51 protein-coding genes, 1 tRNA gene and 1 pseudogene (1 of these 53 running past the window's edge) are annotated in these 53,787 nt (G+C 48.9%); 28 read left to right on the top strand and 25 right to left on the bottom strand.

The genetic code is table 11. The features are described from left to right. Positions 1-156: 156 nt before the first annotated feature. Entirely contained in the window at positions 157-393 is a 237-nt protein-coding gene (locus AC5I6P_RS15740; protein ID WP_495694720.1) for a hypothetical protein, read from the bottom strand. Positions 394-1,400: 1,007 nt separating this feature from the next. On the opposite strand from AC5I6P_RS15740, the gene AC5I6P_RS15735 reads away from it, so the two are divergent. Then, positions 1,401-3,209, top strand: coding sequence for a PA14 domain-containing protein (locus AC5I6P_RS15735; protein ID WP_495694719.1), 1,809 nt, complete (start codon positions 1,401-1,403; stop codon positions 3,207-3,209). A gap of 345 nt (positions 3,210-3,554) precedes the next feature. On the opposite strand, the gene bchI is transcribed toward AC5I6P_RS15735, so the two are convergent. Beyond that, positions 3,555-4,655: a magnesium chelatase ATPase subunit I gene (bchI, locus tag AC5I6P_RS15730; protein WP_495694718.1), complete on the bottom strand. Its 1,101-nt coding sequence runs from the start codon at positions 4,653-4,655 to the stop codon at positions 3,555-3,557. A gap of 310 nt (positions 4,656-4,965) precedes the next feature. Here bchI and dapB point away from each other — a divergent pair, with 310 nt between their 5' ends. After that, positions 4,966-5,787: a 4-hydroxy-tetrahydrodipicolinate reductase gene (gene dapB, locus AC5I6P_RS15725; RefSeq protein WP_495694717.1), complete on the top strand. Its 822-nt coding sequence runs from the start codon at positions 4,966-4,968 to the stop codon at positions 5,785-5,787. A 52-nt stretch (positions 5,788-5,839) separates the two neighbouring features. On the opposite strand, the gene AC5I6P_RS15720 is transcribed toward dapB, so the two are convergent. Further along, positions 5,840-6,004: a DUF928 domain-containing protein gene (locus AC5I6P_RS15720; RefSeq protein WP_495694723.1), complete on the bottom strand. Its 165-nt coding sequence runs from the start codon at positions 6,002-6,004 to the stop codon at positions 5,840-5,842. Positions 6,005-6,324: 320 nt separating this feature from the next. Here AC5I6P_RS15720 and AC5I6P_RS15715 point away from each other — a divergent pair, with 320 nt between their 5' ends. Together AC5I6P_RS15715 and AC5I6P_RS15710 are read left to right on the top strand one after the other, a co-directional pair. Further along, complete coding sequence (locus AC5I6P_RS15715) at positions 6,325-6,834, top strand: pyridoxamine 5'-phosphate oxidase family protein (protein WP_495694716.1); 510 nt, start codon at positions 6,325-6,327, stop codon at positions 6,832-6,834. Positions 6,835-6,908: 74 nt separating this feature from the next. Beyond that, entirely contained in the window at positions 6,909-7,532 is a 624-nt protein-coding gene (locus AC5I6P_RS15710; protein WP_495694715.1) for a cold shock domain-containing protein, read from the top strand. Between the two features lie 195 nt (positions 7,533-7,727). Here the strand turns inward: AC5I6P_RS15710 and AC5I6P_RS15705 are convergent, their stop codons facing one another. After that, the gene (locus tag AC5I6P_RS15705; protein WP_495694714.1) at positions 7,728-8,486 is read right to left on the bottom strand and encodes an SGNH/GDSL hydrolase family protein; all 759 of its coding nucleotides are present in this window, start codon (positions 8,484-8,486) and stop codon (positions 7,728-7,730) included. A 117-nt stretch (positions 8,487-8,603) separates the two neighbouring features. On the opposite strand from AC5I6P_RS15705, the gene AC5I6P_RS15700 reads away from it, so the two are divergent. The 13 genes from AC5I6P_RS15700 to AC5I6P_RS15640 all read left to right on the top strand — a co-directional run bounded on the left by AC5I6P_RS15700 (position 8,604) and on the right by AC5I6P_RS15640 (position 21,064). Further along, complete coding sequence (locus AC5I6P_RS15700; protein ID WP_495694713.1) at positions 8,604-9,731, top strand: beta-galactosidase; 1,128 nt, start codon at positions 8,604-8,606, stop codon at positions 9,729-9,731. Between the two features lie 202 nt (positions 9,732-9,933). After that, the gene (locus tag AC5I6P_RS15695; RefSeq protein WP_495694712.1) at positions 9,934-10,101 is read left to right on the top strand and encodes a hypothetical protein; all 168 of its coding nucleotides are present in this window, start codon (positions 9,934-9,936) and stop codon (positions 10,099-10,101) included. Next, positions 10,098-10,601, top strand: a complete 504-nt coding sequence (locus AC5I6P_RS15690) for a glycoside hydrolase family 15 protein (RefSeq protein ID WP_495694711.1) — start codon at positions 10,098-10,100, stop codon at positions 10,599-10,601. Before AC5I6P_RS15695 ends, AC5I6P_RS15690 begins: the two co-directional genes overlap by 4 nt. Continuing rightward, positions 10,585-10,716: a hypothetical protein gene (locus AC5I6P_RS15685; protein WP_495694710.1), complete on the top strand. Its 132-nt coding sequence runs from the start codon at positions 10,585-10,587 to the stop codon at positions 10,714-10,716. The genes AC5I6P_RS15690 and AC5I6P_RS15685 overlap by 17 nt, the downstream gene beginning before the upstream one ends. A 33-nt stretch (positions 10,717-10,749) precedes the next feature. Next, complete coding sequence (locus AC5I6P_RS15680) at positions 10,750-10,938, top strand: glycoside hydrolase family 15 protein (protein ID WP_495694722.1); 189 nt, start codon at positions 10,750-10,752, stop codon at positions 10,936-10,938. Between the two features lie 969 nt (positions 10,939-11,907). Then, the gene (locus tag AC5I6P_RS15675) at positions 11,908-12,891 is read left to right on the top strand and encodes an RNA polymerase sigma factor, RpoD/SigA family (protein ID WP_495694709.1); all 984 of its coding nucleotides are present in this window, start codon (positions 11,908-11,910) and stop codon (positions 12,889-12,891) included. Positions 12,892-13,625: 734 nt separating this feature from the next. Continuing rightward, entirely contained in the window at positions 13,626-14,153 is a 528-nt protein-coding gene (locus AC5I6P_RS15670) for a hypothetical protein (RefSeq protein ID WP_495694708.1), read from the top strand. Positions 14,154-14,336: 183 nt separating this feature from the next. Next, on the top strand, positions 14,337-14,633 hold the full coding sequence (locus tag AC5I6P_RS15665; RefSeq protein WP_495694707.1) for a hypothetical protein: 297 nt from the start codon (positions 14,337-14,339) through the stop codon (positions 14,631-14,633). A 241-nt stretch (positions 14,634-14,874) separates the two neighbouring features. Continuing rightward, complete coding sequence (locus AC5I6P_RS15660; protein ID WP_495694706.1) at positions 14,875-16,029, top strand: type II secretion system protein N; 1,155 nt, start codon at positions 14,875-14,877, stop codon at positions 16,027-16,029. 102 nt (positions 16,030-16,131) lie between these two features. Then, positions 16,132-16,707 (top strand): TIGR04376 family protein, encoded by a 576-nt coding sequence (locus tag AC5I6P_RS15655; protein ID WP_495694705.1) that lies wholly within the window; start codon positions 16,132-16,134, stop codon positions 16,705-16,707. A gap of 203 nt (positions 16,708-16,910) precedes the next feature. Further along, the gene (locus tag AC5I6P_RS15650; RefSeq protein ID WP_495694704.1) at positions 16,911-17,387 is read left to right on the top strand and encodes a hypothetical protein; all 477 of its coding nucleotides are present in this window, start codon (positions 16,911-16,913) and stop codon (positions 17,385-17,387) included. A 144-nt stretch (positions 17,388-17,531) separates the two neighbouring features. Next, positions 17,532-18,695, top strand: a complete 1,164-nt coding sequence (gene sat / locus AC5I6P_RS15645) for a sulfate adenylyltransferase (RefSeq protein WP_495694703.1) — start codon at positions 17,532-17,534, stop codon at positions 18,693-18,695. A gap of 104 nt (positions 18,696-18,799) precedes the next feature. After that, complete coding sequence (locus AC5I6P_RS15640) at positions 18,800-21,064, top strand: caspase family protein (RefSeq protein ID WP_495694702.1); 2,265 nt, start codon at positions 18,800-18,802, stop codon at positions 21,062-21,064. Positions 21,065-21,194: 130 nt separating this feature from the next. On the opposite strand, the gene AC5I6P_RS15635 is transcribed toward AC5I6P_RS15640, so the two are convergent. From AC5I6P_RS15635 to AC5I6P_RS15595, 9 genes are all read right to left on the bottom strand, one after another. Next, the gene (locus tag AC5I6P_RS15635; RefSeq protein WP_495694701.1) at positions 21,195-21,980 is read right to left on the bottom strand and encodes an SH3 domain-containing protein; all 786 of its coding nucleotides are present in this window, start codon (positions 21,978-21,980) and stop codon (positions 21,195-21,197) included. Between the two features lie 217 nt (positions 21,981-22,197). Continuing rightward, complete coding sequence (glsA, locus tag AC5I6P_RS15630) at positions 22,198-23,130, bottom strand: glutaminase A (RefSeq protein WP_495694700.1); 933 nt, start codon at positions 23,128-23,130, stop codon at positions 22,198-22,200. Positions 23,131-23,159: 29 nt separating this feature from the next. Continuing rightward, entirely contained in the window at positions 23,160-23,489 is a 330-nt protein-coding gene (locus AC5I6P_RS15625) for a carbon dioxide-concentrating mechanism protein CcmK (RefSeq protein ID WP_495694699.1), read from the bottom strand. Between the two features lie 139 nt (positions 23,490-23,628). Next, positions 23,629-26,781, bottom strand: a complete 3,153-nt coding sequence (locus tag AC5I6P_RS15620; RefSeq protein ID WP_495694698.1) for a PAS domain S-box protein — start codon at positions 26,779-26,781, stop codon at positions 23,629-23,631. A gap of 204 nt (positions 26,782-26,985) precedes the next feature. After that, positions 26,986-28,578 (bottom strand): glycoside hydrolase family protein, encoded by a 1,593-nt coding sequence (locus tag AC5I6P_RS15615; protein ID WP_495694697.1) that lies wholly within the window; start codon positions 28,576-28,578, stop codon positions 26,986-26,988. A 319-nt stretch (positions 28,579-28,897) separates the two neighbouring features. Next, a complete protein-coding gene (locus AC5I6P_RS15610) occupies positions 28,898-29,962 on the bottom strand; it encodes a hypothetical protein (RefSeq protein WP_495694696.1) in 1,065 nt (354 codons plus the stop codon). Then, the gene (locus tag AC5I6P_RS15605; protein WP_495694695.1) at positions 29,959-30,420 is read right to left on the bottom strand and encodes a hypothetical protein; all 462 of its coding nucleotides are present in this window, start codon (positions 30,418-30,420) and stop codon (positions 29,959-29,961) included. Before AC5I6P_RS15605 ends, AC5I6P_RS15610 begins: the two co-directional genes overlap by 4 nt. Further along, positions 30,386-30,790: a hypothetical protein gene (locus AC5I6P_RS15600; RefSeq protein WP_495694721.1), complete on the bottom strand. Its 405-nt coding sequence runs from the start codon at positions 30,788-30,790 to the stop codon at positions 30,386-30,388. Before AC5I6P_RS15600 ends, AC5I6P_RS15605 begins: the two co-directional genes overlap by 35 nt. Continuing rightward, complete coding sequence (locus tag AC5I6P_RS15595; RefSeq protein ID WP_495694694.1) at positions 30,790-31,677, bottom strand: hypothetical protein; 888 nt, start codon at positions 31,675-31,677, stop codon at positions 30,790-30,792. The genes AC5I6P_RS15600 and AC5I6P_RS15595 overlap by 1 nt, the downstream gene beginning before the upstream one ends. Before the next feature lie 287 nt (positions 31,678-31,964). Between AC5I6P_RS15595 and AC5I6P_RS15590 the strand changes: the two genes are divergently transcribed. Together AC5I6P_RS15590 and AC5I6P_RS15585 are read left to right on the top strand one after the other, a co-directional pair. Beyond that, entirely contained in the window at positions 31,965-32,405 is a 441-nt protein-coding gene (locus AC5I6P_RS15590) for a cupin domain-containing protein (RefSeq protein ID WP_495694693.1), read from the top strand. Positions 32,406-32,466: 61 nt separating this feature from the next. Continuing rightward, on the top strand, positions 32,467-33,120 hold the full coding sequence (locus tag AC5I6P_RS15585; RefSeq protein WP_495694692.1) for a response regulator transcription factor: 654 nt from the start codon (positions 32,467-32,469) through the stop codon (positions 33,118-33,120). Between the two features lie 57 nt (positions 33,121-33,177). Here AC5I6P_RS15585 and AC5I6P_RS15580 read toward each other — a convergent pair whose 3' ends face one another. The 6 genes and pseudogenes from AC5I6P_RS15580 to AC5I6P_RS15555 form a co-directional block, all read right to left on the bottom strand. Next, positions 33,178-33,933 (bottom strand): endonuclease/exonuclease/phosphatase family protein, encoded by a 756-nt coding sequence (locus AC5I6P_RS15580; protein ID WP_495694691.1) that lies wholly within the window; start codon positions 33,931-33,933, stop codon positions 33,178-33,180. A 67-nt stretch (positions 33,934-34,000) separates the two neighbouring features. Continuing rightward, positions 34,001-34,489, bottom strand: a complete 489-nt coding sequence (locus AC5I6P_RS15575; RefSeq protein ID WP_495694690.1) for a low molecular weight protein-tyrosine-phosphatase — start codon at positions 34,487-34,489, stop codon at positions 34,001-34,003. 115 nt (positions 34,490-34,604) lie between these two features. Further along, on the bottom strand, positions 34,605-34,955 hold the full coding sequence (locus AC5I6P_RS15570) for a YbaB/EbfC family nucleoid-associated protein (RefSeq protein WP_495694689.1): 351 nt from the start codon (positions 34,953-34,955) through the stop codon (positions 34,605-34,607). Between the two features lie 287 nt (positions 34,956-35,242). Further along, positions 35,243-36,283 (bottom strand): UDP-N-acetylmuramate dehydrogenase, encoded by a 1,041-nt coding sequence (murB, locus tag AC5I6P_RS15565; protein WP_495694688.1) that lies wholly within the window; start codon positions 36,281-36,283, stop codon positions 35,243-35,245. An 88-nt stretch (positions 36,284-36,371) separates the two neighbouring features. Continuing rightward, positions 36,372-37,874 carry a UDP-N-acetylmuramate--L-alanine ligase gene (gene murC, locus AC5I6P_RS15560; RefSeq protein WP_495694687.1) on the bottom strand — a complete coding sequence of 501 codons (1,503 nt, stop codon included), beginning with the start codon at positions 37,872-37,874 and terminating at the stop codon, positions 36,372-36,374. Between the two features lie 677 nt (positions 37,875-38,551). Further along, a pseudogene (locus tag AC5I6P_RS15555) lies at positions 38,552-39,360 on the bottom strand (IS5 family transposase). 433 nt (positions 39,361-39,793) lie between these two features. Here AC5I6P_RS15555 and AC5I6P_RS15550 point away from each other — a divergent pair. Both AC5I6P_RS15550 and AC5I6P_RS15545 read left to right on the top strand, forming a co-directional pair. Further along, on the top strand, positions 39,794-40,807 hold the full coding sequence (locus tag AC5I6P_RS15550) for a type I glyceraldehyde-3-phosphate dehydrogenase (protein ID WP_495694686.1): 1,014 nt from the start codon (positions 39,794-39,796) through the stop codon (positions 40,805-40,807). Between the two features lie 536 nt (positions 40,808-41,343). Next, positions 41,344-42,441, top strand: a complete 1,098-nt coding sequence (locus tag AC5I6P_RS15545; RefSeq protein ID WP_495694685.1) for a fatty acid desaturase family protein — start codon at positions 41,344-41,346, stop codon at positions 42,439-42,441. A gap of 65 nt (positions 42,442-42,506) precedes the next feature. On the opposite strand, the gene thiL is transcribed toward AC5I6P_RS15545, so the two are convergent. Both thiL and AC5I6P_RS15535 read right to left on the bottom strand, forming a co-directional pair. After that, positions 42,507-43,481: a thiamine-phosphate kinase gene (gene thiL, locus AC5I6P_RS15540; RefSeq protein ID WP_495694684.1), complete on the bottom strand. Its 975-nt coding sequence runs from the start codon at positions 43,479-43,481 to the stop codon at positions 42,507-42,509. Between the two features lie 94 nt (positions 43,482-43,575). Further along, positions 43,576-44,691 carry a peptidylprolyl isomerase gene (locus tag AC5I6P_RS15535; protein ID WP_495694683.1) on the bottom strand — a complete coding sequence of 372 codons (1,116 nt, stop codon included), beginning with the start codon at positions 44,689-44,691 and terminating at the stop codon, positions 43,576-43,578. 315 nt (positions 44,692-45,006) lie between these two features. Between AC5I6P_RS15535 and efp the strand changes: the two genes are divergently transcribed. Both efp and accB read left to right on the top strand, forming a co-directional pair. Further along, positions 45,007-45,570, top strand: a complete 564-nt coding sequence (gene efp / locus AC5I6P_RS15530) for an elongation factor P (RefSeq protein ID WP_495694682.1) — start codon at positions 45,007-45,009, stop codon at positions 45,568-45,570. Between the two features lie 65 nt (positions 45,571-45,635). Continuing rightward, entirely contained in the window at positions 45,636-46,139 is a 504-nt protein-coding gene (gene accB / locus AC5I6P_RS15525) for an acetyl-CoA carboxylase biotin carboxyl carrier protein (protein WP_495694681.1), read from the top strand. Between the two features lie 39 nt (positions 46,140-46,178). On the opposite strand, the gene AC5I6P_RS15520 is transcribed toward accB, so the two are convergent. Together AC5I6P_RS15520 and AC5I6P_RS15515 are read right to left on the bottom strand one after the other, a co-directional pair. After that, positions 46,179-47,591 (bottom strand): hemolysin family protein, encoded by a 1,413-nt coding sequence (locus tag AC5I6P_RS15520; protein ID WP_495694680.1) that lies wholly within the window; start codon positions 47,589-47,591, stop codon positions 46,179-46,181. 54 nt (positions 47,592-47,645) lie between these two features. After that, entirely contained in the window at positions 47,646-48,311 is a 666-nt protein-coding gene (locus AC5I6P_RS15515; protein ID WP_495694679.1) for a hypothetical protein, read from the bottom strand. Between the two features lie 204 nt (positions 48,312-48,515). Here AC5I6P_RS15515 and AC5I6P_RS15510 point away from each other — a divergent pair. Further along, positions 48,516-48,588: transfer RNA gene (locus tag AC5I6P_RS15510), tRNA-Ile, on the top strand. Positions 48,589-48,736: 148 nt separating this feature from the next. On the opposite strand, the gene AC5I6P_RS15505 is transcribed toward AC5I6P_RS15510, so the two are convergent. Continuing rightward, positions 48,737-49,210, bottom strand: coding sequence for a hypothetical protein (locus AC5I6P_RS15505; RefSeq protein ID WP_495694678.1), 474 nt, complete (start codon positions 49,208-49,210; stop codon positions 48,737-48,739). 64 nt (positions 49,211-49,274) lie between these two features. Here AC5I6P_RS15505 and pyrE point away from each other — a divergent pair, with 64 nt between their 5' ends. Continuing rightward, positions 49,275-49,883 carry an orotate phosphoribosyltransferase gene (gene pyrE, locus AC5I6P_RS15500; RefSeq protein ID WP_495694677.1) on the top strand — a complete coding sequence of 203 codons (609 nt, stop codon included), beginning with the start codon at positions 49,275-49,277 and terminating at the stop codon, positions 49,881-49,883. Between the two features lie 163 nt (positions 49,884-50,046). Further along, positions 50,047-50,709, top strand: coding sequence for a HEAT repeat domain-containing protein (locus AC5I6P_RS15495; protein WP_495694676.1), 663 nt, complete (start codon positions 50,047-50,049; stop codon positions 50,707-50,709). A gap of 89 nt (positions 50,710-50,798) precedes the next feature. Here the strand turns inward: AC5I6P_RS15495 and AC5I6P_RS15490 are convergent, their stop codons facing one another. Beyond that, on the bottom strand, positions 50,799-52,481 hold the full coding sequence (locus tag AC5I6P_RS15490) for a DUF3352 domain-containing protein (RefSeq protein ID WP_495694675.1): 1,683 nt from the start codon (positions 52,479-52,481) through the stop codon (positions 50,799-50,801). 262 nt (positions 52,482-52,743) lie between these two features. On the opposite strand from AC5I6P_RS15490, the gene AC5I6P_RS15485 reads away from it, so the two are divergent. Further along, on the top strand, positions 52,744-53,103 hold the full coding sequence (locus AC5I6P_RS15485) for a rhodanese-like domain-containing protein (protein WP_495694674.1): 360 nt from the start codon (positions 52,744-52,746) through the stop codon (positions 53,101-53,103). Positions 53,104-53,251: 148 nt separating this feature from the next. Beyond that, a protein-coding gene (gene hrcA / locus AC5I6P_RS15480) for a heat-inducible transcriptional repressor HrcA (protein ID WP_495694673.1) crosses the window boundary here: on the top strand, positions 53,252-53,787 show its 5' portion. It continues 547 nt past the right edge of the window; the window shows 536 of its 1,083 coding nt (coding positions 1-536); its start codon is at positions 53,252-53,254; its stop codon lies off the right edge, out of view.

Raw genomic sequence — 53,787 nt, 5'->3', positions numbered from 1 at the left:
GACTGGCATTCCGGGCACTGCAGAGAATCACCTTATTCATCTCTCCATTATGCAATGCCGGAAATATCATTGGTATCGCGACCATCAGCATAAGATGTAAACGGAACCCATTCCGCCAGCATGAAATAAGTAATGCAGCAAACTGCAAAGAACTAACTAGCGTGAGATGCTCTGACAGAAAGCGACCAAGCTCAGCAATCCCGATGACAAGCACAAGATCCAAGAAAAGCCCGATTCAATCTCTTCGGGTTGATTCCCCGCAGCTTGCTGCGTCCGGAGAGCACAGCGTCCGAAGGGTGCTGTTGAGCGGAATCGAGCCACGAAGTGTGCGAGTGGAGCGAAGTGATACACCGTCCGCTTGCGGCGGTGATGTTCATCTCGCGTGATTGTCACCTTCCTTCTTTCGCCCTCACCCTTACCCTCTTCTACGGCAGAAAGGACAAGAACTTAGGCTCCCTGCTCCCAATGGAAACAACGATCATCTTGAAAGCTAAGGAGATCGTACTTGTCTTCAGCAGCGTCTAATTTACGGAATGCGACGGTCGGCAAGATTGAATTCCGCAGAATTCTAACGTGTGCCCCATCTGCTTGTGAATGTAGCGGATGAGCGAGTTGTCGTATCTAATACACGGCAAATCAAAACCCTGCCTGATTTCTACACTTTTTTGTGTAGTTTAGCGAACATTGAAATATAGCCAATTGGCTGTGATTTAGAAACAGCAAAATAGACAAAAATCAATTGCACTTCTGCGGCTCTGTAGAGCCTTGATACTTTTGCAACACATGAAGACTATGAAGTGACTAAAGAATAAAAGGTCAACAAAAGCACGAATTAAGAAATAGAAACTGCTGCAAATAAAGAGCAAGATTTCGTCCGCGATCGCAAACATTTTTTATCTTCTTTTTCTTCAGTCCACTCTTAAATTAGGAGAAAAACGGTTGGAAAACACAGCAAATGTTGGATTGCGGCGGTTTCTAGGATTAAATTTAAATCTTGAATTTTAAGTAGTCAAAGTGTGTGAATTCAAGTAATATAATACCGAGTTCATACGGGCAACCGAACAGTAATAATTTTATGGTTGCTATTTTTTATACAGTCTCTTAGTTAGAAGTTCCAGCCAAATAGACCCAAACTCTAGCAAAAAGTTCCTTATATTTGGTCAAAAGGTGGAACGCCAGTTCTTTCGATGAACAGTATGTACGGTCTGCAAGACAGTGCCAAATTTACCACTTTTCAGTTCTCTTTAGTCGTGTGTTAAATCGCAATACTGTTCCTTTTCAAAGCAGTGTAATTACTGCTCCATCAGTTTTCTAGATAGATCATTTTGCTTGCTGTGCATCTTCCCTGAGCTTTTCGCAAAGCTTAGCCAGATTCGACTGTCAAATTCTAGGAAAACCTTGTGTTAGACTCCAAACTCAATACTTTATCGAACGCTGCTTCGGAGATTGGCGGCAGCGATCGTAGCTTTAGCGCGCTCGAATCGCCCCCCTATTTCGATGAGCGACTGCCAATTCCATCGCAAGCCAGCGCAGAGGCTACGCTACAGAGTTCTCTTATCGCCGCTCCTGACTCACGATCGAGCGGTCTAACAGCGCAGTACTTTGATAACCTGGACTTCACCAGCCCTGTTCTCAAGCGTGTTGATGCCACTGTTGATTTTGCTTGGAACTACGGTTCGCCCGATGCTAAAGTCGAAGGAGAGGCCTTTTCAGTGCGCTGGACAGGGCAGATTCAGCCAAAGTACTCAGAAACGTACACGTTTGAAACACTGTCGGATGACGGCATCAGATTGTGGATTAACGGACAACTCGTGATTGATCACTGGAACGATCACGCACCAACAACTGACACAGGAAGCATCAGCCTCCTTGCGGATCAATCCTATGACATTAAGCTGGAATATTATGAGCGGGGCGGCGAAGCGATCGCTAAACTTTTTTGGTCAAGCCTCAGTCAAACCAAAGAGATTGTTCCTCAAAGTCAGCTTTCTTCCGCCTTTCTAGAGGAGACCGTTCTAGGGCGTGCCGACATTGCCCTGCCCGGAGAACAAGCCCGGAGCGCCAGCGCCTTCATCGACTCGCTAGGAATCAATACGCATCTGCGGTACACAGACGATACCAGCTATGGTCGGTTTAGCGATGTGATCGAACCAAGATTGATCGAACTTGGAATTCGTCATATTCGGGATGGTGGCAATAATGCTGGGCTATTCGAGAAACTCAATCGCCTGGCAATGTCTGGAATTCGCTCAACGCTGGTGATGGATCCTAAAGACGATATTTCTCCCACTGAGGCAGTCAACATTGTCAAACGAGTCGCAGCTTCAGTAGATGCGGTTGAAGGCCCAAATGAATGGGATGTGAACAACGTTTCTACTTATCAAGGACAAGGGAGTTACGCTGGAGCCCGCCAATATCAGACCGAGCTATACCGAGCAATGAAAAACGACCCGGCAACCGCTGGCTATTGGGTGATTGCTCCCTCTTTAGCACAACCCGAAAATGCGGATCAGATGGGGTCTTTGCGAGATGTGTCGGATCTAGGCAATATGCATAGCTATGCAGGCGGCAGAGCACCCGCTAGTGATTACGATTGGCGATGGATGCCTCTAATGCAAAAGGTAACAGCCGATCGCCCCATTGTTGTAACTGAGACAGGCTGGCACACCGCCGATCACTACACGGCGCTTCAGCAACCGAACGTGACTGAGCAGGTTGCAGCAAAATACGTGCCCAGACAGTACTTGGAGAACTTTAACTGGAATATCCAACGGACGTTCATGTATGAACTGATCGATCAGAAGACTGAATCTTCTCAAGAGAATCGGTTTGGTTTAATTCGACACGATGGTTCTCCAAAACCTGCGTTTTATGCAGTTAAAAATTTAATAAGTTTGCTGAACGACGCACCCAACAATGTTCCATTAGGAACGTTGAACTATAGCTTGACCGGGAACACCACAAATCTGCATCACACGCTGCTGCAAAAGGCGAATGGAGAGTTTTTCTTGGTGCTGTGGACGAATGGAATTAGCACGGATGCCACGGTCAATCAGCAAGTGACTTTGAACGTGTCAACTCCAATCCGTCAAGCGACGACGTTTTTGTCAAACCAATCAACCAATGCTACTGGACAATATATTTCACCAACCCGAATAACATTGGAGGTACCCGATGAACCATTGATTGTGAAATTGACGTCAGCATAACTTGATGAATGCCTCTGGGACATAATTAGGGCGTTTTATCTAATAGCGCTATAGGGAATTTGACAATGCTAGTTGAGGAAAAAGTTAAACGGTAAAAACTTGCTAGCAATCTGCCAAATTTAGAGGACAGGTTGAGGGATGAAAGAATGGCTTACCTTTCATCCCTCTGCGAAGCGTTGCACAGGCGTCCCTCCTTTGACAAAGCACTAGACGAGGTTACGGACGTTAACAAGTAGTTTTGCTGAGTTATTGTGATTTGCGCGATCGCTAATCATGCAGCAAAAAGGCTGCCTAGCACATTTGTAGACAGCCTCCTGAGATAATTACCAGAAAAATTTGAGAAAACTATTCTGTTACTTCTATGCCAAACACCTGACCAAATACCTTTTCAACTTTGTAACCCGAATCGATCGATTCCATCGGGTCTTTGCGTAAGCGATGGCGGAGACACAGCGGCACAATTCGACGAATATCATCTACGGTTACATCGGTTCGACCTTCAAGCGCTGCTAGAGCTTTGGCAGCGCGGTTGGTCACAATATCACCTCGCAAACCATCTACGTCTAGTTCAGAACAAACTTGGGAAATTTTGACACGCAAGTCGTGATCGAGGTTGATTGACTTTAAGCGTGCCTGAGCATCCACAATCGTCTGCTGCAGGGCGTCTTGCCGCGGCTGATAGTGATCTAGAAACGGAATCGGGTCTTGATCAAACTCGGTTCGTTGTTCAACAATTTGCACTCGTAGCTCAGGCTGTTTCACCGTGCGAATTTCGGCGTGCATTCCAAAGCGATCGAGCAATTGAGGACGCAGTTCGCCTTCTTCTGGGTTACCAGAGCCAACCAGCACAAACCGCGCCGGGTGACGAATTGAGATTCCTTCTCGCTCGACCGTATTCCAGCCGGACGCTGCCGAGTCGAGCAACACATCCACTAAATGGTCATCGAGCAAGTTGACTTCATCAACGTAAAGAATGCCTCGATTTGCCTTTGCCAGCAGCCCGGGTTCAAACGCTTTCACCCCTTCAGAGAGGGCTTTTTCGATATCGATCGTGCCGCATACGCGATCTTCAGTTGCGCCTAGTGGCAGGTCTACCATTGTCACTTTCTTCCGGGCAACTGGCACATCTGCCCCTTGCTCAATCTTCTGACGTACCTCGTCACCCATCATTTCAGGATCGTTGGGGTGGCTATTAAAAGGATCATCTGCCACGACTTCAATTTCGGGCAGCAAATCTGCCAGCGCTCGAATCGTGGTCGATTTACCAGTGCCGCGATCACCCATAATCATGACGCCGCCGATTTTGGGGTCAATGATATTGAGAAGCAGTGCCAGCTTCATTTCTTCTTGTCCAACGATCGCGGTGAAGGGAAAGACTGCTCGACGGCGAGGGATGGACGCTGTAGCACGTCCGTTGGGCGATCTAGCTTCTGTCGTATAGGTCACGGGATATCCTGAAGGGTTTAAAACAGGTTTAATGAGTGTCTTTCATTGTGACATATTGTGTGAGGCGAAAACTTGTGTGAGGCGAAAACCGTTAGAGTCAGGAGAGTGCTAGAGCGATCGCATCTATCACGCACACAGCCTCCGGGTCGAATTGTCCAGCACATCAGCAACAAATGTAAGTGTCGATGAGCGCAGAAATCGACGAATCAACGTCAGAATAGCCAACTTACTGAAGCTCACTAAACTTTAAAGTCTCTACACTGAGGGCAAGAAAATCGATAGACTGAGTTGTCTAAGCTGAGGGTGGAATATGGCAGGTCGAATTCCAGTGGTGGTGAACGGCGCGACGGGAAAGATGGGGCGTGAGATTGTGAAGGCAATTTCTCAGGCGCAGGACATGACATTGATCGGCGCGATCGCACGCAATCCCCAATACATCGGAGAAGATATTGGAGAAATCGTTGGGTGCGGGGCGCTAGAAGTGCCCGTTACGAATGAGTATGAGCCGATGATGGCAATGCTATCTCAAGAAAAAGAATTGGGCGTCGTGGTGGATGTGACCCATCCTGATGTGGTGTACGGCAACATTCGTTCTGCGATCGCGTATGGAGTTCGTCCAGTCGTGGGCACAACGGGATTGAGTCCCGCTCAGATTGGAGAGTTAGCCGAATTTGCCGACAAAGCCAGCACCGGATGTTTGCTAGCTCCTAATTTTTCCATTGGCGTGATTTTGCTTCAGCAGGCAGCCGTTCAAGCCTCTCAGTATTTTGATCATGTCGAGATCATTGAGCTTCATCACAATCAAAAAGCGGATGCTCCCAGCGGAACCGCTGCTCAAACCGCGCAACTCCTAGCAGAAATGGGGAAAACCTATAATCCTCAAATCGTCGAAGAAACTGAGAAAATGGCGGGTGCAAGAGGAGCGCAAGCAGGCGAAGGAATTCGGATTCACAGCATTCGTTTACCGGGTCTAGTGGCGCATCAAGAAGTGATTTTTGGCGCTCAGGGACAGATCTACACGCTGCGACATGACACTAGCGATCGCTCCTGTTATATGCCTGGAGTATTGCTGTCAATTCGCAAAGTGCTCCAGCTTAAGACGTTGGTCTATGGGTTAGAAAAAATTCTTTGATATTAGATCTGAACCTCCCTTCTTCCATTTGTAAAGAAGGGAGAAGGCCGCTTTAGGGCTTGAGATCAAGGATGGGCATCTGTGCGATCGCGCCCAATCCTACCGAGTCTAATAACGATGTCCATTGTTGATTGCGCGCCGTGTTCTGAGGCTGTGCCTTGCGCAAATCATCCAATGTGAGGAGAACATTCCACCAAACTCCTGATTCTGCGTAGATACCTGTAAGCAGTAGAGTCAGCGCAACTAAAGAAAAAGCTCGGCGTTTGCTAATCCTAGGAAAATAGAAGTGTTTGGATAAAGAGAACCAGCACGATGCAAGGCAACGAAGTCTCTAAAAAAACCTCACCTCTTAAAATTCCCACAGCGCTATCAGAGCACCGTTGAGCAAGGACACTCTCTCTTCTGACACATGCGATGGCGGCTCCAACGCGCTAACACTAAAAGACAAGCGACTTAATATCGCGTAATCCTTTGAGTCTGGCGAAACGAATCGCTCACACTCTATTCAATGTAGATCTACATAGAAATAATTTAGCAATGACTGTTTCTACCGATAATCACACCGAGCAACTGAAGAAACTGCGCGACCTCGTCAAAGACATCGAATACTGTATGTTGACGACCGTTAATCCTGACGGCAGTTTGCACAGTCGCCCGATGGCAAGCAATCGCGAGATCGAAGAGAATGGCGATCTTTGGTTCTTCACCTACGCAAGCTCTTATAAAGTCGATGAAGTACATCAAAATCACCACGTTAACGTTAGTTTCGCTGCACCCGATAAGCAGACCTATGTTGCTATGTCAGGGCAAGCCGAATTGATCCAAGATAAGCAGAAGATCGAGGAGCTTTGGGTTCCTGATCTCAAGGCTTGGTTCCCCAACGGTGTGAATGAGCCTGACATCGCGCTGTTAAAAGTTAGCGTCGAGAAAGCAGAATATTGGGACTCGCCTGCAGGCGTTGTATCAAAAACACTCGGTTTCATCAAAGCAGCGACAACAGGTGAGCCTGCGAGCAGTGGAGACAACCAAAAGATTAACTTGAAGTAAAAAATAATCTGAAGTGAAACACGTTGTCTCTACATGTTAGACCACGAAGATTAATAGCTTAGGAAACGGACAAGATGAAAACACCTTTAGAAATTACATATCGCAATTTAGACCATTCCGCTGCGATCGATACTCTGATTCACGAGAAACTGAACAAACTAGAGCGCTTGTGTAGTTACATCAGTAGCGGTCAAATCGCCGTCGAGAAAATCAACGAGCGACCGACTCACGGTTCCCCCTACCGAGTAAGAATCGACCTAAGAGTGCCTCCTAACCATGAATTAGTTGGAGAAGAGCATCCAAACGATCTGGGCGTTCCTCTAGAGGCAGTGGTTAGAACTGCTTTTACTAAAGTTGAGCGTCAGCTCAAAGAACTCACCGATCGACAACGAGAATCTGAACATTCTAAAACGCATGAAGCTGGCGGCGATTCAACTGCGATCGTGACAAAGCTGTTTCGGGAAGATGGCTACGGATTCATCAAAACCTTAGAGAATGGATTAGATGTTTACTTTCACCAAAACAGTGTGAGCCACAACGATTTCGATCGCATCGAAGTGGGAACAGCAGTGCGATTTGTTGCAACCGAAGGAGAACAAGGATTGCAAGCTACCACAGTTCAAATCGTTGACAAACCTGGAGTGCGGGAAGGCAAAGCCGATCAAGACTTGATCGAGCCACCGTTAGGATGGCGATAGTCAGGTGTCATTAGAAGCCAAGCGGGCTGTGCTTGGATATTGCATCAATAAAAAGCTGGACTCAGTTGATCTGGGTTCAGCTAGCAACTTTTTTATTACGCTTCCTTCTCAGTTAAACAACTTCCACCTCAGAAGCTTAAAGCAGCAGATTTTTGTTCTTAACAGTTTTGCCAGTCATTAGGGATCTGCCAGCCATCAGGGACTCAATTGTTTCAATGCTTGCTGGATTGCTCTCGCTGCTAAAGAAGCCATGATGTGATATCCCTTCGCATTCGGATGTAGCCCATCGTCTGATAACTCTGCTCTCAGCATTCCTCGGTCATCCAGCATGTGGCTGTAGTAGTCAAGATGGATGCAGTTATTTGCTGTGCAATACCCTTTAACCCAATGGTTCAAGGCTTCAATCTTAGCTGGAGGTCGTCCAGCTAGGATTTTTCTCGTGCCATAATCGTGGATTGGAAGCAGTGACGCAAATACCACTCGAATCTGGTGGGCTTTCGCTAACTCTGCGATCGACGCATAGTTGTCTTCAATCTGGTCTAAGCTCATAGGACCTGTATTGCCTGCAATGTCATTTGTTCCTGCGAGAATGACAACGACTCGTGGCTTGAGGGCAACTACATCTGGGCGAAATCGGATCAACATCTGAGGCGTCGTTTGGCCAGAAATGCCCCGGTTAATATAAGGCTGACTCGGAAAATAGGTAGGTAGATCCCAAAAGTTGGTGATGGAATCGCCAAAGAACACGACTCGGTTCTCGCCTACTGCGGGCGGAGGAAGGGTAGCATTTGCTTGGCGATAAACCTCTAGCTGTGCCCAATCCTCCAAGCGTTGTTGAATTTGTTGGCGCAACTCATTAGGCGATTCAGGATCAGGAGGATGTGCAACAGCAGGCAGCTTAAGCGCTATCAGATTGAGTGCTGTTGCCAGAGCAATCAATAAGGAACGTTGCATGGACTAAAAAGTCATTCTTAAGATTGAACTGTTTAAAGCTTACTCATACCTAAAATTCCGGTGTATAAGATGTCGCAAATGTAACAATTTTTGAGATAAAGGTTTGACGCGCCGACGATGAAGCGAATCGAAAAAACCAACTTTACTACTGAGCCACGCCTGACCCGTAGACAGTTCACGCTTTTTCTCGGATCAAGCGTTTCCGCTTTGATGGCATTGAGTGCTGACCGGACTAAAGCGGCTTCTCTGGCTCAACTCTCCCCTCAGACCGCAAGCCGCAAACGACCTGTATACTTGGGAACGACATTCAGCCAACTCCAGTGCCGCTACTTAGGATTAGACTACCAAAAATCCTTCAGCCACATTTGCTCACTGGGGTTTGACTATATTCGGCTGTGTAGCTACTGGAATGAAATCGAACCGCTTAAGAACCAGTTTGATTTCACAATCTTGGATTGGTTGCTCGATGAAAGTCATCGGCAGGGAATTGCTGTAGTACTGACGGTTGGAATGAAATCACCTCGTTGGCCCGAATTTCATTTTCCAAAGTGGCTCAGCGATCGCTGTGATACGTCTGGCAATCCAAAGCCGCTAGACCGCAATGAGCAGATTGCAGATCACACACTCCAGTTCATCGAAACGCTTGTGAAGCACACACGTCATGCCCCTAGTCTAAAGTACTGGCAGGTTGAGAACGAACCCTTTACTCGCTTAGATATTACGGCAGGGCGCTACCTCAGCTACGGCTTTGTGCGCCGGGAAGTTGAACTCGTGCGATCGTTAGCCCTTCCTCAACAAAAAGTATTGATGACCAACTCCTTGACCCTGCCTACTGCTGATGACGCTGAAGACGATCGTGCCTTTCGAGAAAGCCTTGCTCTAGCCGATGCTGTCGGGATGAATGTTTATACGAAAGTGCCAATAGGCCACTCCCCCGCCTACCTAGAACCTGAAGAAGCCTATCGGACAAAGCTAAAGGAATGGCAGAAGATGCTGGTACACATGGGGAAAGAAGATTGGATTGCCGAGGCACAGGCAGAACCTTGGGAGCCTCATGAATTAGTTGCGACTCGTAAAACTGATTATCTAAGTTCCACCCCGAAGCGAGTGGAATATATCGTCGCTGCTCTTACAGATATCGGTTACAGCAGGGTCTTGCTATGGGGCTGTGAGTATTGGTACTGGAACAAGATTAATGGACGGAATCTATGGTGGTGGACGGTGCAAAAGTTGCTTGAAGCTTAGGTTTAAGACAATGCAAGATTCAAAGAAGCGCGTATGAGAGCTTATTCCCAACATCCTAATCTAGCCGTTTGCACTGAGCTAGACTTTGGAGATGGAGTACTCGAACTTTAACTGGAACGGGTCTTAAACAGACAAACTGTTGGATGTTTCCTAAAAAGTGAAGATCAGTCTCCCCAAAGTGCAAGTAAACTCTAATCTCAAGATGACAAACCGCTTTCCGAAAATTCGCGACTTGGCTGTGATTGGCGATCGCTGCACTTCTGCCTTGATCACAACGTTGGGTTCGGTCGTGTGGTACTGTCCAGAACGATTTGACTCTCCATCTTTGTTTGCATCCTTACTTGATCTAATAAATCGTGGGGAATCTTGACTGTTTCTGACGAAGTAGAACTCGATTTCACTGGGTACTGCAACAGCCAACCTGTCCGCATCGGCAATCGTGCAAAATCTCAATTGCAGCTTGATGCTCTTGGTAATGTTTTATTAGTTGCTAAGCTGATTTATAGCCACTTTCAGACCGATGAGCATTGGTCAGTTGTAGAAAAGGTTGCGGATTATTTAGCAGACCATTGGAGCGAGGCAGATCACGGCATTTGGGAAGAAGAGTCAAAGGAACATTACACGGTTGGTAAAGTGCTTGCGGCTTGTGGTTTGATGCACATTGCTGATTTTGCCAAGACCGACGCTCAAGCTCGTCGCTGGCGGGCGGCAGAGCAAGCGATTCGCCGTTTTGTGGCGCGCCATTGTTTGACCTCTGAGGGGGCTTATGCTGCTTTTGCGGACAGTGAAGCAGTCGATGTCTCCGCCGCTCTATTTCCCGTTTGGGCATACACGGCTCCTGACTACACCCGAGATGGTCGCGACGATTGACGCGCTAGAACGTAACTACGCAAGCGGGAATCTATACCGACAGCATCTAGAAAATGCTGACTCTCAGCAAGAAGGGGCATTTTTAGCAGGTACGCTTTGGGTCGCTCAATATTAGGTTGCTCGCCGCGACTTTCAACGTGCTCGCACGATCGTTGATGCCGCGTTAGCTTGTGCAAATGATTTAGGATTTTTTGCTGAAGAGGTAGATCCCCAGACAAAACAAATGTTAGGCAACTTTCCTCAAACGTTTGTTCATGCGGCGTTTATCGCAGCGGTCATTGGTCTGGAGACTGGATTGGAGCAGGACAAGGCAGGAAAGGTTAAGATTTCTGATTGAGTTCATCAACCCGTTTAAGGGGAAGCCCACGGCTCCTTTCAGAGCGTTGGCGACATACGCAAGTAACCGCCGCCGATTAGTAATTCACCTGTTACATCTGTCACCGAGTGCGCTGTTACCGCCCTTTTTAAATCAACAGAATTTCTTTTACTTTCTAGAGTCTATTTTCAGCTATAAAAAAAAGGACTCTAATCTTTAGGTCAAACTCAATTTTGGTCGATAGTAATTCACAAAGTTTCACTGTAGGGCTATTCAATTGCCATCTCAATGACACAAGAATTTCATACATTAGTTCTAGAGCGTAATCTTTAATTATTTATCGCATCATTTTTAAGTCAAACTCTCAGGAATCAGGATTTAAGCGATCGCAGGAAACCTATCTGCCAATGGGTTCCAGCATTCAGAACGCCCCCAAAAAGGTTCATTCAGATTGCCCTACAAGATCGCTTTAGAAAGGTTCGGTTATCCCCCTTAATGCTCTCTATTCAAACTCCATCTGAACATTCATGATGATAAAGAACGCAGTTTGTGGAGTGGTTCAGTCATGCTGTATCCTTTGCCAAGTATGTTTTTCTGCTCCGTCAGCGGCTGGAAAAAATTACCTCTAGAAGTAGGTTCAAACCCTTTACTTTCCGAAAAATTTGCTATATCATTAGAGCATAACCTGAAGTCGAACTGATTTCGAGATAGCACCGCTCCACCACGCTACAGTTCAGTGTCAATTTATCTACAGCTCATTACGAGACTCATTCGCGATCGCCACTCCCTAGCTTCTAAACCAGATTCAGTGAACCATTACTTCTTTCGTTTCGTCACGATTCCTTAGGATTCGTAGCATTCATCTCCTTATACCGAGAGATGAAGCTCTACAGTCCATTCCTTACTCTAATAGAGTAAGCGGACTGCTTCTCTTCCTATTTTTGCCCCGCAACAGTTTTTAGTTTGTTTTCACGGAGTTCACAGCACATCATGGCTACTGCCAACACCAAATCCAAAGCTTCCAAGTCCACCTTCTCAGCCGATATGGTGCGGACTTACTTGCACGAAATTGGGCGTGTGCCGATGCTGACCCATGAGCAGGAGATTCTCTACGGTAAGCAGGTGCAGCAGATGATGGCGTTGCAAGACAAGAAAGACTCGTTGACCAAGAAGCTTGATCACGAGCCAAGTCAGCAAGAATTTGCTGAACATGTTCACCTGAGCGAGTCAGAGTTGAATGGTATTTTTCAGCGCGGTCGTCGCGCCAAGCAGAAGATGATTGAGGCGAACTTGCGGCTTGTCGTCTCGATTGCGAAGAAGTATCAGAAGCGTAATTTAGAGTTCTTGGACTTGATTCAAGAAGGCTCGCTTGGCTTAGAGCGCGGCGTTGAGAAGTTTGATCCAACCCGTGGGTATAAGTTTTCGACCTACGCTTACTGGTGGATTCGTCAGGCCATTACCCGTGCGATCGCGCAGCAAGCCCGCACGATCCGATTGCCAATTCACATCACCGAAAAGCTTAACAAGATCAAGAAAGTCCAGCGCGAGTTATCTCAGCAGCTAGGACGTAGCCCGTCTGCTACTGAGATTGCTCAAGAGCTTGAGCTTGAGCCAGAGCAGATCCGCGAGTTCTTGATTATGTCTCGCCAACCCGTATCCCTGGATATGCGTGTCGGAGACAACCAGGACACTGAGCTACAAGAGTTGCTTGAAGACGATGGACCATCACCTGATGTCTATTTAACTCAAGACTTTCTCCGTCAAGACCTCAACAGCATGATGGACGATCTGACTCCTCAGCAACGTGAGGTTTTAGCGCTGCGTTATGGCCTAAATGATGGTCACGAGCTATCGCTTGCTAAAGTTGGCGATCGCTTAAACCTGAGCCGCGAACGAGTTCGCCAGCTTGAGCGACAGGCGTTAGACCACTTGCGTCGTCGCAAAGCCAATGTCCGCGAATATATTGCCAGCTAGACTCGTTAAGATTCTGTCTCTTATCCTCACCCTTCTACTTCAAAGGGGTGAGGATTTTTTTAACTAGTTGTTACCTATCTAACTAAGGTCTAATTAAGGGTGGCCTAGAAGTTACAGTGCTGTCCTAAACAAACTGTATTGTTCTTCAAAAGTGTTTTTCAACCTGCTGTAAGTAGCCCTCAATTGCTTCTTGCGCTTTTATTCCTGAATAAATAGAAATAGATGTTAAGTTATGCTCACCTTTCTTGGGGAGGAACTTTCTCGCTCTGTGGGTTGTGATAATCTGAATTGAAGAAGCAAGATTCTGATTGCCCGCTAACTATCAACATAGATAGCTTCAGCATTTTCTAAAGCGTTTTGAAAGCACTTCTAAAGGGGTCAAAACACAGACTGTCACGATGCTCGGTTGTGTAAGCTCTACACAAATGATTTGATAGCGATATGGCATTGACTGCTGCTCAAAGAAGGTAAATCTTCTTATTGAGTCATCAGTCGTATGCACAAAATTCTATCGATTTCTAGACCTCTATTTGCCCTTTCGCTACATCTGAAGTACTAAGAGAAAATATAACTCTTAGATTTCAATTTCTTTCCGAAATCCCACCTATAGGAGGAGTAGTGATACTTGCACTAACCCCTAACCTATTCACTAATCACCTGTAATTATCAGGGCAGATATAGTGAAACTTTTTTGACTGTAGTTTGACTGTAGATTTTTTAAGAGAGCATTTGTAATGAAAACGACACTGCCAAGCAGCACATTTTTTAATCCTTTTAAGACAGCCGCCCGCCTTTTAACTGGGCTATCTGTTGCGACTGGATTACTCGCAATGAGTATTCCATCTCACGCTGTGCCGCTTCGCAAACCCCAGATTGCAGCAGCAACCACGACGCTTCCTAACGGAGTCTACCTCTACGGAGAGTCTTCACAGCCTGAGCAGATTGGCAAGTCGTATTTTGTGTTTGAGGTCAAGCAAGGCAAATTGATCGGCGGACTTTACATGCCTCGATCGTCATTTGATTGTACCTATGGCTCAGTGCAACCTAATAAAGTCGCGCTAACGGTAGTCAACTCGTATGAGAAGACTGAAAATCCCTACGCGATCACGCTCGAGCGCAATGCCTCTGTCGCATCACTTAACAATCCGGTTCTTTCCCCTGTTGGACTCGAAGGGTTTCATCAAATTTCCCAGATTAGTGATACCGATCGCCGCATTCTCAACACCTGCAAAGCCGATCATCAAGACCGCGTTTGGAAGTAGTTCGATAGAAGACATATAAAAATTTACTTTGACAGGGATGTTTTATAGACGTCCCTGTTTTTTATATCTAGTGGATAAAACGAACAAATCTTCTTTGTTCTAACTAGCGTGTCAAGTTTTCACGCTATGTTAAACAGCAACTGGTTAAACAGCAAATGCTGACTCTAGCAGGCAAACATTCCTGTGAAATACTTCTTTCTGACTGATGGGTGGGTAGTAGGTCGCGTTTGGGAACTTGGCGGTTTGTGGAATGAACTATCGTGGCGACATAGACCCCAAATTGAGCAGACGACCGTTTGCATGTGGGAAAACGGCGAAAAGCTTTGGCTTTACCGCGTTGAAGACGCCGTACTGATGGTAGAGGTTAAACCGAAGTCAGAAACAGAGATGGCGGCGATCGGGCAAGTCGTTTTGAAGCGACTCATTACAGCCGACCAAGCGATCGACATCCTGAGCAAGAATTTAGCACAAGAGCAGTAGATCTACTAGACTTCTGGATTTGCCCTCCGTAAGCTGATCCCATTTCAAATTCGACGAGTATAATCGCAAACATGCGCCCTCAACTACGCGTAGAGCTTACCGTTTGGACTTGTGCCGACGAAGGCTTGAGAGATGAGGTAGGGGCACAAATGAGGTTGCCAAATTTTGCAGAATCTTGGTGACCGACTCAGAGTGTTCTTTGCATTTTCTGTTCCTTTGATTTGTCATTCACACCAAAGCCATGCCTCAAGACATCAGCGGTAATAAGGCTCTTCTTGACCCGTCCCAAGATGCTTCTGGGAAGGCATTTCAAGCCGTTGCAACACCAGAACCACCTCGGGTTGACTCATTTGCTGATCGACTGATGGATGACCTATTTGATGATGTTGAACGGTTGCTAGACGGGAGTCTACCACCACCACCTCTCAAACCCATTGCAACCGCTAAACGACGGCCCATTGAGTTTAGTCCGACTCCACAATTTTCAGACATTGTTCCACAGCCAAAAGCGCCCCAGTGGAATACCTATATCAAAGAAGACAGTTTAGCGATTCCAGAGCTTGATGAATTGATCAACACTAAGCCGTCTCCATCTCGGCTCACTAGTGTATTTCAAAAAGCTCTAGTCGTAGCGCTATGTGCCTCTGCGATCGCGGCAGCGGCAGTATGGCTCAGTCAACGAGGCATGGCGAGTCGATTTTTCAAAGCGATCGCTCAAGAACCTCAAGTAGTGACCCCAGCGGCAATGGCAAAAGCACCGCCCGTTGAACTCAATCAGCAGTTCTCGGACTATGTGCAACGATCGCTCAACGCTATCGATCGGAAAGTAGCGAGTGGAAAATCGGGCGCGATTAGCGCAGAGCGCAACTCTGTAGGAACCGCCACAACTCCTTACAAAAGCAGTCTTGCTACTGTTCCAGTCAGCAGCGTCAAGTCTTCGACCCTGCTGCCAAAAGTGCCAGTCGTAGTTAATGTTCCCTCTGTTCCCTTTGTTCCTCCGGCTCCCCCGGCTGTTCCGACTGCTCCAGCCTCCGTTACAGTCAACGATCCGGCACGTCAGGAGCTAAATCAACTTTTGGCACGGCTCTCTGGTGTTTTAGAGCGAATGTATCCTGCGGTTAACCGTCCGCAAGTCGTAATTCAGCCGCCGACAGCTTCCCCAACGCGAGCCGCTCAAGCTGCGCCTGAGTTGCAACGCACCATTCGGGGCCTAGTGATTGCAACTGATCCGAGCCAGTCGGCGGCCTTAGTCGATACTAATGGCGTGACTCAGCGCTACTACACAGGGGAAACCATTGGCTCTAGCGGCTGGAGTATTGTTGAGATTTCAGGAAGTAGCATTGTGCTGAGGCGAAATGGGGAACTCCGAACGTTCTCAACCGGGCAAAAATTCTAGAATAGCGATTAGGTGAGAGTTAAGTGCAGAGTGCTTGATGGTGATCAGCTCGTACTCCATCGCTTTACTCTTGAGGTTAATCGCTAGTATCGGAGTCTCACTATGGGTCTGTTTGATGATCTCGGTCGGTTTCTAGAAAATCGATTGGATGAATTTCTCAAAAACAATCCTCATCTCGAACTGCAAGCATTGGATGAGAAGCTCCGAGAGCAAGAGTTAGAAACAAGGCGGTTGATCTCAGACTTGCGATCGCGCGAAAAGCAAGTCGAGAGCGAAATTCTCTCAACTGCTCAGGAGATTCAGCGTTGGCATGTCCGAATTGAGAAAGCAAAAGCGGCGGGGCGGATGGATCTTGCCGAGCCTGCTCAAGCGCATGAAGCATCCCTTTTACGAGAAGGCAACCAGAAGTGGGGACAGATGGAAGTTCTGCGCGATCGCATCAAACAAACCGAAGAGCTTTTGCCAAAAATTCAGGTGCGCAGACAGGAAGTAAAAGAAGAACTCGCGCAAGTTCAAACGGCACGAGCAACACAAGCAGAACAACGCTGGGCATCAACGACGGGATGGAATCAGAGTACAAATGCATTTCGTGATGCAAGTGATCCGCTAGAGCAGAGGTTTAGAACGTGGGAAACGCAGGAAGAGATTGAACAAATGAAGCGGCAGATGGGGAGATGATGGAGGAACGCGGCGAAAGCATAGAGCGGGAGAATGATCTGCTATATCCGCTAGCAGGGCGAGCGCACCAAAAACTGAGTGCTTAGTCAAAGCACAGGCAAGGCTGGAGCGATCGCCCGTGCTTTGACTAACTCTGAAAATAGGCGAAACGTTTCTGTATTAAGATTGGTTAAGAAGCAATCGATTTCTTGTCCTTATCCTTCATGTCGTACGCTGGTAAACTTCGTCCCCTTTGGCTTGTAATTCTGCTGTCTGGTGTTACAGGGCTACTGTATTACGGATATTACAAGTGGGCAATTCAAGAAGAATTGCGACACTACAACGGCTACGGGTGGTCAGGAACGCTGTGTTTGATGCCGTTTGTCTTAGGGGTTACCATTCCCCTAGCACTAGCGAGGTTTGATCCTGATGTGCCAACAGGGTTCGCTTGGGTTTCGCTGCTTGGCATCATCTGGATCTATATCGTACAGTTCCGCTTGTATCGCACAGTCAATACGTTGTATCGACAAGCTGGGTTGAAAGAACCGTTGATTGTGTGGTGGATGTTTGTTCCAGGATTAAATTTGGTTGTTGGATTGCGGCAGATTCATTTCCTGAGCAAATTTTGGGCACAGGTTCAAGGTGAAGACGTAAAAGACCCGATCGCAGACAGCCTGCCGCTCCTCTTTGGCAATAGCTAAAACTGACGCCAAGTTTCCGTTCCCTGCCTTGTCCCTCTGCTAGCTTCAAACAGGCATTCTAAACTGCATCACATCCTGCTACCCTCAATAAAGACCCCTTTCTTGATAGAGAAGGAGGAGCTTAACCCTTACTGGCTGGAACTTATGAGTCATCCCGATAGCATCGCCCCTCATGGGGGTCAACTTATTAATCGCATCGCAACGCCGCAAGAGCGTGAAGAATTTCTTTCTAAAGCAGAGTTTCTGCCGAGAGTGCAGCTTGACGAACGGGCTGTATCTGACCTGCAACTGATTGCGATCGGGGGTTTTAGTCCCCTCACCGGATTCATGGGCAAAGCGGACTACGATCGCGTGGTCACTGACATGCACCTCGCCAATGGATTGCCTTGGTCGATCCCTGTCACCCTTTCGGTCAGCGAAGACGTTGCAGAACCGCTAAAGGAAGGTGCTTTGATCCGGCTAGATGATTTGACAGGCCGCTTTATCGGCGTTTTGCAGCTCACGGAAAAATATACTTACGATAAAGCTCACGAAGCCGTTAACGTTTATCGCACCGATGAAGAGAAGCATCCGGGCGTTGCGGTGGTATACGGTCAGGGAAATGTGAATCTGGCGGGTGATGTTTGGCTACTAGAGCGGGATGCTCATCCTCTGTTTCCCACTTATCAAATTGATCCAGCCGCCTCCCGGCAAATGTTTCGAGAGAAAGGGTGGAAAACGGTTGTCGCCTTTCAGACGCGCAATCCGATTCACCGCGCTCACGAATACATTATTAAGTGTGCGCTAGAAACGGTGAACGGTTTGTTTCTACACCCGCTTGTAGGCGCAACAAAAGAAGATGACATCGCTGCCGACATTCGGATGCGCTGTTATGAAATTATGCTGGAGCATTACTTCCCAAAAAATCAGGTGATTCTCGGCATTAATCCAGCGGCAATGCGCTATGCCGGGCCTCGCGAAGCCATCTTCCATGCTCTCTTAAGAAAGAATTATGGCTGTACTCACTTTATTGTCGGTCGTGATCACGCTGGCGTTGGTGATTACTATGGCACTTACGACGCTCAGTATATTTTTGACCAGTTCGATCCGGCAGCGCTAGGCATCACGCCGATGAAGTTTGAACATGCCTTCTACTGCACCCGGACTCAAGGTATGGCGACGACAAAAACGAGTCCGAGTACACCAGAAGAACGCATTCATCTGTCTGGAACAAAAGTGCGAGAAATGCTGCGTCGGGGAGAATTACCCCCGCCAGAGTTTTCGCGTCCTGAAGTGGCTGCCGAGCTTGCAAAAGCCATGAAAGCCTAATTAGGTCATTCGTAATTCGTAGTTGAGCAGATCTTTTCAAAATTACGAATTACGAATTCTTTACCTGTTACGCTGATAGCTATGGGCGTAGGGTAATTGAGAAGATGAAGCGACGATCGTTGTTGCAGAAAACAGGACTTTTGCTTGGAGCTTGGGGCGCGTCTCAGCTGGGTCTTGGCCTCCGTCACACCGCTCAAGCTCTAGCCCAGCCGACAACTCGCAAGCTTGCTCTACTCATTGGAATTAATGCTTACCGCAATGGCAACTTAAACGGCAGTCTTACAGATGTGGAATTGCAGCGAGAGTTGCTGACCTACCGATTTGGGTTTCAGCCGAGCGATATTGTAACGCTGACTGATGAAAAAGCAACGCGATCGCAGATCGAAACTGCCTTTACCGAACATCTGATCAATCAAGCGAAACCCGATGATGTCGTCGTGATTCATTTTAGTGGTTATGGTAGCTTGCTCAAGCTAGGCGCTACAGCAGATGATGTGCAGCCTGCCCTGATCACAGCTGACGAGTCATCCCAGGAGCTGATCACAAATGCAATTCCAGAAGACACGTTGTACCTGTTACTGCGATCGTTGCCCACCCACCAAGTCACTACTGTTTTAGACACGAGCTACTTTTATCCTGGATATCCCTTACAAGGCAACTTGCACATTCGATCGTTAGCCTCACCAGGCGAATTTGATGAAGTGGCTCAGATCGATCAAACAGAGCATCTGTTGCAAGAAAAGCTGCTCAACACCTTGGGTCTCGATCGCGCTCAAGTCAGGGCTCAGCGGCGCTCCGGGCAAATGCCAGGCGTCGTTCTGTCGGCGGCGGGAGATCAGCAAGTTGCCACCGAAGCGCCTTGGAACGGGTTTTATGCCGGACTTTTTACCTACGCCTTTACGCAACAACTGTGGCAAGCTCTACCAGACTCAAGCCTGCGGCTTAACCTGAGCCGAACTGCTGAGCGGATTGGCAGGCGCGTTGATCAAAAACAACAGGTCACGCTGAGCGGCAAGAATCGTGGTTCTTCTGGATCTGCGCTCAGCGCTAATAGTCCCTTAAAGCCCTATAACTTGTCACCGTCTCAACCTCCAGCAGATGGAGTGATCATTGCGCTCGACGACTCTAAAACAGCTCAACTCTGGCTAGGCGGGTTAGCTCCACAAGTGCTTGAGCAGTACAGCCTCAATTCTTTGTTCACGGTAGAAGCAGCTGGAGAAGCCGAGACTGAATTGCAGCCCCTTCCCCTGCTACAGGTGTATGAACGAAATGGATTAACGGCGAGAGCCAGGACGGTTGCAACCTCGGCAACGCAAGATGCAACGTTGAGCCTGGGGCAACGAGTCCAAGAAGCGATTCGCGTGTTGCCGCGATCGGTCGGACTCACGATCGCCATCGATGCAAACCTCAAACGGATCGAGCGCGTCGATGCGATCAGTGCCTTTTCGGCCATGTCTCATATTTCAGCCGTCACGGCTGGAGAGCAATCGGCAGATTATTTGTTTGGTAGTGTTCGCGCAACGACTCAAGTGGCGTCTCTGTCTACCGATGCGATCGCGGGATCAATTTCGCCCTCCAGCTATGGGCTCTTTTCTCAAGGACGAGAGGCAATTCCAAAAACGCTTGGTGATTCTGATGAAGCGGTCAAACTTGCTGTCCGCCGCTTAGCGCCCCAACTGCAAACCTTGCTAGGTGCTAAATTACTGGGTCTGACGGTGAATGACAACTCCTCACAGCTAGGAGTCCGGGCAACATTAGCTCAACTTGGAACACCCGAAAAATGGCTGGTGCAACAACAGACCGATCGCGTTGCTGCTGATTCTAATCTCGTGACGCCTTCTGATGGAAAGCTGATCACGATTCCGGTTGGTAGCCGCGTTCAGTATCACATTCAGAATACGAGTACTCAGCCGATTTATGTTTTGATTTTAGGCTTGGATAATGGGGGAACGGCAGTTAGGGTTGGGCATCCTCCCCAAGCGGGTGCCCTGCAATCTCTACCTAGCGTCCCCAGTCCTCCGAACTGTATTGCACCCAACGAAAGCATGACGTTCCCGCTTGTAGCGACTAATTCCGAGTGGATTATTAGCGACCCGGCAGGACTAGCAGAAACTTATGTGATCTGCAGCCGCACTCCGTTTGAGCAAACCGAACGGTTACTGGCGGCTGATTCTAGTAGTGGTGTGATCCGCCCGATCGCGAATTTTCTAGAAGTTGCTCAAGCCGTGCTACAGGATTTGCATCAAGCCAGCGCTCCTTCGGAACTTCGCGACGCGAACAGTGCCCAGTGGATTGGGGCGACCGATGTTTTCGCATTAGATGTCAATGCTTGGGCAACATTCCGATTTATCTATCAAGTGACAGTGTGACGTAGCATATGTTGAACCCATAAATCGTTGAACACACACCTTGAGCTAACCTTGAGCCAAAAGTAAGTCGCCTGTAGTACTTCTACAGGCGACTCAGGTGTAGCAGAATTTTCTGAAGAAGTCGGCTCAGTTAGTTGGCATACGATCCTGAGAACCAACCGCCATCTGTCAATTGATACCAACCGCCAGAAGACCGCACAACACGCACCCGCTCACCATAGTAGAGCGGTCTGCCATTGAGGGCATAGCCTGTCCCCGGACCGTTGCGGACATTAACAACGCTCCCCGTAACGGTTACAACTCGATCGATCGGAGTACCGCCACCACCAGTACCTGGATTAGAGCCAGTACTAGTGGCATAGGAGGATGAGAACCAACCACCATCCGGCAATTGATACCAACCGCCAGAAGAGCGAACCACTCTCACGACTTCACCATAGTAGAGCGGTCTGCCGTTGAGCCCATAGCCCGTTCCTGGACCATTACGGACATTGACAACGCTGCCGGTAATTCTAACGCGGGTGTCGATTGGGGTTCCACCACCACCAATGCCGCCACCACCAGAATAGGTAGTGTAGTTTGAGGCGATCCAGCCACCGCTGCTGATGCGATACCAACCGCCAGAATAGTCGCTAACACCTACCGTCTGACCACTGCTTAAGCCGCCAATGATCGGATATCCTGTTCCTGGGCCTGACCGAATATTCAAGCCTGATGAGGTCACGGTCACCGAAGCGGGAAGAGCATTTGCGTTAGGAACACTCACTAAAAGCGTGGTCGCCAAAAGCAAACCTGCAAGCCCAACTGATGCTGCCGCCGGAACCGTTAAACCCAGTTCCTTGAGCGATCGCACCTGGAGATCCGGAGAAGGATCTTCATGGGCGACAGCAGTTTCAAGAAATGCAAAAGTTTCCATGGTACGAATTCCCCGATAATTACACGTGTGGAATACAAAATCAGCTTGCTGTAGCTTCGTTCCGGAGCATTACGGAGAAAAGATTAATCTTTTCATAGAAAAATGGTTTCACTTAGGTGAAATATCCGAGCCCATTTAAAATTATCTGGGTACTACCACGGATTTTTTATAAAGAAAAGTCAAAGATTTTCCTGTGATCGCAAAGTAACTATTTTAGTTAACCAAAAATACTAATGTCTAGAGCTTGAACAATAGCTTCAACTAAGAACAATCCAGCAACAGAATTTCCAGTTTGATCAATGGCTGGACTGTAGCACGCGATCGCGCCTTGATGCGGCACGATTGCCAGTAGCGCTCCACTCACTCCAGACTTGATCGGCAGGCCAATCCGGACGGCAAAGGCTCCAGAATCTTCGTATAGCCCGCAAGTGAGCATTAGTGTATTGACAATGCGCTGATGCTGAGTCGCGATTGGAGGATAAGCCTCCAAAGAAACGGTGTTAGAGCGCGTCAGCAACAGACCGAGGTGAGCCAGATCGGCAATCGTGCCTGACAAGCAGCAGATATGGTTGTAAGTATCGATCGCGACTTCGGCCTGATCTAGATGTTTCGCTTCCACTAACAGCCGCGCGATCGCACGGTTGGTTTCATTGGTGAGCGATCGCACCGAGTGCAGCATTTTTTCATCCAGCACAAGCTGACTGCCAGCATTGGTATTGAGCCATTGCCGTAAACCTTCACAGCGGCTCTCACCCGAGTTTCCCGTCAAGAATGCGGTGAGCGCGATCGCTCCACTATTAATCATGGGATTACGGGGAAACCCCTGGTCGAGTGACAGTTGAGCGACGGAATGAAAGGGCTGATCCGAAGGCCGCATTCCTACCCGCCGAAACACTGCCTCTGCGCCCCACTGCTCAAGGGCAAACAGCAAGAGAAACGGTTTGATCACACTCATCAGCGTAAACGGCTGCGCCCAATCACCCGCAACAACCTGCTGTCCATCGACTGTTTCAACCTGAATTGTGAGTGTTTGAGGGTTAACGCGAGCCAATTGTGGAATGTAGTCTGGCAACCGTCCATGAGAGATGAGCGATCGCGCTTGAGTGAGCCAACGATCGAGTTGAGCAGGTGTGAGCATTGCCAGACTCATAGGAATTCTGGGTTAACCTTTCCCGCGTCTCATCTCGCTTCGTTAAACTCGATCGTGTCTTCGGTATATTCAATCGGCAAGACTGCCATCAGATTCTCACTTGGGCGCGGAATGTAGTGAGAGGACAAGAACAGTTTATCGCCCTCTTTATACGGGTTCATTTTCTTGGCGGCTTCAATGCCAGCCTCAACGGCAATCTTGACTTCTGAGACATTGCCGCGCACCACGATTGTGACGTACGCACCGCTGACCTTCTCCATCTCAACGAGGGTGACGCGAGCGGCTTTACACATAACATCTGCGACCGAGAGGGCAGGCGGCAACCCACGCACCTCGACCATTCCAACAGCGTAGCCCATGACCAAAACTCCCTTCCAGGTTCTAATACCTAAGATTATTACAGCATCGTGGGATTTGGTGAAATGATTTGGCTTGTGGAATCTATTAGAAGAGCTTATGAAACGAGCGTTAGCCTCTAGGGTGGAGAAGAACAGAATTTCAGGAGCCGAGGGACGATGAGAGGACTTGTCGCACGGCAATGAGCAAATCTTCTGACGTGCAAGGCTTGGGTAAGAACGTTTTAACGCCAGCGGCTTGAGTCTGGGCTTCGTTGGTGCTGAGTCCGCTCAGGGCGATGATCTTAACCTGCGGATTGAGCCGCTGTAAGGTGCGAATCGCGGTGATGCCATCCATCGAAGGCATCATGATATCCATCACCACAGCACGAATTTTAGCCTGATGTTGAGCATAGAGAGCGATCGCATCAATGCCGTCACGAGCCGTCATCACTTGATACTGATGCGCTTCTAGCGTCGCCTTTAAAACCTCTCGAATCGCGGTTTCATCATCCACGAGCAAAATCAGTTCGCCTTGCCCATCCGAAGTCTCAAGGGCTTGGGTTGGCGGCGCTTCAGACCCGATTAGGGCGGGTAGGAAAATCCTGAACTGCGTGCCTTTGCCAACGACGCTCGACACTTCAACAAATCCCCCGTGACTTTTGACAATGCCGATCACCGTTGAGAGTCCGAGTCCGGTTCCCTTGCCTAGCTCCTTTGTGGTAAAAAACGGTTCAAAAATGTGGTCTAGTACCTCTGGCAGAATGCCAACACCCGTATCGGAGAACGTGACGACGCTAAATGTGCCCACGATCGCGTCTAGGTGCATCCGTGCGTACTGTTCATCGATCACTCGGTTTTCGGCGGTGACATGTAGTTTGCCGCCCTCTGGCATGGCATCCCGTGCATTCACGGCTAGATTGAGAAAGACCTGATGGAGTTGGGTCGCATCTCCAGACACCACCCACAGATCTTGAGGTAGCGTGAGATCGACCTCGACCGATTTGGGAAAGGTCTGCCGCATCATCTGCTGTACATCCCGCAAGAGATGGCGCAACTGAAGAATCGTTCGTTCTCCTTCGATGCCCCGTGCAAATGAGAGGACTTGTTTGACGAGATTTGCGCCTCGCTTGGAATTCGTTTCTAGCATGACTAGCAGCGATCGCGTGGGTTCGTCGAGATCAGACAACTTCATCGGCAAAAGTTGCGCGATCGCGAGAATCGGCGTCAGGATGTTGTTGAGATCATGCGCAATTCCACTGGCTAAGGTTCCTAGACTTTCTAAGCGCTGAGTTCGTAAAAATTGCGCTTCGAGGTCTTTTTTCTCGGTAATATCGGTGTCTACCATCAAGATCGAAACGGGATGTTCTGCCTCATTGCGAACCAGCGTCCAACGGCTTTCGGTAATGACTGATTTACCCGATTTTGTAACTTTCGAGAGTTCGCCTTGCCATTCTCCCTGCTGAAAGACTGTGGTGTGGGCAAGGTCTAAGGCTTGAGATGAACTGCGATGGAGGAATTGAGTGACATCTTGGTGCAGCGCTTCTTCGCCTGTCCACCCGTAGAGCCGCTCTGCTCCTTTATTCCAAAACGTAAGCTGATAGTCTAAGTTACAAACATAAATGGCATTGGTCGCAACATCGATTAAGGTTGCTTGTTCACGAATGGTTTGTTCAGCGAGTTTGCGATCGGTAATGTCAACACAAGAGCCAATGTATCCTAAAAATTCTCCGTCTGGGGCAAAGCGCGGTGTCCCTTCGTCTAGAATCCAACGATATTCGCCATCCGATCGGCGCAGTCGATATTCCATCCGAAAGGATTGACGGGCATCAAAGGCAGTGGTGTAGGTCTCAAAGCAATCGACCCGATCGTCAGCATGAACGCTCATGACCCAACCGTCACCAAGTTCTTGCTCTAGCGATCGCCCTGTCAACTCCATCCAGACCCGATTGAAATAGATCCGTGCCTTCTCAACATCAGAAAGCCAAATCAGTACCGGAGCAGTATCTGCCATCATGCGAAAGCGGGCTTCGCTCTCTCGCAGGGCGGCTTCGGTCTGCTGTCGCTCAATCAGTTCGGTTTGCACTTGATGGTACAGTCCAGCCTGCTGAATGGCGATACTAACTTGAGTGGCAATGTGCTTGAGTAATTCAATTTCAGAGAGTTCCCACGATCGCACGTCCGAGCAGTGATGAGCAATCAGCAGTCCCCACAGCGTTTCCCCTTGCAAAATCGGCACAACGAGGTTGGCTCTAACTTGAAATTGAGACAACAGATCGGCATAGCACGGGGTCACGTCAGCCGCGTGGATATCTGCGATCGCGCTCACACGTCCTTGCCGGTAAGGTTCTACATACTGTTCGCTTAAACACGGATCGTAGATTTTGGTGGATAGAATCGCCGTCCACTCTTCTCCGACTGATTCAACGGCGATTGTGCCGCGCCAATCTGGGGTAAAGCGAAATAGCAGCACGCGATCGGTCTGTAAAACCTGTCGCACTTCATCCACGGTGGTCTGCAATATTTCATCTAAATTGAGCGATTGCCGAATCCGCTGAGCAATGTGAGCGACAAGATTTTCCGGGTCGGTTTGCTGATGGGGCAACATCTCAGAATCCTGTAGAGCAGGTATGGATTGGTTGACGGTTTCAGCGGGGTTGCGCCCTGCACGAATTGCGAGTTGCGGGCGTGTTTGCTCTAACTCGTGCGGCTCTGAAGTTGCGCTCTGCGCGATTCTTGCCGCAAATTGATCTTGTAGAACAGCACTGAGCCGATCGAGCGTCGTCACACCGATCAAATTGCCTTGCTCATCCAAAACAGGCAGATGGCGAATCTGATGTTGACGCAGTAAAGACAACGCCGTGAGGAGCGTTTGTGTCGGTAGGGTTTGAGCTGAATGGATTTGAGTTAAGCAGGTTGATGGCAGGGTGAGCGTCACCACGTCTGGCGACATCACGTCTGCGATCGTCAATTTCGAGAGATCTACACCCTTAGCAATGAGTTGAACAACGTCGTGTTCGGTGAAGATGCCGACCAATTGCTGACGAGCCGGATCTCGTTGATCTGCCTCAACCACTAGAATGCAGCTTTCAAATTGAGAACGGGAGATGAGTTGAGACGTTGGCTGAGACGTTGATGGAAAATGCGGTGCGTGATTAAGTAGAGTTCCAAATGGCTGGATCTGTACATTGCCAGAATTGCACAGAGCGCGAATAGCATCCGCCACGATCGTATGCGGTGCGACCGTTAGCGGAAGTTGATCGATCACGGATTCTTCTAAGGCGGGCAGCGCAACCCAGGAATAAGACGGCGGCATAACCACTCCTATATCTCTAGGATGAGTTAAACCTATCACCTCAGTTTACAGAAGTCATATCAAAATCAAGGGAACTTAATTCTACTGGAGTGCCTACTCCGTTACAAAAACGCTGGACGCTATAGGAATCAATAGATCGTTTGCGAATTCGTTACACAATTGATTCACAAAGGATCACAGTTCGTTTTAAAACTACAGTTCGTTCTAAAACTTCCTAGCAGGGCAATACTTGCGATCGCGATCAGACTGCGGTTCTTGCCAAGAGTAAGCGAAGTGACTAATCGATGAAATTCGTGGGGCAAATCGCCGCAGTGCTTCCATCTGCACTTCTAACGGGGGACGGTTACTGATCGATTGCTGCCAAATTCCGGCTAACACAGGTTTAACTTGCGTTCCTGGTCGGGCTTGGCTCATGACACGCTGCACCTGACTAACAATGCAGTCGGCTCGACCACAAACTCCGTATGACATAGGATGCCACTCAATGCTGCTAGGAAATCGATCCCACGGCTGTAATCGGGAATCGAATCCGCCCCGCCCGATCGTTTGGTTGCCCTCTGGAAAAAAGACCGCTCCGGCAGGAATTCCCGCTTGCCGAGCCGGGTAGACGGCGGCATTCAAAAAGTCCACGACGCCTTGCATCGCGTGGGCAACACCCAAGCGCCAAAGATCTGTTTGCAAAATTGCATGACGTTGAGCAACAGAAGCACGAAACTCATTGGCGAGCGGTTGGCGTCCTTGCCACATGGGAGTTGTTTCGTTGCGAAAGAGTTTATCAACGGCAACCACATCCGCCGCATTAATGAACCCACGATCGAGGAATCGCTTAATTAGCTCTCGCCCTTTGCCATTGGTTCCGCGATCGTAAAACGCTTTTCGAGCCGCTTCTCCATAGATCCAAAGATCCCGCACTTTAGTTGCGATCGAGGCATTGCCAACACTGCGCGGATACCGAATATAGTCGAACAAAATTCCATCGGGGCGGCGTTTTAGCACCGCTTGCACCATTTGGTAATAGTCTTGTTTCGCCGCCAAACTATACGGATCGATAAACGCTTCGTTGGGATTGAGACTGCCCAAATCGGTACTCAGTCCCGCAATCGTGTTGGCAGACAAGCTCGTTTGTCCGCGACCATTGCGTAAGAGTGAAATCTGCTTATTGGGTCGAATCGCGTAGCTATAGCCAAAATTCATGGAGAACATCCAGGCGTAAACGCCTAAGCCACGTTCTCGTCCTTTCTGAATCACCTGTGCCAAAAGATCAGCTTTTTCGTTGCCGTAGCTTCTGACGACAGGTTGCCAGGCGGTCGGATTGTCAGCTGCAGGTAATAACACCTGTCCGTTGTAGAAGGTTTCAACATATACCTGGTTGTAGCCGCGATCGACAATGCGATCTAATACTTCATCTAGCGCTCCGGGCCGCAGGTCACACTCATACAGCCGTATCCAAATGGCTTGCGTTTTCAGCCAGTTCTGACCGCGACACTGTTTCAGTTGATTGGCTTGTTTAGCAATGATGTCTTGATATCGCTGCCGCGCCTCTTTTTTTCCGCTCATCGCATCACGGCGAGCGATTTCTTTTTGGGCAATGCCATCCGATGTTTGTTGACAGTAGGGAAGAAAATCGGCGGCTCCAGCAGGAGGAATCCAGAAATTTTGCGCCATCAGACTCGCTCCTGCAAGAGAGACTAAACTTCGAGTGATGGTATTGCCAACGTGTTTTGTAATGTTTTGAAGTCCGACAGAGCGAAACGCAGCGGCACTACTACTCCAAGGAAAAAGACGCCCATTAACCATAGAACGATCGCACAACCCTTATAAAACAGCTAAACCTCCTCACCCTCAGTCTTATAAACCAGAAGTAGGAGAGTGGTCACAAAAAATCACCAAATAGCTTTAACAAGACCGCTTTAAGCAGGTCAAATTTGAGCAAGTCAAATATGGGTGCCAGACCATTTAGTGACAGAAGCGACAGAAAGGTTTCAACCTTGCACCCTAGAGTGTACCTTTTTCAGTTTCAAGACTAATACTGCGATCGCAATCCTTGCACAATCTATATTCTTGTTAATAGAAAAAAGCAGGGACATTCAGCCCTGCTTTTTTTCTATGAAAGATGCTATGGAAGACGACTTACTCTTGAATCGGGTTTTGAGGTGGAGTTTTGCTTCTCGGCGACGGATTCTAAAGCGCGAGTCGATGGGTGAAGAGAGAGGGCTTGCGCGATCGCGCTCAATCGCCGCGCCTGATCTCGACTAATGCTGTACTCGGTGTTGCCAAGTCCGGGGGCATCCCATCGGCGAGTCGCAGGGTTAATGTAGGAGTACGTGCGTGCCCGCAGAACGGCGTCGGTTCCTTGAAAGCCTTCGGTGTAGGCTTGGCGGAGTCGCTCAATATAGCCACCGCTTGCGAGGGCCGCTAACGGAGCTTGATTGGCTAAATCGATCGCATTCAACTGCTCTTCCAAAGATAGTTTCAATCCGCTTAGTTCTGCTGTTTGACGGATAATCTCAAACTGCCGACGCAATCGATTGAGTTGTCGTTCATCGGCTTCTTCTGGCGATCGTGCTCCATGCTGATAGGAGAAACTACCCAAATTCCACTGTGCATTTCCCGGATCGACATGTCCGTAGTACGCCCAAGTTTTTCCACCGTTTGGCGTCCGGGTTCCCTCGGCACTACCAACGGCAGTCGCGACTAGAGAATCAGATCCGCCCTCGAAAAGCTGGTCAGCAGATAGAAAAAGGGCAGGATGAGGAGCAGGTGCGATCGCATCGGCTCCGATCAATATCGGCGGTTCAGAGGTTAGCGGCTCAGACCTTGATGCGTTGGAAGAGTCAAATGCGTTGGAATTAATGACATCTCGGCGCGATGAAGGCTGAAAAGTGACTGCGACACGCTTTGCAACACGACGCGCAGAGTCGCTTCTCGACGTGCTTGGAAGCGCGGTAGTTTGTTTAACGGGTACTACAACTTGAGAAGAACTATCTTTCTGATCATCAGCGCTAATCTGTTTAGGTTCACTCTTGCTGCGATCGCGGTATGAAGGCAGTTCTTCTCGGTTTGAATGGATTGCCTCTTTTGCAGGAGGCGCAAAATTTAACACGGTGCCCGCTTGAGCAGATCTCACAGCACCAAACATCAGAGCCGCGAGGCTCATCGCTACAACCACAAGTCGTTTCATGGTGTTTGTAAGGTTCGTTGCAAAAGGGTTCTATCAGGTTCAACAATTGCCCAGGTTTTATCCGGTTGCTTCAGCAACGCCGCAAATTGCAAAATAGTTGCCGTTCCAAGCGGTTGTCCTTGCTTGAGTGAGCCAATCGTCGGCGATCGCAGCCCACAATATCGAAACAGGTAAGCCGGAATTGTTGGAGTTGAGAAATAAAGGCAACCTCGCTGATCAAGAAACGTGTCTCCGTCGTAGGGCGCAAACACCGGCTTGCCGTCCAGCACAATGGAGATGTCGCCCAAGCCACCTGCAACCTTGTAGCCCGCGATCGCATCTCCCGGCTGCAATTGCCAGGATTGGTAAAGCGGCACATTAGCTTTAGAGCGGGTAGCAAACTGCGATTGGCATCCTCCAGCCATTAGGGCGATCAGTCCTGCCTTAATGCACCCAGAACCGAAACCCTTTATACTCATCCCCATCGTACAAAACCACCAGTTGAGTCTTTGGCTGAAGCTCCACAAAATCATCGGCGTCAACTAGGTAAACGTCTCGCTCAGGGGGCGTATCGGCTCGAACCTGAACTTTGGGCAATTTGCAGTGAGGCTCCTTTAAAATTCCGCGAACCTTACTCTTAGTGGCTCCTTGCTCAACCGTGAGGAGCCTTGCAATCTGCTCTTTTGAAAGTTTGCTGGCTGTCTTCGTGACCTTCTGACAGGGTTCGCTTGCTTTACTGCCAAACGAGGGCAAACTGTGTGACTCTAAAAGCAGCGCAATCACGAGTAATGCGGCTCCTCCCGCCAACCACTGTTTTAAGGTCAGTGTTTCAAGCTTACGAACATACATCACAGCAACTTCCCTCCAATCAGCAACCCAACGGTAATTAGCAGCAAGCGATAAACGCTGACCGAATTGACTTGAGGCAGAAATAGCGCTGCATAAATTGCCATCAGTGCTGGAACAAACACCAACATCGAGACCGGCAGGGCTAGTGCTGGCAGGCTACTTGCGATCGCGCTCAGTCCGTACCGCAACCCGATCGATGCGAAGATCCACAGCAGGGCATCAAGGGCAATGGCAGACGGTTTGGACGGCAGATGCGTTGCTCGCTGCCAAATCTGCAAAGCAACAGACTTCAAGGTGTGACGCCGACTTCGGCGGGAAGGACGACGGGAAGAGGCAGAGAAAGCAGGAATAGGCGAGGAAGCTGTTCGAGCTTGCATGACCTCTGGCATTTGAAGTTCTGGCATCTGTTCTGGAAGGGATTCTGATGCGGCTGGACTAGACGGCTGAGCAGATCCTTCAGCTTTGGCAGAATAGACCGGCAGTTCAAGACTTGATGCTTTTCGGTCAGAAGCGTCAACATCTTGCGCGATCGCTCTCAACGCTTCCATCTCTTCTACAATGGAGGCGGACTGTTGGCTAATGTGTTGAAGCTCTTGTTCCAGTTGAGCAAACCGAGACGCGATCGTGGAGCGAGACACGTCCCAAATGGGTTTGACTTGGGTAGAAATAGTTTGCTTAGATTTAGTAGCCGCCTGACGCTTCGTTTTTGCGGGAGTCTTAGTGCTCGGCTGGCGTTTTCGCTTCGGAGCTACCTCCGGTTCTGAAGCAACCGATTCGCTCCCCTCGGTCAATATTGGCTGATCTGCTAGCCGAGACGTGCGCCGCGTCTTTGCACTAGATTGTCCTTGTACTCGTGTGGATTGGCTGTCTGCTTTTAGTTCTGTCATGGCGGCTCCTGAGGCTAGCGAATCACCTTATCACTATAGTACAGAAGTACTATTAATAGTATTAGTGTACTAAAAGCAATAAGTCAAGCCATTTAGCGATCGTAAATTCACAGTTCTTAACCCAGATTCTTAACCAACAGATAAGCAGAGACTCAGCCTGATTCTTAGAAAGCTCTCTATTCATAAAAGGCTCCCTATCATAAAATGGCGCATCTTGTGATAGTCAAGACAAAATTTCATGTTTAGATGCCTTACCCTAAAAGCAGAGCTACTAGAGGACAATCGCTATGGGTCTAAAACGCCGTGTTGAAATTATTCCATTAGCATCGATAAAAAGCGGAATGGCGGAATTCTACACGCCCCAATCAAGCCACGAAACGATGTTAGTCAATGTTCCGGCTGGTACGATTGATGACCTGTTCGTACATCACTTCCAAACCGATCAACTGCTCGTGGTGCGTGGAAGCTTCGTTCTAGTGGTGTTACAAAATCGTAGCTATCAATACATTCCGCTAACTGAAAGGCAACCCACGATTGTTAAGGTTCCTCCTGGCGTTCCTCACGGGGCGATCAACCCAAGCGCTGAGCCGTGTGTATTAGTTAATGCTGTATTAAGACATGGGGCAGCTTGTGAACGAGACGATCGCCCACTTCGGCAACCATTCCCCTACGATATGAATACAGCCAATCGACTCCTACAAGACCTCAACTATCTGACGACGGCATAGTGACGTCTTAACTGGTCTTCTGGCTCTATCCACCCTGTTCGCATTTACATGCTTGTTGTCCATGCCGTTGACCATTCTTGTAGCTGAAGACGACTTAGGCACTCGCCTCTCCATTAGTGATTACCTCGAATCCTGTGGTTACTCAGTATTGTCAGCTGAGAACGGCAAGGAAGCGTTTGCCCTAGTTGAAACCGATCAGCCCCATTTAATCGTTACTGATGTCACCATGCCGCAGATGGATGGCTATGAATTCGTTAAGCAAGTCCGCAAGCGTCCTTCAATGCGGTTATTGCCTGTGGTGTTTCTAACAGGACGTACAGATTCCCAAGAACGGGTGTTAGGTTATCAGCTTGGCTGTGATGTATATTTGGCAAAACCGTTCGAGTTGACAGAGCTTGGTGCGGTCGTCCGAAATTTGCTCGATCGAGTGCAGATGATCGAGTCAGAATGGCGATCGCGGATGCAAGCGGCAGAACCAACGGAGCGACCGGAGTCCCTCAGTAAATATTCCCCGTCGCTTATTGACTTAACATCGCGCGAGAAAGAGGTGCTGATCTTGCTTAGTGATGGACTCTCGAACGGTCAAATCGGGGGCCAGCTTCATCTCAGTTCTCGCACCGTCGAGAAGTATGTCAGTAGTTTGCTTAGAAAAACAGACACCAACAATCGAGCAGAATTAGTCCGCTATGCGATCGAGCATCAGCTTGTGGATTAGCTTGGGTTAGAAGACATTTTGGTTTTAGTAGAGCAAATTCTTCAATGCCGCAACGGGTTATCTTGCGGTCACTTCCGCCATCATGGCCACAAACACGCCATTGTGGTCGCTCATCTTCCCCTTCTCTGGCGTTGTGCCCTCCCAAGCCCCCACATTCACCAGATGAGGCACTAAACTCCTAGACAGACAAATGTGATCCACCGTTGCCCGCGAAAGCCCTTTGGCTCTCATATTTTCTTTGGTCAGACAATCCAGTGAAAGCTCATCCAAGGCTGCACTTAACATCGCAACTGACTCTTTTTCTTCATACCAACCCGAACCATCTCGGCTTTGATTGAAGTCACCTGCAATGCACATGAGATGATTGGGATACTGCTTCTGAATGCGTAACCAATCTTGATGATGCTGACGAATAGATTGACGATGCTCTTCCCATCGCTTAGCCGTCCCACTGATCCCTTTCTCGTTAGCGTAAGGGATCACAGTTCCGTAGACCAACATTGCACCAAATGGTGAATCAACTTCGGCACAAACCGCATAAGTCGGATCAAAGGTGGGAATGCAACTCCGTATCTTCCAGCGTGACCAAATCGTTGCAAGATTTTCACCAGCTTCGTAATACTCGGAGGCGCAAGACGCAACAGATTCGTAATCGCTTCCAAGCGCGATCGCAGCGTTCGTTTCAGTCAGTACCCACACATCTGCATCAATAGCGAAAATCTGATCGAGACGGCGCTGATTTTTAGTCCAGCCATTTTGCTTGGGGCGTTCAAGATTCCAAGTCGCCATGCGAAACTTAACAGATGAATTCACAATGATGTCTTGCTAATTGCTTCAACATCATTTAGCCCCAAACTCCAAAGCGAGATAACAAACCGCTTTAGCGGCGAACTAGTTCTTTTTCTCGAATCACGTAGTTCAACAATCCTTCGCAAGCATCCATCAACAAATCAATCACCTGATTAAACCCTTCTTCACCGCCGTAGTAAGGATCAGGCACTTCCTTCAGGGTGTGACGAGTGCAAAAATTACACATCAAGCGAACCTTGTCGCGGTACGTCCTAGCCCGGTCAACAGAACAGATTTCTTCATAGTTATCGCGATCCATTGCTAGGATCAAATCAAATTCTTCAAAGTCCGATCGCACAAATTGCCGCGCCTGACCAACCAGATCAATTCCTTGCGCCTTAGCTGCGATCGTCATTCTGCGATCGGGCGGACTGCCAATGTGGTAACTCGATGTTCCAGCAGAATCACACACAATTTCGCCGCTCAACCCTGCATCCCGAATCAAATGATTCATGATGTTCTCAGCCGACGGAGAGCGACAGATATTTCCCAAACAGACAAACAGCAATTTGTAAGCCATAGACCTAACAAGATTGAACCGGGCAATCAGTCCATCATATCGCCCGGTTCAACCTTATTTTGCTTTATGGAAACCAGTGTAGAACCTACGTTCTAGAACCTACGTCCAACAACGTTTAGCCCATCATTCCTGGAAGATTCAAACCACCCGTGAGGTCTTCCATCTTCTCGCGCATGGTGGCGGTAGATTTTGTATAAGAATCTTTCATCGCTGCCAACACCAAGTCAGACAACACATCCGCCTCTTCTTGCAACGCTTCTGGCGTCAGAACGACACGCAAAGGTTCCTGGTTGCCGCTCATCACCACCTTGACGATGCCGCCACCCGCTTCACCTTCAATCTCCATCGCCTCTAGTTCTTCCTGAAGTTTCTTTGCCCCTTCTTGAACTTGTTGCGCTTTTTTGATGGCGTCGGCAAACTCTTTCATTTTGCCAAGCCCGAAGCCGAATCCCTGTCCTTGTGACATAACTTCCTATGTAAAGTCAAACAGCTACATTATGACATCGGCTCGCTGAATCATGACATCAGTTCAAGACATTAGCCGAATTCGAGCCACAAGCTTTAAAGTGCGGTTTGTAATTTGTAACTTAATTGAATAAAGATAACCGATACAGTAAGTAGAGTTCATCTTGTCAAGAAGCGATCGTCAGACTTACACTGAGCACCAGCTTGCTTCTAACGATTCAACCTACTTGCGTTAAAGGAAACCTCTAGAGGCAGCAAACCTCTCACTCTCGAATCACTCACCACAGCCTAACTTATCTGGAACTCACCTAGCATCTTGACTTCTGGCTCTAACCACAACGACCATTCTTGCTGAACCCGAGATTGAACGTGGTGAATCAGTTGAAAGATGTCTGTCGCCGTGGCACCACCGCAATTCAAAATAAAATTAGCGTGGCGCTGAGCAACTTGAGCACCCCCGATTTGATGTCCCTTTAGCCCAACCTGCTCGATCAGCCAGCCCGCTTTGTGAGAGTCAGGATTTCGGAACACGCTTCCACAGCTGGGAAAGTCGTAGGGTTGCGTGCGCTGTCGCTGTTGTTTGTGAGCGTCTGTGAGGGCAACTAGCTCCGTTGGATTAGCGCTCGGCTGTAGTTGGAAGGTGGCTTGGGTGACGAGCTTCTGGCTGCCTTGGAGGGCAGAAGTTCGATACTGATATTTCAGATCATCTGGAGTCAGGATTTTGGTTGAGCCATTTGGAAGGACGACCTGAGTGTCCACCAGAATATCTGCTACACAGTCTCCGTGTGCGCCTGCGTTCATCACCACAGCACCGCCTACCGTACCTGGGATGCCAACTGCCCATTCAAACCCTTGCCAACCGCGATCGGCAAGTCTCCACGCTAATCTCGGCAACGGTTCCCCGGCCCCAACCGTCACCCGTCCGCTCGCTTCGTCAAATTCGGCATAACGCAAAAACCGAGTTGAAATTACGAGTCCTGAGATGCCGCGATCGCTCACGAGCAAATTTGATCCGGCTCCCAGCATCGTCACTGGCAGCCCTTGCGATCGCGCCCAATCTAAACTCGCGTGTAGCTCATCGAGCCGCCTCGGCGCAATATACCATTCTGCCGGGCCGCCCACTCGAAATGACGTTAGCGATGCCATCGGAACATTCGCTTTGATCATTAAGTCAGTACCAGGGAGGGGGATCATGGCCAGCTTTTTGTGCGGTTCCTCCGGAGCCGCGATCGGCGCTAATCGAGCGGTGGGTCGGGCGTAAAGTCCTGTGCTAGAAAAGCCGAGCTTCACAGAAGCGGGAACAGTCCGAGGATCACTAGAGAGAGTCATATGGGTTTCGTTATTTTTTTGAAGGCTCCAACCCGAGACTAAGGCGAGTCTCGCTGAGGGAGCTTAAGCATTCACAGCGCAGACAAAATTAAGAAGCTGCTTTCTCAGCCACTTGCTGAGTTGAGATCGCGTCCGGGATCAGTTGGTTCAGATTTCCGGCCCCCAAAAAGATCACCAGATCACCCGGAGCCAGCGTTGCCGCTAGAAAATTGCTAATGGCAGGTAGCGTCGGTTGGTAGTGTACCCTTGAATGGCGTGTGGCGAATAAATCAGCAACCTGCTGACCGTTAATCTGCCCAGAATCAGGTTCACCTGCACTATAAATATCACTAAGGACAACTACATCAGCATCCCGGAAGGATTCGGCAAATTCTGCTAAAAATGTTGCGGTGCGGCTATAGCGGTGCGGTTGAAAGACTGCCACAACCCGGCGCTTTGGCGAAGATTCTGCCGCTTGTAAGCGAGCGGAACTCAAAGTCGCCCGAATTTCACTGGGGTGGTGAGCGTAATCATCGATAAACAGAATGTTGTTTGCGGCTCCGCGATGCTCAAAGCGACGCCGTGCGCCCTCAAAGGAGGCTAAAGCACGAGCAATCACCGGAAATTCAAGCCCTAGTAATCGACCCACCGCAACCGCCGCGATCGCATTGCTCAAGTTGTGATGACCCAGCAATTGAATGTTGAGTTGTCCTAAAACCTGTCCGCGCTCTAACACTCGTGCGGTTGTGCCATCTCCCCCATAGCGGATCTGATCAACGGTATAGTCTGCGCCAGAGTCTGGATTGAGGCTGTAGGAGATGTGCGGAGTAATGCGATCGCGCACAGTTTCACAATCGATGCAGCCAATCGTCACGTTGCAGCGGCTCGCAAACGTTTGGAAGATCTCGACCACTTCATCTAAACTGCTGTAGTGATCAGGATGATCAAGTTCGGCGTTGGTAATAATGCCAACATACGGCTCAAACTTCACCAGTGACCCGTCGGACTCATCGGCTTCTGCTACTAAATAGTCACCCTGTCCAAACCGAGCGTTGCCTTGCCACGCTTTGACCTCGCCGCCAACAATGACCGTCGGATCGAGATCCGCTTCAAGCAACAAATAGCTAATCAAACTGCTCGTTGTCGTCTTGCCGTGAGTGCCTGCGATCGCAATGCTTCGATAGTCCTTAATCAGCGCAGCGAGTAAATCAGACCGATGAAAGATCGGACATCCTAGCTCTAATGCGGCTTGGTATTCGGCATTAGATTCATTGATGGCAGTCGAGCAAATGATTTGCGGTAAAACTGTAGATGCACCAGTCAGGCGGCGGTTGGCAATCGGTGTAACCGTAGCGACAGCAGAAGACGCGATCGCCATCACCTCAGCTTCAGCGCGGACTCGAGAAAAATGCTCAAGATTTGAAGCATCCTGACTTAAAAAAATGTGAGCGCCTAACGTTTTTAGTCGCTCTGTAATATGACTGAGACGCAGATCCGAACCAGAAACTGGAAGCTTACGTTCGAGCAGAACATAAGCAAGGGCTGACATTCCAATTCCACCAATGCCGATGAAATGAAATGGTCTGCCGCTGAAGTCAACGGAAGTCAGCATTTTTGCTCCTTACACACCACACCAATGACACGCGATATCATATCAAGGATTGCTTTTTGACGGTATAGCTAGATCAAAATTTCGATTCCTTTATTTGTGATTCAAAAAATGTCAGTCAAAACTGCACCGTAAAAGCTGAATGTTTCCTTGTGTTACTCGTCAATTCACCACAGATGCTCACCCTAATTTGTTAGATACAGGTCGGAAGTAGTTGATTCCCGAAAGAAGTCTGCGATCTTTAACTAAATTTGCCCACTAAACTAGTGTGCTTTCAATAATCGACAAAATCGGTAGCCGCACATTGTAAATAAGAAGTAGGTTAGGAGTTGTGATGGATTGCCCAAACTTCTTGTGGTTTTACAGTAAGTCTGAGTTGTCTTTCAAAACTAACTTCCTATTAAATGACACGATCTAAGCGAAACCGCAAGCAAATCGAATTCACTATTTATCCGATTCAAATCGTCAATGTTGCTACAAATTTTGCCATAACAATTTCAGGGTGAAAACAATTCTTTAGGTTGAGATTTAATAGAGGCGATCATAGAAGCTAGCCATCACCTTGCAGTTATTTTGTCGATCAGCTTAAAAGTTGGACAAATTGGACAAAGGGTTAGAGGATATCTATCTCACGACCGATAGAGGCGTTGAGAGCGGTGACCTAAGACGTGTTTTAAAACCTAGAGCCAAAGAAGAATCGCAGCAATGGTGAGCATGGCAAGATAGTTTTGCGCTCGTTTCTCATAGCGTGTGGCAATCCGTCGAAACTGTTTTAAGCGATTGATGGTGCGTTCAATGCGATTGCGCTCGCGATAAGCCTGACGGTCAAACCGTGTCCCCTGTCGAGATTCATTGGCGCGACGGGGAATGACAGCACCAATGCCACGTCGCTGTAGGTAGAGCCGAATCGGTCGTCCTGTGTACGCTTTATCGCCTGCCACTCGTTGCGGACGCAGACGGGGTCGTCCACGTCCGGGTCGTTTGACTTTGCCTTGCTCCATCAACGACTCGAACACCACCGCCTCGTTGCGTTGGCCAACGCTCAACAAAAAGGTGACTGCCTTGCCATTGCCTTCACAACGCAGGTGAATCTTGGTGCTAAACCCACCTTTGCTGTATCCCAGTGCTTCTGACTCAGCATCACCCCCCCTTGCTCTGGCCGCATGTTGGTGCGCTCGAATGACACTGCCATCGACAAAGTGGAGCGTTCAGTCAAACTCGCCAACCGCATCGGATTGCTGCTGCAACTGGGTCAGAATCTGTTGCCACAGTCCTCGCTTGCGCCAAGCATAGAAGCGCCCTGAGACGGTCTCCCAGGCCCCATAGCGGTCAGGTAAGTCTCGCCAGGGAGCACCGGTGCGAAGAATCCACAGAATGCCATTGGTGATGGTCCGATGGTCATTGGCAGGTCGTCCACCTTTAGACTCGGTTTGGGCAACAGGCGTTGTAATCACTGCCATTGTTGATCGGTTAAGTCTTTGCGTGAAATTGGATTGCGGGCGACCAAGGTCTGTTCGTTATCTTTGAAATACGGCTATTTCTATTCTAGCTTTGGGTTTTAAAACAGACCCTAGGTTCGCTGGACAGTATCTTTTCCTCGTTCAATCCGGCGAGCAATGAGAGCGCAATATCATTTCATTAAAGTTCTTCCAGTGGGCAGGCCTCAGTTCCATATGTAGTACGAATGTGTTCGTAGTGAAGTACAGATCCCATCCGAACCACTGTGCCCCAACTGCTAACGCTGCATTCAACGGCAAAGGGTTACTCTCAATGCCTTCGCTAGATTTCGATTCACAAAACGGCGTCATCTAAACCTCCAATAATTTTCCCGTTCCATGACGGTTAAGGGACAAAAGTTGCAATGCTTTTTAAGGTATGATGTAATCCATCAATAGGTATTTATATTCAGAGGGCAAGACGCAGTGATTAGAGTAGCGATCAACGGCTTTGGACGCATTGGACGCAATTTCATGCGATGCTGGGCGGGTCGGGAGAACAGTCAGATCGAGGTTGTCGCGATCAACGACACGTCTGACCCTAGAACCAATGCTCACTTGCTGAGGTACGACTCGATGTTGGGCAAGTTTACCGGAGACATTGAAGCCGATGAGAATACCCTCACGGTCAACGGTAAAAAAATCAAATGCACGTCCGATCGCAACCCAGAAAATTTGCCTTGGGGCGAATGGGATATCGATCTAATCATTGAGTCTACAGGTGTGTTCATCAGCAAAGAGGGCGCGACAAAGCACCTGAATGCGGGTGCAAAGAAGGTATTGATCACGGCTCCCGGCAAGAATGAAGATGGGACGTTTGTGGTTGGCGTAAACCATCACGACTACGACCACAACAAGCACAACATCATTAGTAATGCAAGCTGTACCACAAACTGCCTTGCCCCGGTTGCCAAGGTGCTGCACGAGAATTTTGGCATCATCAAAGGCACGATGACCACGACGCACAGCTACACTGGCGACCAGCGCATTCTCGATGCTAGCCACCGAGATTTGCGCCGTGCGCGGGCGGCAGCTGTGAATATTGTTCCGACTTCTACAGGTGCAGCCAAAGCCGTGGCCTTGGTGTTGCCTGCGTTAAGCGGTAAACTCAACGGGATTGCTCTGCGCGTTCCGACCCCCAATGTCTCTGTTGTGGATCTAGTAGTCAACGTCGAGAAGAGTACGATCGCTGAACAAGTGAATCAAGCTCTGAAAGATGCTGCCGAAGGTTCGATGAAAGGCATTTTGAAGTATTGCGATCTGCCCTTGGTATCGAGCGACCACGCGGGTACAGATGAGTCTTCGATCGTAGACGCAGCTCTAACGATGGTGATGGGCGGAGATATGGTGAAGGTTGTGGCTTGGTATGACAACGAGTGGGGCTATAGCCAACGTGTGGTTGACCTCGCTGAAGTTGTGGCTCAGAAATGGGTTAAGTAGGGTTTTCCTCGCTAAGTCATTAGATCCCAAATGTCCTCAACTTAAATCTTAGAGTTGAGGGTTTATTGTTGAAGATCGCTACTCCCTCTTTACTACTTTGCGACCTATCAAGATTTAGGGATTGCGCCTCGACGTATTCAGACCCAATCCCTAAACCTTTGAATTTCTAGGGAAGCTAACTTTTCCAAGCTGGTTTTACTGCGACTTCCCAAGCAAAAATTGTAGATATTCTCAATCTATGCTCTTGTGCTGAGGCCCAAATCGCAGGAGCGACTTCATTATTGGAAGAGAATTTAGCTAGACTCAATGGATTTATCTAGACTCGACGTACTGTTGTGAAACAAGTACTCAAACGGTTTAGAGCAAACATTTGATGCGTTGTACCCAGATCAAGCAACTTGCTCGCGAAATTATTTAGCTTTACCCAAGTCTATCTGGCTGCATGATGCGGTGATTGATTTGTTTATCAATCGCTACAAATGTGGGCGTGCTGTCTAAGAATTCGTCCACAGGTTTAGAACACTGTTCGAGAATTTATGAACGTCATGCATGAAGAACGCTGGATTACTCAATCAGAATATGCCAAACAATTGCGCCCCTCACTACCGTCAGAAGCCTTTCTTTCCGACCCCAACAAGGTCTGGATTTTGTTGATTAACATCGCCATTTTAGTTCTGGGTTGGGGCATTGCCGATCGCCTGCCTCAGTGGAACGGGTACCTCTTGTGGCTTTATCTCCCCCTAACCTTAGTCATGGGAAATAGTGTCATTGTCTTGTTATTTGGCACACATGATTTATTACACAGCCGAACTATTAGAAATCCATCTTTGAGGCGGCTTGTTAGTCTACTCGGACTAACCATGTTATGGACGCCACCCACGTTTTGGAAAGCGGTTCATAATCGAGAGCATCATAGCAAAACAAACTCGTTGCACGACCCTGACCGCAACTATCTGTATGAGCAACCCGAAAATTGGGGCAAATGGATTCAAAATCTCTTTGTCCCGTCAGCAGAGGTTAATCCTCTCTGGTTAATGGTTGGAATGAGCCAGGCTTGGGGAGTGCATACGTTTCGTAATCTGACATCAGTGCTGCTGTTTAATCATGGGCAGAGCGAATATCCGGTTGCGTCCTTCATGGTGAGTGCAAAGGAGCGTCGAGCGATCGCGCTTGAATTCTTCATCATCTTAGGAATTCACTTGAGCATTCTAAGCTACTTGGGGTTGCATCCTGTAAAACTCCTACTCAGCTACTTTTTACCCATCTGGATTGGCTACAGCGGCATCATGTTTTATATCTACACCAACCATATGCTGTGTCGCATGACGAAGATTAATGATCCGTTGATTAATAGCATTTCGGTTCGGGTTCCTAAACTATTTGATCTGCTACATTTCAACTTTTCACACCATACAGAACACCATATTTTTCCAGGCATAAACTCAGATTATTATCCAGTCGTTCAAGAATTATTGAAGGCGCGATATTTTGATCGGTTTAATTTGGTAGATGCTGGAGAAGCTTGGCGGTTAATGTTGCAGACACCCCGACACTATAAGAACGAGAATACCTTTACTGATTGGTCAGGAACGAAGTCTGTCCCCTGCCCCCAGTCTTCGGCAGATGAGATGTAGTGATTCATAGGCTGTATTGGGCGTGAACCATTTCCGCATGTCTAGAGGATTAGCGCCGTTTTGCTTCACGAACCCTGAAAATGTTGAAATCCTCTGTTGAGAGTTAGACTTTCATCAGGGTGAGTTCCGGTTGAGTCGATCAATTGAATGGTTTGAGCAGACGTGATGGTACCTACGATCGCACTTCCTTCTCCCAGGCGTTCAACCAACTCCTGAGCCAAGTCTTCCGGCAAACACAATACTAATTCAAAATCTTCTCCGCCATACAGCGCCCACTGCATCGCCTGCTCAGGAGACACCCAGTTTCTCAAGGCTGGATGAATCGAAATCCTCTGACGATCGAGCCTTGCACCAACCCTACTCGCTCGGCAGATCTGCAAAACCGCATCCGCAAAACCATCACTCGAATCCATGCCAGCACAGGGAAACGGGGGCAAGACATCTAAACGAGCATGCGGGTATTGATGAGTCCGAATTAATAAGTCGCGACCCTCTAATTCTGGTTCAACATCAGGATTTAGCAAAAGTTCTAATCCTGCCCGCGACGAACCGTGATAACCCGTGACGACGATCGCGTCTCCAGGCTGTGCCATCGATCGGCGAATTACACGAGTAGGATCAACCTGTCCAAAGGCAGTGATAGAAACGGTGATGACGGGAGATCGGCAAATGTCGCCCCCGACGATGGCAGTGTCATATCGCTGCAAACAGCTTGTCATTCCCTGATAAAGCCGTTCGACCCAAGATACAGAAACTTCACCTGGGAGTCCTAATCCTACAGTGATCCCCGATGGCGAAGCGCCCATCGCGGCAAGATCAGATAAATTAGCGGCGGCGGCTCTCCAGCCTGCCGATTCTGGAGGAGTCGTGCGATCGCTAAAATGTACGCCATCGACCAACACATCGGAGGTAACAACGAGAGATTTGCCGGGTTCAGTGGGGAGAACGGCAGCGTCATCACCGACGATTGCACTCGGACAAAATGCTTGCACTCGCTTTAGAAGTCCTTGTTCGCCAACATCTTGAACTCGCAGTTCCATCGGGTTTCCTCAAAAAAGAAGAGACGCGATTAGCGCCTTGCGCAACTCCGCAGGAACCGGTCACGTCTCTATAAAATCAGCTTGTCTTCTTCAGTTAAGCTACACTTGGCTCTACCAAATTTTCTAGACCCTCTACAACTTTCATCGACTCAATTTTGTCTCCCGCTTTCAACTGGCCCAAAACCTCTGCACCTTCCGTCACAAAGCCAAAGATTGAATACCGTCCGTCTAGTAAATTTGCGCCTGCCGGAGTAAGTTCAGGCTCGAATAGAAAGAAGAAGAACTGAGACGAACCCCCATTTGGGTTATCGGCAGGAGCCGCTAGCGCTAACGCACCGTAAGCCGAAAATGGCAGAACGGGCTGATCGAGATAGCGTCCCGCGTCTTCCAATGTTGTTCCATAGACGGGTTCTTTCTCTCCTTTGACAAGAATCTCCATCGGAACGGCGCGATATTTCTTCGTCTTCGGATCAACAAATCCAATCTCAGGTCCGGGTGGGTCACCAATTTGCAGGACATACGAATCTTCTGCACGAGTGAACTCTAAGCCATCGTAGAATCCTCGTTGGACTAAATCGACAAAGTTTCCGGCGGTGACCGGAGCGCTAAAGCCATCAAGTACGATCGTCATATCTCCTTTGGACGTTTTGGCAGCAACCGTAGCGCGCCCCTTGAGTTGAGGAAGATTGCTGTACTCTTGGGGAACTTCAAACGGAAAGTCTTTTACCATCATGGCTTCTAGGTCGCTAACGCGATCGAGCATCTGGCTCCGAGTGATCAAGATTTTCTCTTTGTCTTTCCCGTCCGTTGCTGTCTGAAGCTCGGTAACGCTGGCTTTTAGCTGCTCAATAATCTGTTCAGCTTCCGCCTTTTGACTGTCTGGAATGCTGGCTAAAACTTTTGTTGACCGGTCATTCAACACCCGTGAGGCGGTTTTAATATCTGAGGTGACTGCGCCCCAGCGACGATTTGCCCGCAGCTGGGTCGAAATATCTTCAAGACTAGTTTGCAGCTTACGCACTTCAGGGTTGTCGATGGGTAAGGCATTTCGCAATAGCGCTTTGGGATCTTTAATCGCGTTTCCTTGCGGCAAGGCCTGCGCGGGAAGCGTTTCCCCAATCACCGTCCAACTGGTCACACTCCAAGCCAGCGCTAACGCCAACACACGCGGCTTGAGACTTCCAAACCATCGCTGAACGATTGGCTTCATCAAGCTCCTTCGGAGCGCTAAACCCAAGTTCCAAAGGCTTGCAGTATTCCACATAACATTGCTCTTAAACGGTGCGTAACAACCCCGCTTCGATTGTGCCATGTAAGGGGGAAGAGAGGATAGAGATGAGGGACACCTTCGGCAACGCTTTGTAGCCAAGAGGAATGAGAAGAGATGAAGTTGAACAAGTAAAAATCAGAAGTTTGCGATCGCGGGCTTATTCCACTCTTTGCCCTCATCCCCCATCCCTATTTAAAAGCAGCCACAGAGCGGTAAAATAAAGTGCCGAATGTCCTCCCCCACAATTACAGACTCATGATCTCTAGTAACGATTTTCGACCCGGCGTCAGCATTGAATTAGATGGAGCGGTTTGGCGGGTCGTCGAATTTTTACACGTAAAACCAGGTAAGGGATCGGCGTTTGTCCGCACTAAGCTGAAGAACGTGCAGTCGGGCAGCGTTGTTGAACGAACGTTTCGGGCTGGGGAAACTGTGCCTCAAGCCAATTTAGAGAAGAGTACGATGCAGCACACCTACAAAGAAGGTGATGATTACGTCTTCATGGACATGGAAAGCTATGAGGAAGGTCGGCTGAATGCATCGCAAATCGGCGATCGCGTCAAATATCTCAAAGAAGGCATGGAGGTCAACGTCGTCAAATGGGGCGAACAGGTGATGGAAGTTGAACTTCCAAACTCGGTCGTTCTCGAAGTGACCCAAGCCGATCCGGGCGTAAAAGGCGATACGGCAACGGGCGGAACAAAACCCGCGATCGTAGAAACGGGGGCACAGGTCATGGTTCCACTTTTTATCTCGGTAGGTGAGAAGATTAAAGTTGATACCCGCAGCGACACGTATCTGGGACGAGAGAATAGCTAGAGGATAAACAGCGGAGGGTAGATAGACGTTATCACCCCTGATATATCGTGAGGAGTATAGAGACTGTGCCACTGGATTTGAAAGAACTCCGTGAATTATTGGCTGACCTCAATCAAACAGATATTTCGGAGTTGACTCTAAAGAGCAGCGATTTTGAATTAACGGTGCGTCGGGGCGCTGCTCATGAAGCGAGCAGCGCCATACGGGATCTGAACGGAACCGTGCCTTCACCGGTCAACCTCAACCCGGCTCCTGCCATGGCACCGCCGCCTCCAGATGCGCCAAGACTGATGGAGCCTCCCCCCTTTGCGCCGCCTCACGAGCGACGCTTGGCAGAAGTGACCTCTCCAATGGTGGGCACGTTCTACCGTTCGCCAGGGCCTGATGAGCCGCCGTTTGTGCAAGTGGGCGATCGCATCCGCTTAGGTCAAACAGTGTGCATCGTCGAAGCAATGAAGCTGATGAATGAACTCGAGTCAGAAGTGTCGGGCGAGGTCGTGGAAATTCTAGTTCAAAACGGCGATCCCGTAGAATTTGGGCAGCCGTTAATGCGTGTTAACCCAGGGTAAGGCTGATTTGCAAGGGATACCGAGCCAAGGGATACTAAGCTAGGTTAAAGGTGACTTGCCTCCATTTAATAATTCGGCGGGCGTTTCGAGCCGCCGAATTCGGATTTGATGCAGTCTCGGTCCTTCGGCTGAAATCACGGTGAACTCATAATTACCGTACTGGAGCGTCTCACCGTGAGTCGGAATTTTCTGCCATTGGTAGAGTAGAAAGCCGCCTAGCGTCTGGTACTCATCAGTTAATGGGAAATCGAGATCAAGATCTTCGTTCACTTCTTCTAAGTGGACTTGAGCCTGTACCAAAAAGGTATTTTCATCAATTCGCTGGATGGGTAACTCTTCGCCTTCCTGCGCTTCTGGCGTTTCTCCAATGATTTGAGTAATGAGATCTTGAATGGTGACTAAACCTGCCGTGGAGCCAAACTCATCAACCACCAGTACCATGTGATGACGCGATTTCTGCATCAATGACAGCAACTCTCCCAAAGGCGTGTACTCTGGCACAAATTGTGCTGGGTGAATCCAGGGTTGGATTGGGCTTTCGAGGGTTAACGTCCCTTGTACGAGCGGTTCTGCCAGTTCCTTGAAGTGAATTAAACCGCAAATATCATCCACAGACTCCTCGATCACGGGAAAGCGAGAATGACCTGAATGGGCGACTTCTTCGAGGAGATTGCGAACGGTGGCATCGACAGGAAGCGTCGTCATATTGGGACGCTGCACCATCACTTCTGTCACCGCTACATCCGCAAACTCGAACACATTGCTGAGCAGTTCTCGCTCTTCTTCTTCGAGTCCACTCGATTCGGTCGAGGTGGCGATAATCAACTGCAGTTCTTCCGGCGTGACTTGGTTATACCAGCCTTGCCCGGTGTACTGCACACCCAAAAGTCTGAGAAGCAGCCGAGTAGACTGATTAAGAATCCAGATAAACGGATTGAAAATGCGGGCGATCGCTAAACTGAGCGGTCCTAAGAATCGAGCAATCTCTTCAGAGTACAGAAGCGCCAGCGATTTGGGGCACAGTTCTCCTAGCACAATCTGAAGATAAGCAATCACGAGAAAGGCAACCGGAATTGCCAACGAATGAGCCGCAGGCTGCACGAAGCTGTCTGAAAGTGGCAGGTCTGCAATCCAACTGCTAACGAGTACCGCCATCGTGGTTTCGCCGATCCAGCCGAGTGCCAGACTAGAGAGCGTAATGCCCAATTGAGTAGTAGACAGCAATCGATCGATACTCCGCTGCAAGTCCTGAACCGTTCTTGCCTGCACATCTCCCGCATCGACTAATTGATTGATCCGCGATCGCCGCACCGAGACAATCGAAAATTCAGCGGTCACAAAAAAGGCGTTGATTGCAATCAACAGCAGCACAGACAAAATTCGCAGCAGCGCTTCTGCAAGGTTGAGATGCTGAAGTGGCGCTTCTAAGGGAGCGGCAACGTGGGCAAACATGCTGAAACTGAAAACTCAGTCAAGAAGGGGGCACAAGATCGGGTGTTCCTGCTCTTAGCGCACCGGAATTTCTGACAGCTTGAGTTGAAGCTTTTGATCCGGATAGTCTGTCAACTGAAGTGACAGTTTTTGAGCGTTGGCAAGTAGGGCAGCCGAGATATTCACTGTACCAGTGTAGCGATCGCTCTTGGCAGGCATCTCGCTTGGCAGTCCTGTTGTATCGACTGTAATAGCGCGACCGCGATCGTCTGTTACGTTTAATGCGCTGTAGAGAAACCTTATAGCCTGGTTACTGTCGTTCTTCATGGCGACATCTAACGTGACAGAATCCTTCTGCTGTTGGATGCCAGTAATTTCTAACGCCACATCTTTATCGCGCGCCAATAGGGGAAGGGTGGCGGCAACTTGATTATTTTTTGAGGTTTCAGTCTTACTCTGCGGACTGCTGCTCGGACTTGGACTTGCCGGGGGTTTACTCGTACCTCCAATGCGCGACTTCACCGTTGCCAGAATATCGTCTTCTTTGAGAAAGGTTAACTGTTCGCGCCCATTCGGATTTTTGCGATTGACTTTGTTAGTGGGGCGAGAATCGGGTTGCGTGATTCCTTTGAGTGCTTCTCGCCCGATCGCAAAACCCCAGGCAGAACTCACAATGCCTGCACCAAACATTAGAGCTAACAAAACAAATGTGAGGGCAACGGTCGAATTAATTCTTTTCATGGTGCGCGATCGGGATGGGGGACTTATAGAGAGAGCTAGCTCCATCAGCAATTGTAGGTCTCAACTTCAGTGTAGGTTTTAACGCACGTTGAGACAGCCAATGGTCAAAATTTGTAGCAGTATATCCGAAGTTCACCACATCGGCGATCAAATCAGGAACTCAAGTTACAATATTGCTGAATTGCGTGTAACGGAAACACGTGACCAGGGTTGGCCGATCGGTTTAGGCAGCGAACTCATAATTCGCGTTAGGCGGGTTCAACTCCTGCACCCTGGACTAAATCTACATCTTTCTACGCCCCGCGTCCTTGCTCCCTAAGGCTGCGTCAAGATAGAGATGAGCGATGAAGCAGCGTTTTAAAGTTTTTCATCGCTCATCCTGTCCAAACCCATCACGCTTAGATTTGTCTTAATTTGACAGACTACTAGTATCTTTGGGGTAGGGCTGGCGAACCCATCGGCGGTGCAGGCGGGAACTGGGCTTGAGGAGGTTGTTCGATGATGAACTCACTGCCAATGACACGGTTGCTGACGTTAGGTTGCAGCAAAACAGAAGTGTTGTAAGGATTTGGCAAATCGGCAGTACGAATCAGGGGATCGCTTGACGTTTGTTGGGTGAGGAGATCGCGGTAGAGGCGATGAATTCGTTCCCCATCGCGGGCAATCAGATTTTCTGGATATCCCGTCACTCCGAGCAAAGATTCAGCCGCTCGCTCAAAATTTCGGTTAGGAAAGGTGTCGTCGCTGCCATAGAAGGCTTTATCTGCCGCGTCAGGAATGACTTCACGCGGGTTGAATACGGGTGCGCGTTGCTCTTGGGCTGCTGCCGCGATCGCCATGAAAGTAGACGCTGTGCTTAGAACTAGCGAGCCAATCAGACTCTTGATCCTCATACCCATAGGGTTATCCTCAATTAAAATGCTCGATATGTAGTAGGTTTAGTTTGCCCTACCAAGAATGAATATGAGTAATGTTGGTGTAACTTTGTTTGATTGGGCACACGCGCCCTTAGCCGAGCTGCGGGAAAAGCTATTAGATTTGTTTTGCGAGGTGGCCTATCGAGAAGGAGACTTTCTGCTCTCGTCAGGTCAGCGCAGCACCTATTACATCAATGGCAAGCAAGTGACGCTGCATCCTCAAGGCGCTCTAGGCGTTGGACGGATTTTATTAACGCTTGTACCAGAAGATGCGATCGCGGTTGCTGGGCTAACGCTCGGAGCCGATCCGATTGTCACCACCACGAGTGTTGTGGCGGCATATGAGGCGCGATCACTCACGGCCCTGATTGTCCGTAAAGAAGCGAAAGGACACGGCACTCAGGCATACATTGAAGGCCCGACATTGCCGCAAGGAAGTCGGGTGGTTGTCTTAGAAGATGTGGTGACGACCGGTCAATCGGCGATGAAAGCGGTTGAACGATTACGCGAGGCGGACTATCAGGTAGATCAAGTAATTTCGCTGGTCGATCGACAACAAGGCGGCGCAGAATTCTATCAGCAGCAAGGACTAACGTTTCAAGCGGTGTTTACGATTGAAGACATGCAGCGACGCTACAAGGAACTATCGCGCTAGGTTCTGAGCTGATAAGCGCCGTCATATAGACGCAGAGGATTTTCAAGCAACGTACTTCCTTTGACAGAGACGGTCAAGGATCGGTAATTGCGCGCTGGGAGGATCGTATTATCATCCTCAATTCTGTACGATAGGGGAACTGATATAAAGATTTGTGACAACTATGAGCGTTAACTTAGAGCAGATTTCGTCACAGTTGGACAGCGAGAGTACCCGCGATCGCATGGTTGCCCTTGCGAACCTGCGGGAAGCAACCGCCGAAGATGCTGTGCCGCTAATCAAAAAAGTTCTTAACGATGAGAGTTTACAAATTCGCTCGATGGCAGTGTTTGCCCTAGGAATCAAACAAACCGATGAATGCTACGACATCTTGGTTGATCTTTTGATCAACGAAAAAGACTATGGAATCCGTGCAGATGCCGCAGGCGCATTGGGCTATCTCGAAGATGGAAGAGCATTTCAGCCCTTGGTGAGAGCCTTTTACGAAGATACAGACTGGTTGGTGCGCTTTAGTGCAGCAGTGGCACTGGGCAACTTGAAAGACCCACAGGCGAGAGATGTGTTGGTGCAAGCGTTAGACAGCGAAGAAATCGTAGTGCAGCAGGCTGCGATCGCAGCACTGGGCGAAATTAAGGCCGTGGATGCGGTTGATCAAATTCTTCGGTTCGCCCAATCTGAAGACTGGCTCGTGCGCCAGCGGTTAGCCGAAGCGTTAGGACAGTTGCCAAGTGAGAAAAGTATTTCGGCGCTGAAGTATTTAGAGAAGGATAACAATACGAACGTGGCGCAATCCGCTATGATTTCGCTGAAAAAGCTGGAACAGTAGGGTTGTAGCGGACAACGGATTTAATAGCGAGCGGTTTAAAATCCTCTGCTACTAAGTCCGTTGCCAACTACTTCTTACCTCTAACTTTCTTAATCTAACTGTATAAACGCACCGCCCCGCTGAACACCGGATTCACTGCCGTAGTTGCTAATTGTCAACGATCGTAAGTGATTGAACAATGGCTGTCCGGCTAATTCGACTAGCTGAATGAACGGAAACTGCCGTTTTAGAACTGGCTGGGCAGTGTCCCGATCGATGTAGAAATAGCCGTTGTTGGGGGTTTGAATGGGCGCGATCGCGCGTTCAAATCTTGGGTTATTCGCTAATCCATTCTTCTTAGCATTCAGAACAGCATTCATCGCTTCGAGAGATGTTGCGAAAACCTCGTACTTGCCAACCGATGTGTGGACTCCAGCAACCTGTGCCTCTACAAAAAGTCCTTTGGAAGGCGTTCCGGTTGCCAGTCGCGTCCAGACGTTAACGGCTTGATCGTCAAGCGGAAGCGAACCTGGAGTGATGCCTTGGGCCTGCGCGACAGCATCGAGATGGGAAATTGCGGCTTGTGCTGAAGGATCTGACTTATCTGCCACAAATACCCAATCTAAGGGCTGATTTTTCCCAGGTTGAGGCACGAGTCCTAGCGCGTACTCTCCTTTTACCCAGCTAAAGATGTCGTTCTTTAGATCAAGATTCCACTGCTTCTCTAAGGACTCGAGGGGTTGGTTAACCATTTGAGCGACAAAATCGTAGTTCTTCGCGGTGTTAGAAAGCCCTGCCCAGAACTGGTCTAGATCAATGCCAGACGCTGAAATTGGACTATTTGCAGGGATATATTGCAAAGCTCCAACAGGTTTAGATAGCTTGGGTTGAGTTGCAGTCTCAGATACCCCAAGCAGAGCGGTTTCGGCAATTAGTCCTTGACGGTTTAATCCTAACGAAATAGCTAGACTCCCGTCTTGAGAAATGTCCTTTCCAGTCAGGGTTTGGATCTGGGGCAAGTTTAGAAAGACAAGTCCAATCCTGCCTTCTTTTAGGGTTGCAATTGCCCGTTGATACTCGGCCGAACTGGCTAAATTTAGTTCAGCCGCTTGCACATTATTAATAGAATCTTTTAGCACTTTTGGGCTGTTGGCAAATAAGACATAGTGATTTCCAACAACCGCCGTGGCAAGAGGATTGGGAGCCGAGCTTTGTGTTTCGTCGCCTTCTACTTTGCTGCTAATTCCTTCTACTTTGCCGCTAATAATCGTTGTGCCCTGATACGCTTCAAACTTTAAGTCTGTTCCAGCAAGGGCGCGTTTTTGCCAAAACAGTTGTAGAAACTCCCGCGATCGCTGTGGATCTTTAGTCATGAGTGCCAGCAAATATCCGCGTTCTTCTCCGTTACCGCCATTGCGATCAACATCCAAGGCAGTAATGGCAGCGGTTACTTCATCGCCGAGCCAAGGCTGCACATCTCGCCTGTAGTCTAAGTCTGTACTTCCTAGAATGCCTTGTTTGAACTGATCTAACTCTGCTCGTGCTTCCCTGCGATCGCCCGGTTTGGCAATGGTTTGACGCAGTGTTTCTAAGCGATCTGGATTGACGAGCAGCGACGCCACTACGGGAGCCTGCCGAGGAATAAACATGGCTGCCGTGGGACTCTCGATCGGACTACCGCGCAACAAACTGATCGGGCTTTGGGCAAAAATGAGAACAAAGCCGAGAGTGCCGACCAGAAAGAGGACACCTGCGATCGCGGCTAGAGCAGTTAAGAACGAACGGAACTTCATGGTTTCAAGAGAACGAGGGTCTGGAGCATCAGATGTAGGATGTGGACGCCAATCCACTCATCACCCATCTAGAAACATTATTTCAGGACGCTGCTTTTCCTGCCATCTATCTGCAAATCTTCTCATGCCTGTTCTAGCGATCGCGGGGGTTACGATAGTAAGGGTGTGAACCTTTAAAGCTTGCAGAGCATTTCCTTGAAATTGCGCTTCGTGCCAATCAAGTAAGCTGTCCCTGAAAGCAAATCTATTACCTGTACGAATAATGTCTCAACAATCCTCCCATCAACCCTTACCCCAAATTTCCGTCGCAGAATTGGCACAAAAGTTAGCAGAGCCGGGCAACCCCGTGCAACTTGTAGATGTGCGAGAACCGTGGGAAGTCGAAACGGCCCAACTCAATGGCTTTATGAACCTTCCTTTAAGCGACTACGAGGAGTGGTCTGGAGATATTCATGCACGGCTGGATTCAGAGAAGGAAACGCTAGTGCTGTGTCATCACGGCATTCGCTCCGCACAGATGTGCCAGTGGCTAATCCTACAGGGCTTTACGAATGTGAAAAATATTGCAGGAGGAATTGCGGAATACTCAAACAGAGTTGATTCAAGCGTGCCAAAGTATTGATGTCCCATCCTCTAGAAATTTCAAGATAAAATTAAGAATCTGCTATCTTAATATTCAATTCATTAATGATTGCTGGCTTCTTAAACATCGAAACCTTATTCAACGTGTTCAACCTACCGTGTGTTGAAAAAATACTTGGTGTTGGAAAATGACCATAAAGGCTAATCTCACAGCTCGTCAGCAGCAAGTTCTTTGGGCAACCATACGACACTACATTGCAACAGCAGAACCCGTTGGCTCGGAAGCATTGGTGAAGGAATATAACTTAAGTGTTAGTTCAGCGACGATTCGCAATGCGATGGGCAATTTGGAAAAAGCAGGGCTGCTTTACCAACCGCACGTTTCGGCAGGCCGGGTTCCATCCGATTCTGGGTATCGAATCTATGTCGATCAGCTGATTCAGCCTTCGACAGAGGTGACAATTCAGATCGAGCAGTTGTTTAGCGATCGCCTCAATTGGGAGAAGTGGAGTTTTGAAGCGCTGCTCAAAGGCGCGGCTCAGATTCTCTCGACCCTAAGCGGCTACATTGTGCTGATGACGATGCCGCTTACCAGTTCAACTCAGTTACGTCACGTGCAGCTCGTCCAAGTTGATTCGCGGCGAGCCATGCTAATTGTGGTGACAAACACATATGAAACGCAGTCGGTGTTACTAGACTTGCCAAAAGCCGCAGACGGCTCCGA

Source organism: Myxacorys sp. (assembly GCF_059501405.1).
The sequence above is the reverse complement of the archived record's forward strand: the minus strand, read 5'-3'. Positions and strand labels throughout refer to the sequence as shown.

Bases quoted from the DNA above. Each gene is read 5' to 3' on its own strand.
- AC5I6P_RS15575 (WP_495694690.1), bottom strand. From the start codon at position 34,489: ATGGCTTACAAATTGCTGTTTGTCTGTTTGGGAAATATCTGTCGCTCT.
- AC5I6P_RS15650 (WP_495694704.1), top strand. From the start codon at position 16,911: ATGTCGTACGCTGGTAAACTTCGTCCCCTTTGGCTTGTAATTCTGCTG.
- glsA (WP_495694700.1), bottom strand. From the start codon at position 23,130: ATGAGTCTGGCAATGCTCACACCTGCTCAACTCGATCGTTGGCTCACT.
- AC5I6P_RS15590 (WP_495694693.1), top strand. From the start codon at position 31,965: ATGGGTCTAAAACGCCGTGTTGAAATTATTCCATTAGCATCGATAAAA.
- AC5I6P_RS15710 (WP_495694715.1), top strand. From the start codon at position 6,909: ATGAAAACACCTTTAGAAATTACATATCGCAATTTAGACCATTCCGCT.
- AC5I6P_RS15670 (WP_495694708.1), top strand. From the start codon at position 13,626: ATGAAAACGACACTGCCAAGCAGCACATTTTTTAATCCTTTTAAGACA.
- AC5I6P_RS15615 (WP_495694697.1), bottom strand. From the start codon at position 28,578: ATGGTTAATGGGCGTCTTTTTCCTTGGAGTAGTAGTGCCGCTGCGTTT.
- sat (WP_495694703.1), top strand. From the start codon at position 17,532: ATGAGTCATCCCGATAGCATCGCCCCTCATGGGGGTCAACTTATTAAT.
- AC5I6P_RS15490 (WP_495694675.1), bottom strand. From the start codon at position 52,481: ATGAAGTTCCGTTCGTTCTTAACTGCTCTAGCCGCGATCGCAGGTGTC.
- AC5I6P_RS15535 (WP_495694683.1), bottom strand. From the start codon at position 44,691: ATGAAGCCAATCGTTCAGCGATGGTTTGGAAGTCTCAAGCCGCGTGTG.
- efp (WP_495694682.1), top strand. From the start codon at position 45,007: ATGATCTCTAGTAACGATTTTCGACCCGGCGTCAGCATTGAATTAGAT.
- AC5I6P_RS15655 (WP_495694705.1), top strand. From the start codon at position 16,132: ATGGGTCTGTTTGATGATCTCGGTCGGTTTCTAGAAAATCGATTGGAT.
- murB (WP_495694688.1), bottom strand. From the start codon at position 36,283: ATGACTCTCTCTAGTGATCCTCGGACTGTTCCCGCTTCTGTGAAGCTC.
- AC5I6P_RS15520 (WP_495694680.1), bottom strand. From the start codon at position 47,591: ATGTTTGCCCACGTTGCCGCTCCCTTAGAAGCGCCACTTCAGCATCTC.
- AC5I6P_RS15700 (WP_495694713.1), top strand. From the start codon at position 8,604: ATGAAGCGAATCGAAAAAACCAACTTTACTACTGAGCCACGCCTGACC.
- AC5I6P_RS15695 (WP_495694712.1), top strand. From the start codon at position 9,934: ATGACAAACCGCTTTCCGAAAATTCGCGACTTGGCTGTGATTGGCGAT.
- AC5I6P_RS15675 (WP_495694709.1), top strand. From the start codon at position 11,908: ATGGCTACTGCCAACACCAAATCCAAAGCTTCCAAGTCCACCTTCTCA.
- AC5I6P_RS15635 (WP_495694701.1), bottom strand. From the start codon at position 21,980: ATGGAAACTTTTGCATTTCTTGAAACTGCTGTCGCCCATGAAGATCCT.
- thiL (WP_495694684.1), bottom strand. From the start codon at position 43,481: ATGGAACTGCGAGTTCAAGATGTTGGCGAACAAGGACTTCTAAAGCGA.
- AC5I6P_RS15600 (WP_495694721.1), bottom strand. From the start codon at position 30,790: ATGTATGTTCGTAAGCTTGAAACACTGACCTTAAAACAGTGGTTGGCG.
- AC5I6P_RS15620 (WP_495694698.1), bottom strand. From the start codon at position 26,781: ATGCCGCCGTCTTATTCCTGGGTTGCGCTGCCCGCCTTAGAAGAATCC.
- AC5I6P_RS15585 (WP_495694692.1), top strand. From the start codon at position 32,467: ATGCCGTTGACCATTCTTGTAGCTGAAGACGACTTAGGCACTCGCCTC.
- AC5I6P_RS15605 (WP_495694695.1), bottom strand. From the start codon at position 30,420: ATGAGTATAAAGGGTTTCGGTTCTGGGTGCATTAAGGCAGGACTGATC.
- pyrE (WP_495694677.1), top strand. From the start codon at position 49,275: ATGAGTAATGTTGGTGTAACTTTGTTTGATTGGGCACACGCGCCCTTA.
- AC5I6P_RS15495 (WP_495694676.1), top strand. From the start codon at position 50,047: ATGAGCGTTAACTTAGAGCAGATTTCGTCACAGTTGGACAGCGAGAGT.
- AC5I6P_RS15505 (WP_495694678.1), bottom strand. From the start codon at position 49,210: ATGGGTATGAGGATCAAGAGTCTGATTGGCTCGCTAGTTCTAAGCACA.
- AC5I6P_RS15570 (WP_495694689.1), bottom strand. From the start codon at position 34,955: ATGTCACAAGGACAGGGATTCGGCTTCGGGCTTGGCAAAATGAAAGAG.
- AC5I6P_RS15515 (WP_495694679.1), bottom strand. From the start codon at position 48,311: ATGAAAAGAATTAATTCGACCGTTGCCCTCACATTTGTTTTGTTAGCT.
- AC5I6P_RS15545 (WP_495694685.1), top strand. From the start codon at position 41,344: ATGAACGTCATGCATGAAGAACGCTGGATTACTCAATCAGAATATGCC.
- AC5I6P_RS15610 (WP_495694696.1), bottom strand. From the start codon at position 29,962: ATGAAACGACTTGTGGTTGTAGCGATGAGCCTCGCGGCTCTGATGTTT.
- AC5I6P_RS15715 (WP_495694716.1), top strand. From the start codon at position 6,325: ATGACTGTTTCTACCGATAATCACACCGAGCAACTGAAGAAACTGCGC.
- AC5I6P_RS15625 (WP_495694699.1), bottom strand. From the start codon at position 23,489: ATGGGCTACGCTGTTGGAATGGTCGAGGTGCGTGGGTTGCCGCCTGCC.
- AC5I6P_RS15485 (WP_495694674.1), top strand. From the start codon at position 52,744: ATGTCTCAACAATCCTCCCATCAACCCTTACCCCAAATTTCCGTCGCA.
- AC5I6P_RS15660 (WP_495694706.1), top strand. From the start codon at position 14,875: ATGCCTCAAGACATCAGCGGTAATAAGGCTCTTCTTGACCCGTCCCAA.
- AC5I6P_RS15685 (WP_495694710.1), top strand. From the start codon at position 10,585: ATGGTCGCGACGATTGACGCGCTAGAACGTAACTACGCAAGCGGGAAT.
- murC (WP_495694687.1), bottom strand. From the start codon at position 37,874: ATGCTGACTTCCGTTGACTTCAGCGGCAGACCATTTCATTTCATCGGC.
- AC5I6P_RS15595 (WP_495694694.1), bottom strand. From the start codon at position 31,677: ATGACAGAACTAAAAGCAGACAGCCAATCCACACGAGTACAAGGACAA.
- AC5I6P_RS15705 (WP_495694714.1), bottom strand. From the start codon at position 8,486: ATGCAACGTTCCTTATTGATTGCTCTGGCAACAGCACTCAATCTGATA.
- dapB (WP_495694717.1), top strand. From the start codon at position 4,966: ATGGCAGGTCGAATTCCAGTGGTGGTGAACGGCGCGACGGGAAAGATG.
- AC5I6P_RS15640 (WP_495694702.1), top strand. From the start codon at position 18,800: ATGAAGCGACGATCGTTGTTGCAGAAAACAGGACTTTTGCTTGGAGCT.